At 61.3% G+C, this 48,934-nt stretch carries 50 protein-coding genes, 3 pseudogenes and 1 riboswitch (1 of these 54 running past the window's edge); of the genes and pseudogenes, 26 read left to right on the forward strand and 27 right to left on the reverse strand.

Translation table 11 applies throughout. The annotated features are described in order from the left end of the window. Positions 1 to 134 carry the 3' end of a peptide-methionine (S)-S-oxide reductase MsrA gene (gene msrA, locus HRU92_RS15855; RefSeq protein ID WP_172121919.1) on the forward strand. Its footprint begins 523 nt before the window's first position, so 134 of the gene's 657 nt are visible here — the last part of the coding sequence; its start codon lies beyond the left edge, outside the window; its stop codon occupies positions 132 to 134. A 76-nt stretch (positions 135 to 210) separates the two neighbouring features. On the opposite strand, the gene HRU92_RS15860 is transcribed toward msrA, so the two are convergent. The 8 genes from HRU92_RS15860 to HRU92_RS15895 all read right to left on the reverse strand — a co-directional run bounded on the left by HRU92_RS15860 (position 211) and on the right by HRU92_RS15895 (position 8,746). Continuing rightward, a complete protein-coding gene (locus tag HRU92_RS15860; RefSeq protein ID WP_173088481.1) occupies positions 211 to 846 on the reverse strand; it encodes a peroxiredoxin in 636 nt (211 codons plus the stop codon). Between the two features lie 123 nt (positions 847 to 969). Next, positions 970 to 1,497, reverse strand: coding sequence for a CreA family protein (locus HRU92_RS15865; RefSeq protein ID WP_173088483.1), 528 nt, complete (start codon positions 1,495 to 1,497; stop codon positions 970 to 972). A 474-nt stretch (positions 1,498 to 1,971) separates the two neighbouring features. After that, entirely contained in the window at positions 1,972 to 2,544 is a 573-nt protein-coding gene (locus HRU92_RS15870) for a hypothetical protein (RefSeq protein WP_173088485.1), read from the reverse strand. Between the two features lie 63 nt (positions 2,545 to 2,607). Next, on the reverse strand, positions 2,608 to 4,503 hold the full coding sequence (locus tag HRU92_RS15875; RefSeq protein ID WP_173088487.1) for an AAA family ATPase: 1,896 nt from the start codon (positions 4,501 to 4,503) through the stop codon (positions 2,608 to 2,610). Between the two features lie 486 nt (positions 4,504 to 4,989). After that, positions 4,990 to 6,186: an ABC-three component system protein gene (locus HRU92_RS15880; RefSeq protein ID WP_173088489.1), complete on the reverse strand. Its 1,197-nt coding sequence runs from the start codon at positions 6,184 to 6,186 to the stop codon at positions 4,990 to 4,992. Positions 6,187 to 6,257: 71 nt separating this feature from the next. Continuing rightward, positions 6,258 to 8,063 carry a translation elongation factor 4 gene (gene lepA, locus HRU92_RS15885; RefSeq protein ID WP_173088491.1) on the reverse strand — a complete coding sequence of 602 codons (1,806 nt, stop codon included), beginning with the start codon at positions 8,061 to 8,063 and terminating at the stop codon, positions 6,258 to 6,260. A gap of 52 nt (positions 8,064 to 8,115) precedes the next feature. Next, the gene (locus HRU92_RS15890) at positions 8,116 to 8,529 is read right to left on the reverse strand and encodes a hypothetical protein (RefSeq protein ID WP_172121924.1); all 414 of its coding nucleotides are present in this window, start codon (positions 8,527 to 8,529) and stop codon (positions 8,116 to 8,118) included. Between the two features lie 73 nt (positions 8,530 to 8,602). Continuing rightward, the gene (locus HRU92_RS15895) at positions 8,603 to 8,746 is read right to left on the reverse strand and encodes a hypothetical protein (protein WP_173088493.1); all 144 of its coding nucleotides are present in this window, start codon (positions 8,744 to 8,746) and stop codon (positions 8,603 to 8,605) included. 105 nt (positions 8,747 to 8,851) lie between these two features. Here HRU92_RS15895 and HRU92_RS15900 point away from each other — a divergent pair, with 105 nt between their 5' ends. The 4 genes from HRU92_RS15900 (at position 8,852) to HRU92_RS15915 (ending at position 11,286) form a co-directional block, all read left to right on the forward strand. Next, on the forward strand, positions 8,852 to 9,763 hold the full coding sequence (locus HRU92_RS15900) for a LysR substrate-binding domain-containing protein (protein WP_173088495.1): 912 nt from the start codon (positions 8,852 to 8,854) through the stop codon (positions 9,761 to 9,763). Positions 9,764 to 9,846: 83 nt separating this feature from the next. Next, on the forward strand, positions 9,847 to 10,212 hold the full coding sequence (locus HRU92_RS15905) for a metalloregulator ArsR/SmtB family transcription factor (protein WP_173088497.1): 366 nt from the start codon (positions 9,847 to 9,849) through the stop codon (positions 10,210 to 10,212). Continuing rightward, the gene (locus HRU92_RS15910) at positions 10,209 to 10,646 is read left to right on the forward strand and encodes an SRPBCC family protein (protein WP_173088499.1); all 438 of its coding nucleotides are present in this window, start codon (positions 10,209 to 10,211) and stop codon (positions 10,644 to 10,646) included. Before HRU92_RS15905 ends, HRU92_RS15910 begins: the two co-directional genes overlap by 4 nt. An 82-nt stretch (positions 10,647 to 10,728) precedes the next feature. Continuing rightward, entirely contained in the window at positions 10,729 to 11,286 is a 558-nt protein-coding gene (locus tag HRU92_RS15915) for a dihydrofolate reductase family protein (RefSeq protein WP_172121929.1), read from the forward strand. Positions 11,287 to 11,388: 102 nt separating this feature from the next. On the opposite strand, the gene HRU92_RS15920 is transcribed toward HRU92_RS15915, so the two are convergent. Beyond that, positions 11,389 to 12,408 carry a rhodanese-related sulfurtransferase gene (locus HRU92_RS15920; RefSeq protein WP_173088501.1) on the reverse strand — a complete coding sequence of 340 codons (1,020 nt, stop codon included), beginning with the start codon at positions 12,406 to 12,408 and terminating at the stop codon, positions 11,389 to 11,391. 108 nt (positions 12,409 to 12,516) lie between these two features. Here HRU92_RS15920 and HRU92_RS15925 point away from each other — a divergent pair, with 108 nt between their 5' ends. After that, positions 12,517 to 13,554, forward strand: a complete 1,038-nt coding sequence (locus tag HRU92_RS15925; RefSeq protein ID WP_172121931.1) for an aldo/keto reductase — start codon at positions 12,517 to 12,519, stop codon at positions 13,552 to 13,554. Here HRU92_RS15925 and HRU92_RS15930 read toward each other — a convergent pair. Together HRU92_RS15930 and HRU92_RS15935 are read right to left on the reverse strand one after the other, a co-directional pair. Then, positions 13,551 to 14,438, reverse strand: a complete 888-nt coding sequence (locus HRU92_RS15930) for an NAD(P)/FAD-dependent oxidoreductase (protein ID WP_173088503.1) — start codon at positions 14,436 to 14,438, stop codon at positions 13,551 to 13,553. The genes HRU92_RS15925 and HRU92_RS15930 overlap by 4 nt on opposite strands. Continuing rightward, positions 14,431 to 14,889, reverse strand: a complete 459-nt coding sequence (locus HRU92_RS15935; RefSeq protein WP_127751725.1) for an Rrf2 family transcriptional regulator — start codon at positions 14,887 to 14,889, stop codon at positions 14,431 to 14,433. The genes HRU92_RS15930 and HRU92_RS15935 overlap by 8 nt, the downstream gene beginning before the upstream one ends. A gap of 140 nt (positions 14,890 to 15,029) precedes the next feature. Here HRU92_RS15935 and HRU92_RS15940 point away from each other — a divergent pair, with 140 nt between their 5' ends. Next, positions 15,030 to 16,238 (forward strand): O-antigen ligase family protein, encoded by a 1,209-nt coding sequence (locus HRU92_RS15940; protein ID WP_172121933.1) that lies wholly within the window; start codon positions 15,030 to 15,032, stop codon positions 16,236 to 16,238. Continuing rightward, positions 16,235 to 17,110 (forward strand): glycosyltransferase family 8 protein, encoded by an 876-nt coding sequence (locus HRU92_RS15945; RefSeq protein WP_172121934.1) that lies wholly within the window; start codon positions 16,235 to 16,237, stop codon positions 17,108 to 17,110. The genes HRU92_RS15940 and HRU92_RS15945 overlap by 4 nt, the downstream gene beginning before the upstream one ends. 93 nt (positions 17,111 to 17,203) lie before the next feature. Here HRU92_RS15945 and HRU92_RS15950 read toward each other — a convergent pair whose 3' ends face one another. From HRU92_RS15950 to HRU92_RS15975, 6 genes are all read right to left on the reverse strand, one after another. After that, positions 17,204 to 18,001 (reverse strand): hypothetical protein, encoded by a 798-nt coding sequence (locus HRU92_RS15950; protein WP_172121935.1) that lies wholly within the window; start codon positions 17,999 to 18,001, stop codon positions 17,204 to 17,206. A 179-nt stretch (positions 18,002 to 18,180) separates the two neighbouring features. Then, the gene (locus HRU92_RS15955) at positions 18,181 to 18,669 is read right to left on the reverse strand and encodes a hypothetical protein (protein WP_172121936.1); all 489 of its coding nucleotides are present in this window, start codon (positions 18,667 to 18,669) and stop codon (positions 18,181 to 18,183) included. 117 nt (positions 18,670 to 18,786) lie between these two features. Beyond that, positions 18,787 to 19,623, reverse strand: coding sequence for a metal ABC transporter permease (locus tag HRU92_RS15960; RefSeq protein WP_172121937.1), 837 nt, complete (start codon positions 19,621 to 19,623; stop codon positions 18,787 to 18,789). Next, positions 19,620 to 20,474 (reverse strand): metal ABC transporter permease, encoded by an 855-nt coding sequence (locus tag HRU92_RS15965; protein WP_172121938.1) that lies wholly within the window; start codon positions 20,472 to 20,474, stop codon positions 19,620 to 19,622. Before HRU92_RS15965 ends, HRU92_RS15960 begins: the two co-directional genes overlap by 4 nt. After that, positions 20,471 to 21,346, reverse strand: a complete 876-nt coding sequence (locus HRU92_RS15970) for a manganese/iron ABC transporter ATP-binding protein (RefSeq protein WP_172121939.1) — start codon at positions 21,344 to 21,346, stop codon at positions 20,471 to 20,473. The genes HRU92_RS15965 and HRU92_RS15970 overlap by 4 nt, the downstream gene beginning before the upstream one ends. Next, positions 21,343 to 22,239 carry a metal ABC transporter substrate-binding protein gene (locus HRU92_RS15975; RefSeq protein WP_172121940.1) on the reverse strand — a complete coding sequence of 299 codons (897 nt, stop codon included), beginning with the start codon at positions 22,237 to 22,239 and terminating at the stop codon, positions 21,343 to 21,345. Before HRU92_RS15975 ends, HRU92_RS15970 begins: the two co-directional genes overlap by 4 nt. Positions 22,240 to 22,762: 523 nt before the next feature. On the opposite strand from HRU92_RS15975, the pseudogene HRU92_RS20605 reads away from it, so the two are divergent. Together HRU92_RS20605 and HRU92_RS15980 are read left to right on the forward strand one after the other, a co-directional pair. After that, positions 22,763 to 22,921: pseudogene (locus HRU92_RS20605) on the forward strand (class II aldolase); the annotation flags it as partial. 659 nt (positions 22,922 to 23,580) lie between these two features. Beyond that, the gene (locus HRU92_RS15980) at positions 23,581 to 24,216 is read left to right on the forward strand and encodes a hydrolase (RefSeq protein ID WP_173088505.1); all 636 of its coding nucleotides are present in this window, start codon (positions 23,581 to 23,583) and stop codon (positions 24,214 to 24,216) included. An 18-nt stretch (positions 24,217 to 24,234) separates the two neighbouring features. Here HRU92_RS15980 and HRU92_RS20610 read toward each other — a convergent pair. The 4 genes and pseudogenes from HRU92_RS20610 to HRU92_RS15995 all read right to left on the reverse strand — a co-directional run. Continuing rightward, a pseudogene (locus tag HRU92_RS20610) lies at positions 24,235 to 24,407 on the reverse strand (LLM class flavin-dependent oxidoreductase); the annotation flags it as partial. Then, positions 24,404 to 25,126 (reverse strand): NAD(P)-binding domain-containing protein, encoded by a 723-nt coding sequence (locus tag HRU92_RS15985; RefSeq protein ID WP_210259521.1) that lies wholly within the window; start codon positions 25,124 to 25,126, stop codon positions 24,404 to 24,406. The pseudogene HRU92_RS20610 and the gene HRU92_RS15985, both read right to left, overlap by 4 nt. Next, on the reverse strand, positions 25,095 to 26,147 hold the full coding sequence (locus HRU92_RS15990) for an LLM class flavin-dependent oxidoreductase (protein ID WP_210259522.1): 1,053 nt from the start codon (positions 26,145 to 26,147) through the stop codon (positions 25,095 to 25,097). Before HRU92_RS15990 ends, HRU92_RS15985 begins: the two co-directional genes overlap by 32 nt. 105 nt (positions 26,148 to 26,252) lie before the next feature. Next, on the reverse strand, positions 26,253 to 27,086 hold the full coding sequence (locus HRU92_RS15995) for an alpha/beta hydrolase (RefSeq protein WP_173088511.1): 834 nt from the start codon (positions 27,084 to 27,086) through the stop codon (positions 26,253 to 26,255). Between the two features lie 541 nt (positions 27,087 to 27,627). Between HRU92_RS15995 and HRU92_RS16000 the strand changes: the two genes are divergently transcribed. Then, the gene (locus tag HRU92_RS16000) at positions 27,628 to 27,993 is read left to right on the forward strand and encodes a hypothetical protein (RefSeq protein WP_173088513.1); all 366 of its coding nucleotides are present in this window, start codon (positions 27,628 to 27,630) and stop codon (positions 27,991 to 27,993) included. A gap of 167 nt (positions 27,994 to 28,160) precedes the next feature. Here HRU92_RS16000 and HRU92_RS16005 read toward each other — a convergent pair whose 3' ends face one another. After that, positions 28,161 to 28,445, reverse strand: coding sequence for a GNAT family N-acetyltransferase (locus HRU92_RS16005; protein WP_173088515.1), 285 nt, complete (start codon positions 28,443 to 28,445; stop codon positions 28,161 to 28,163). Positions 28,446 to 28,668: 223 nt separating this feature from the next. Between HRU92_RS16005 and HRU92_RS16010 the strand changes: the two genes are divergently transcribed. From HRU92_RS16010 to ribH, 12 genes are all read left to right on the forward strand, one after another. Then, positions 28,669 to 29,589, forward strand: coding sequence for a LysR family transcriptional regulator (locus tag HRU92_RS16010; protein WP_173088516.1), 921 nt, complete (start codon positions 28,669 to 28,671; stop codon positions 29,587 to 29,589). Positions 29,590 to 30,093: 504 nt separating this feature from the next. Further along, complete coding sequence (locus HRU92_RS16015; RefSeq protein ID WP_248307164.1) at positions 30,094 to 30,876, forward strand: AraC family transcriptional regulator; 783 nt, start codon at positions 30,094 to 30,096, stop codon at positions 30,874 to 30,876. 117 nt (positions 30,877 to 30,993) lie between these two features. Beyond that, on the forward strand, positions 30,994 to 32,430 hold the full coding sequence (locus HRU92_RS16020; protein ID WP_173088518.1) for a glucose/sorbosone family PQQ-dependent dehydrogenase: 1,437 nt from the start codon (positions 30,994 to 30,996) through the stop codon (positions 32,428 to 32,430). 156 nt (positions 32,431 to 32,586) lie between these two features. Next, positions 32,587 to 33,300, forward strand: a complete 714-nt coding sequence (locus HRU92_RS16025; RefSeq protein WP_173088520.1) for a sensor histidine kinase — start codon at positions 32,587 to 32,589, stop codon at positions 33,298 to 33,300. A 151-nt stretch (positions 33,301 to 33,451) separates the two neighbouring features. Further along, complete coding sequence (locus tag HRU92_RS16030) at positions 33,452 to 34,387, forward strand: pirin family protein (protein WP_173088522.1); 936 nt, start codon at positions 33,452 to 33,454, stop codon at positions 34,385 to 34,387. Positions 34,388 to 34,468: 81 nt separating this feature from the next. After that, positions 34,469 to 34,810, forward strand: a complete 342-nt coding sequence (locus tag HRU92_RS16035) for a GNAT family N-acetyltransferase (RefSeq protein ID WP_172125197.1) — start codon at positions 34,469 to 34,471, stop codon at positions 34,808 to 34,810. Between the two features lie 175 nt (positions 34,811 to 34,985). Then, the gene (locus tag HRU92_RS16040; protein WP_172125195.1) at positions 34,986 to 35,240 is read left to right on the forward strand and encodes a DUF2171 domain-containing protein; all 255 of its coding nucleotides are present in this window, start codon (positions 34,986 to 34,988) and stop codon (positions 35,238 to 35,240) included. Positions 35,241 to 35,711: 471 nt separating this feature from the next. Beyond that, positions 35,712 to 36,086 carry a PepSY domain-containing protein gene (locus HRU92_RS16045; RefSeq protein WP_173088524.1) on the forward strand — a complete coding sequence of 125 codons (375 nt, stop codon included), beginning with the start codon at positions 35,712 to 35,714 and terminating at the stop codon, positions 36,084 to 36,086. Between the two features lie 218 nt (positions 36,087 to 36,304). Continuing rightward, a riboswitch (FMN riboswitch) is annotated at positions 36,305 to 36,456 on the forward strand. A gap of 89 nt (positions 36,457 to 36,545) precedes the next feature. Next, on the forward strand, positions 36,546 to 37,589 hold the full coding sequence (gene ribD / locus HRU92_RS16050) for a bifunctional diaminohydroxyphosphoribosylaminopyrimidine deaminase/5-amino-6-(5-phosphoribosylamino)uracil reductase RibD (protein WP_173088526.1): 1,044 nt from the start codon (positions 36,546 to 36,548) through the stop codon (positions 37,587 to 37,589). Next, positions 37,570 to 38,178, forward strand: coding sequence for a riboflavin synthase (locus HRU92_RS16055; protein ID WP_172125188.1), 609 nt, complete (start codon positions 37,570 to 37,572; stop codon positions 38,176 to 38,178). Before ribD ends, HRU92_RS16055 begins: the two co-directional genes overlap by 20 nt. Beyond that, the gene (gene ribB / locus HRU92_RS16060) at positions 38,154 to 39,374 is read left to right on the forward strand and encodes a 3,4-dihydroxy-2-butanone-4-phosphate synthase (protein ID WP_173088528.1); all 1,221 of its coding nucleotides are present in this window, start codon (positions 38,154 to 38,156) and stop codon (positions 39,372 to 39,374) included. The genes HRU92_RS16055 and ribB overlap by 25 nt, the downstream gene beginning before the upstream one ends. Continuing rightward, entirely contained in the window at positions 39,367 to 39,810 is a 444-nt protein-coding gene (gene ribH, locus HRU92_RS16065) for a 6,7-dimethyl-8-ribityllumazine synthase (protein WP_173088530.1), read from the forward strand. The genes ribB and ribH overlap by 8 nt, the downstream gene beginning before the upstream one ends. Positions 39,811 to 39,944: 134 nt before the next feature. Here the strand turns inward: ribH and HRU92_RS16070 are convergent, their stop codons facing one another. The 3 genes and pseudogenes from HRU92_RS16070 to HRU92_RS16080 all read right to left on the reverse strand — a co-directional run bounded on the left by HRU92_RS16070 (position 39,945) and on the right by HRU92_RS16080 (position 42,599). Beyond that, positions 39,945 to 40,724: an MFS transporter gene (locus HRU92_RS16070; protein ID WP_173088532.1), complete on the reverse strand. Its 780-nt coding sequence runs from the start codon at positions 40,722 to 40,724 to the stop codon at positions 39,945 to 39,947. Between the two features lie 17 nt (positions 40,725 to 40,741). Next, positions 40,742 to 40,993 (reverse strand): annotated as a pseudogene (locus tag HRU92_RS16075) (hydrolase); the annotation flags it as partial. A 682-nt stretch (positions 40,994 to 41,675) separates the two neighbouring features. Beyond that, positions 41,676 to 42,599, reverse strand: coding sequence for a LysR family transcriptional regulator (locus HRU92_RS16080; protein ID WP_173088535.1), 924 nt, complete (start codon positions 42,597 to 42,599; stop codon positions 41,676 to 41,678). 176 nt (positions 42,600 to 42,775) lie between these two features. Here HRU92_RS16080 and HRU92_RS16085 point away from each other — a divergent pair, with 176 nt between their 5' ends. Then, positions 42,776 to 45,691 (forward strand): winged helix-turn-helix domain-containing protein, encoded by a 2,916-nt coding sequence (locus HRU92_RS16085; protein WP_173088537.1) that lies wholly within the window; start codon positions 42,776 to 42,778, stop codon positions 45,689 to 45,691. Positions 45,692 to 45,830: 139 nt separating this feature from the next. Beyond that, positions 45,831 to 46,433 carry an AraC family transcriptional regulator gene (locus HRU92_RS20615; protein WP_248307165.1) on the forward strand — a complete coding sequence of 201 codons (603 nt, stop codon included), beginning with the start codon at positions 45,831 to 45,833 and terminating at the stop codon, positions 46,431 to 46,433. Positions 46,434 to 46,624: 191 nt separating this feature from the next. Here HRU92_RS20615 and HRU92_RS20620 read toward each other — a convergent pair whose 3' ends face one another. Both HRU92_RS20620 and HRU92_RS20390 read right to left on the reverse strand, forming a co-directional pair. Continuing rightward, a complete protein-coding gene (locus HRU92_RS20620) occupies positions 46,625 to 46,891 on the reverse strand; it encodes a CPBP family intramembrane glutamic endopeptidase (RefSeq protein WP_210259523.1) in 267 nt (88 codons plus the stop codon). 202 nt (positions 46,892 to 47,093) lie between these two features. After that, a complete protein-coding gene (locus HRU92_RS20390) occupies positions 47,094 to 47,267 on the reverse strand; it encodes a hypothetical protein (RefSeq protein ID WP_210259524.1) in 174 nt (57 codons plus the stop codon). Between the two features lie 713 nt (positions 47,268 to 47,980). On the opposite strand from HRU92_RS20390, the gene HRU92_RS16100 reads away from it, so the two are divergent. After that, positions 47,981 to 48,934: lyase family protein (locus HRU92_RS16100; RefSeq protein WP_173088539.1), on the forward strand; the 954-nt coding region annotated here is incomplete at its 3' end.

Consider the following 48,934-nt stretch of genomic DNA (forward strand, 5'->3'; position numbering starts at 1 on the left):
TCGCCCCGGCGGGGCCGTTCTTTTATGCCGAGCCTTATCACCAGCAATACCTGGCCAAGAACCCGAACGGCTATTGCGGGCTGCAGGGGACCGGGGTCGCCTGCGCCATCGGCACCGGGGTGGCGGCCGAATAAGCGGCCCGCACGCACCACAAAGAAAAGGGCGGCATTGCTGCCGCCCGAGTGGTCAGGGAGAAGACAGTCGCGCCACTTAGGCGCGGGGTTGAGGAACAATCCGCAGATAGGGCTTCAGTTCCGTCCAGCCCTCGGGATACTTTGCCTTGGCCTGCTCGTTGGATACGGCCGGCACGATGATCACGTCGTCCCCGTTCTGCCAATTGACCGGGGTTGCCACCTGGTGCTTGGCCGTCAGCTGCAGGGAATCGATCACCCGCAGCACTTCATCGAAGTTCCGGCCGGTGGAGGCGGGATACTCGATCTTGAGCTTGACCTTCTTGTCGGGCCCGATCACGAAGACCGACCGCACGGTCAGCGTATTGTCGGCATTGGGATGGATCATGTCGTATTGGCGCGCCACGGTCCCATCGGTATCGGCCAGCAGCGGGAAGTTGAGGGCGGAGCCCTGCGTTTCCTCGATATCGGCGGCCCAGCCGGCATGGTCCTCGAGCTTGTCGACCGACAGGCCCAGCACCTTGACTCCACGCTTTTCGAACTCGGGCTTGAGCTTGGCGGTGTAACCGAGCTCGGTGGTGCAGACGGGGGTGAAGTTCTTGGGATGGGAGAACAGCACTGCCCAGGAGCCATCGATGTAGTCGTGGAAATGGATGGTGCCCTCGGTGCTTTCGAGGGTGAAATCGGGGGCGCTATCGCCGATCAGAATGGCCATGGTGAAATCCTTGGGCTCGTTCGCGTTTGGTTGTCGGCAACAATATCGTACTCCGCCGCGCCGTTTGAAGCCGGGCGGGGCGGAATGATTTTGTGCGCGGGGCGCCTGCCGCGCGAGCCCATGCTATTGCGCGGCCGCTGCGGGGGCAGGAGCGGCCGCGGCGGCGGGCGGGGCGTTGAGCCAGGTGACGTTCTGGCCGCGCAGCGGCACGACCGACAGGCTCATCTTGCCCGAGCCCTGCTGGATCTGGCGGGCATGGCCGAGATAAACCAGCGCATCATTGGTCGCGTCATAGATCCGGGTGACGCGCAGCGACTTCCAGATCAGCGAGCGGTTTTCGCGAAAGATTTCCTCGCCCCCGGGGCGGGTGGAAATATCGCCCACGGTGATGGGGCCGACGGCCGAGCAATCCAGCGCCGAATAGGAGGGGTCCTCGAACCAGTTGCCCTGCGAGATGCGATCGATAAAGCCGCGATTGAAATAGGCGAGGTGGCACACGACCCCCGCCACTTCCGGATCGGGCACGGCATCGATGGCAATGTCATTGCCGGTCCAGTCGACGCCCACGCTCCCCACTTCACGGGAATCGCCGCAGGCGGCGAGCGCCAGCACCGGGAGAACAAGGGCGGCAAGGCGAGCAATACGGCGCATGGGGCAAAGATCTCCCGGGGGTTGGCGGCCGGGCATAGATGGCCCGCGCCGGGGCCGGGTGCAAGGGGCGTGCGAACGCGCCCGCTGGCCGGGGCCGGCGGGGGGGGGCGCGACGTCCTGCGGACGCGCGGGCTAGGGCGCGATCGCCTGCGGCGACGCGGGGGCGCCTAGCCGCAAGGGCGGCTAGGCGGGAGCGGACCCCGAGGCGGTGGCGCCTCTTGGGATGGTTGGAGTGAGACGACATCGCCTCGGGGCGGCCGGGATTTACCGATCCAGCTCGCAAAGCGCGCCCCCCAATTCGGCAGGGGGCGAACTGTCCAATGCGGCTCGGACCCACGGCGTGCAGCGACGCACCCCGTCCCGGCTGTTCCATCCGCCATCTGGTCGCTGCAGCGCCGCTCCTGCGGGGGAATGGGCAGCACCATACACGCCCGGCAAGGGGGCGGGGATAACTGCCCGCCCCCTTTTTGCGCGCTAGAGCTGGCGAATGGCGGGAAACCCCGGATCGAGCCGCGCCGGCGGCACCGCTTCCCCCAGCGGCTCGGCCCGCCGGGCGGCGGCAATCCCCGCCTGGTAGCCGCGGCTGAAGTGATCGCGAAAGGCCCGGTCCATGCGCAAGGCCAGTTTCTGGCGGATCGAGCGCATCTCGTCGCGCCCCTCGGGCGAGAACTGTTCGGCCGGCAACAAGCGCCGCACCGGCATCGGCAGCGGCCGCGTCAGCCACACCCGAAAGCGATCTTCTTCGCTCCAGCCGGTATGGCTGGCCTCATAGGCGGCCAAGAGCGCCAGCGCCTGCCCCAGCTGCACAGAAAGCCCACCCCAGCTGGGCGCCGCCGGCGGCAATTTCTCCTGCGCGCGCCGCTTGGGCCCAAAAATCTGCGCATCATGCAACACGGCCTCGGCCGCCATCCGCACCTCGTCGCCCAGGAGCGCCTCGGGCTTTTTCGCCGCGACGCTGCGCGCCTGCTCCTGCAGCGCCGTCAGGCGCAACCACAATGCCTCATGGCGCTCCGCCAGCGCCGGGGTGATCCGAAGGATTTTTGCCATTTTCTTGGACACTCTCTCTGTGGGTGAACAGGAGAGAATAGGGCAGGCGGGGAGGGGAGGGGATTACGGCTTCAATTTTAGCGCCTTATTGGAGCGCGTATAACTAGGTCCAACCGTGAGTTCATCGAGATCCAATTCCGGATTCATCATCGAAGTGGTGAAGATAATCTGATGAGGGAGCCTTGCGGCGCGTGATCGCTGCAAAATTAGTTTTTGAAAGTTGTGAGAACGTGGCAATTCCATGCCTTTGTCTTCGACATTATCGAGCAGTAGGAACCTTGGGTGCCAGAATTGTTCATCGAGCGTAGCGGCGCTAAATAGCGCCAGTAACGCTGTATTCTTCGCAATCACATTGCTGCTCTCAGCGAAGTTCATTTTCCCGTCCACCATGATAGCGTCATCTCCGAAATCGATGGAGAACTTCTTCGGGCTTTCAAACTCGTCCTGCCGGGCAAGGTCTTGCTTAAGGAGACCGCGTCCGATAGCATCTACAGCTACCATCGCTTTGTTGGTCCGAGTATCTGACGCTACTGAGAGGCGCAGGGAACGTGCTTCCAGAGCTACTATGCGGTCATTAAGGTCGGAACGCTCCCGACTTAAGCTATCAAGTCGAATCAGTGCCTCTCGCAACTCCTCTAGATGATCGCCCTCGCGTTCAAGGGCCCCCATACGCCGATTTTGCGTGGCGAGGAATGCTTCCCTCGGCGAGTTTCCTGCCTCGTATCGATTAGAGAATTCAGTCAGCTGCTCGTGGAACACCCTTTTGCTCTCACGAGTTCGGTTCAGTAGCTCGGCATGTTCTGCCCTTTTGGCGGAAAGTAGCTGCCCTGTTTCTTTGATTTGGAGTTCATTATCTATCTTGAGTTCTAGGTACTTCGAGTGCTGGCTTTCTTCGTCAACGGTGGTGCCGCAAACAACGCAATTGCCTGCGCCGTGATCCGGCAGTGGCTTGAGGCAGGCGGGACAATAGCGGAACTCCAACTCCCCCACTAATGCAGCTAACGAGGCCGCAGAGCTAATCTTAGCCAGAAGCTCCTCTAAATAGACTAGAAACGCCTCTATCTCCCCTAACTCAAATTCGGCAGCCGTTGCGAGTCGTTCCTGCTCGGTCAATGCCGCACTGGCCCTCTTTAATTGCCGGCGCATTCTTTCCCGCGAAGCGACAAAATTCTCCGTCTCGCCGGAGTTAACAATGGTGTCAACGTTTTCTATCCGGTCTTTTATACCGCCGATCTCGTTCCGTATCTCGAGGATTCTGGCGTCCAGACTGGCGACATTACTCAGGCCTTCTGCCCTCGGCAGAGCAGCTAAAGCAGCCGTATAAAGTCTGTCCTTGATCAGGTATTCAGCTTTCAACTGACGAAGCGCGAGCTGGGTGTCGTATAGCTCGTAGCTATTAACCCCAAGTAGGAGATCTCCGACTGCCTGACGGATGTCTCTGGTGTCAAACGACTCAAATCGGAACAGCTTTCCGGCTGGCGTTTGTTGGTCCGAGTACATCAGTCGCAATATTTGATGCAGGGTAATGTTAGATCCCGCTTCATGCGTAGCTTCTGGGATCAGACAGGACCTGAATAAAAATTGCGAAAACGACAGCCCCGTGTCCGAGCCCCGGCGTATTGGAAAACGCTCCCACCCGTCTATGCCCGAGGAGGAAGCTTTGTCCATTCTGCCAAAGAACACGAATGCAGCGGCCTGCCTACTCTCTGTGGAGCGCTTCACTGTTATAAATGCGGTCGCGGTCTGTACTTCTGCCTGCACCTCGTCGCAGAGACTGGCTGCGTCCTTCCAGGCATCAAATTCACCGCCTAAGGCGAAGAAGATGAAGTCAGAAATGGTAGATTTTCCGGAGCCGTTCTCGCCCCTTATGATATTTGTTCCTAGGTGGAACTGTTGGTCATAGGCCGCTTGCCCGCCTTTCATAACCCTTAGCCGACGGAGCGCTAGGAAGCTGCTCAAGATCCAATTCTCCGGAGTCCGGTTGCTGCTCGGAGGCCGCCCACCCCAGAACCTACCTGAAGAAACGACGTAGTAAGAAAGCGAGCCGTGCGCTTCTCTGCTTCGGTTGCGAACGGGGTGCTCTCAGCTGCGGCACGGCCGATCGGGCTGAGAGTAAGTACCCCATCGCTCAGGCTGCTCAAATCCATGAGGCCTCTACCCACAAGGTTCTGAAATGCCTCCATTTGTGCGCCGCTCATTCGTTCATAAAGGACGGGAGCGGGGGGTACTCCACAAAATCTTCTCTCGGTAACGCCAGTTCGCTAAAATCCCTTCGCGCCACCAGAGTCATCCTAGTGCGATGCAGGAGTGCGGGATTGGCCAGATAGAAGTCCGATATAAACAGCCGCTCCCGCCCTCGGCATCCCTCCTGCCAAATACTAAGGAGAAGGAGGCACCGGCGTAACGTGTCATAGACATCTAGCTGGGCGTACCAAAGCATATCCCTCACAGTGCGTCCCACCGGATGTGGCACTTCTCAGTGAGGAAGTATATTGCGTTTTGGACGGTTGCTGCGCTTGCCTTATGAGAAGAATATTTGGCTATCACAGGCTCGATCACGCTCTCTCGGACGGCCGCGTCAATTTCCTCGAATGTTGCGCCCTTGCAGATTTTTGCGTGATAGACAAAGGTGTTGAACATTTGCTGTACGTCGGCGAGCAGCTCATCGTTGAGGCGCCGATGCTCAAATCTTAGGCCGGTACTCATATATTGCCGCGCAAAACGATTTTGAGCTTCGTTTGCCAAGCCATATTCATGCTCCCTATCACCATCCATTAGTTTCTGGTGCAGGTCTCGCCGGTCTAGAGTATTGGGGTCACCTAACAGATCGGGAGGAAAATGGCCTTCGAGGTTTGACTCGGGCTCATCTGGAAGTGACTTAGTCAGCGCCGTCAGCCGTCGCCTTATGCCGAGGTATATCGAGGCGTGTCGGTTAACAGGTCGGCAGATGTTTATGTGGTCGGCGTCAATAGGGACTGGCGAGTAAGTGCCGATCCCTGGATCGGCGCTAGGAAGGTCGACAATCAGCCCAATTTTGGTGGCAAATTTCTCATAGTAGACGTGAACATCGATGTCGTTCGCATCGCAGTTCTGCCTGCATGCGTCGTTGAGTGCCACTAGCTCTGGGTTGTCTTGGCGTAAAACCTCCATATGTGGAGAGGATAGGCGACTGCTAAACTGCCTAAACACGTTTGCCATCGCTGCGCCGCGATGCGGCGTTGCGATAAAGAAGATGGCGCGCGAACTTGTACCTATTGCCCGCCAACCCGGGTCCCGGGATTCGAGGGCTGTTCTTACAATCTGCTTTGCAAGCAGGCCGCCCAAACTATGGCAAACGAAAACTAACGGCTTCTCACCAAAGCCATAGCCCGCCAAGGTCTCGAGAACCTGTTTGGCCCGTTCGTATAGGTCCATCTCCTTCTTGGCCCACTTCACGAACCAAGATGCAGGATAGCCTAGTGTATATAAGGCTAGTCCTGGGACGTCAGCGTGAAGCCACAGGGGCCAGAAGGAGCCCTCGGGCTCAGTGGCATTGGGGTTGCTCCACGTCTCAACGTGGTTTCCTCCAAGGCCATGAACAAATACTACGTCAAGCACCCCTCGTTCGCCACATATGTTAGCGAACTGAAATTCTTCAGGCATAGCCCCTCGCTGCCGTTTGAAGGCAGAAAGCATAACGGGACAATATTGGCAAGTTGGGGCGGCTGGTTTGTTTAGTCGTCGCCCATCTTCAGCGCCTTGATGAAGGCCTCTTGCGGGATTTCCACCGAGCCGAACTGGCGCATGCGCTTTTTGCCGGCTTTTTGCTTTTCCAAGAGCTTGCGCTTGCGGGTGGCGTCGCCGCCATAGCACTTGGCCGTCACGTCCTTGCGCATGGCGCGCACGGTTTCGCGGGCGATGATCTTGCCGCCAATCGCCGCCTGGATCGGAATGACGAACAGATGGGGCGGGATCAGGTCCTTGAGCTTTTCGCACATGATGCGGCCGCGCGATTCGGCGACGGTGCGGTGCACCAGCATCGACAGGGCATCCACCGGCTCGCTGTTGACCAGCACCGAAAGCTTCACGAGATCCCCGGGGCGATGCTCGGCCAGCTGGTAGTCAAAGCTGGCATAGCCCTTGGAGATGGATTTCAGCCGATCATAGAAATCGAACACCACCTCGTTGAGCGGCAAATCATATTCCACCATGGCGCGATTGCCGACATAGGAGAGGTTGCGCTGGATGCCGCGCCGGTCCTGGCAGAGCTTGAGGATCGAGCCGAGATATTCGTCGGGGGTGAGAATGGTGGCCTTGATCCAGGGCTCGCGGATCTCGGCGATCTTCATCACATCGGGCAGATCGGCGGGGTTGTGGAGCATCACCACCTCGCCATTGGTCATCTCGACCTCGTAGACCACCGAAGGGGCGGTGGCGATCAGATCGAGATTGAACTCGCGGCTTAGGCGCTCCTGGATGATTTCGAGGTGCAGCAGGCCCAAAAAGCCGCAGCGGAAGCCAAAACCGAGCGCGGCCGAAGTTTCCATTTCGAAGGAAAAACTGGCATCGTTGAGCCGCAGCTTGCCCATGGCGGCGCGCAGCTCGTCGAAATCGGAGGCATCGACGGGAAAGAGGCCGCAGAACACCACCGGCTGGGCCGGGCGGAAGCCTGGGAGGGCCTCGGCGGTGGGCTTGCGATCATCGGTGATGGTATCGCCGACATTGGTATCGGCCACTTCCTTGATGGAAGCGGTGAAAAAGCCCAGTTCCCCCGGGCCGAGTTCGCCGACATCGACAAGCTTGGGGGTGAACACGCCGACGCGGTCGAGCTCATACACGGCGCCCGACGCCATCATGCGGATGCGCTGGCCCTTCTTGACCGTGCCATCGACAACGCGGATCAGCACCACGACGCCGAGATAAGTGTCGTACCACGAATCAACCAAGAGCGCCTTGAGCGGGGCGTCGAGAATGCCCTTGGGCGGGGGCAGGCGGGTGACGATGGCTTCGAGCACGGTGTCGATGCCGAGCCCGGTCTTGGCTGAGATCTCGAGCGCATCGGACGCATCGATGCCGATCACGTCCTCGATCTGCTGTTTGACGCGCGGAATATCGGCGGCGGGCAGGTCGACCTTGTTGAGCACGGGCACGATTTCGTGGCCGGCGTCGAGGGCATGGTACACATTGGCCAAGGTCTGCGCCTCAACGCCCTGGGAAGCGTCGACTACAAGGAGCGAGCCCTCGACGGCGGCCATGCTCCGGCTGACTTCATAGGCGAAGTCGACGTGTCCGGGCGTGTCGATGAGGTTGAGGATATAATCCTCGCCATCCGCCGCGTGGTATTTGAGGCGCACGGTTTGCGCCTTGATGGTGATGCCGCGCTCGCGCTCGATATCCATCGAGTCGAGCACCTGCTCCTTCATCTCGCGCAGCTCCAGCCCACCGGTGAGCTGGATCAGCCGGTCGGCCAGGGTGGACTTGCCATGGTCGATATGGGCGACGATGGAAAAATTGCGGATGCGGTTCTGCGGCGTTGTCATGGGCAAGCGTCTAGCAGAACCGCGGGGGACCGCAAAGATGGTTTAGCGCGCGTTAACTGCCGCTTTTCATCCCGGCATAGATGTTCACCACCGCTTCGGCATTTTGCCGGTCAGCGCCACCTTCGGCGCAATCGGGCGTGGTGCGCTCCACATCGGCCTTGATCTTGGCATAGGCTTCGGTCGCGGCCGCGTCATCCATGCCCAGGCCCGCCTCGAAGCGCTTCTGGTCGTTGTTCATGCGCGAGGTGGCATTTTCATCCACGGTGATGGCGCAGATCTCGATGATGGCCTTGGTTGCATAAAGCCCGGTGAGCAGATTGGCCTGCTTGGGCGTGGCGTTAACCGGGGCGGCCGGATCGATGCTGATTTCGGCCGGAGCGGGGGTCGTCGTCGGCGCGGCTTGCTGCGCCTGGGCGGCGGTGAGCGGCAAGATCAGGACGGCAGCAAGAACGAGTGGGCGCAACATGGAACAGCTCCTTTGGGGCGGCGGGCAGGGCCCGGCGGGGTTGCTCCCCTTGGAACGCGCGAATGTGGCTTGTCTACGGCGCTCCCCCGCAAACCGGGTGGTGCGGGGGCAGATCGGCCCAGTCGCGCAGCCCCGGCGCTTCCGGCTCGGGCGGTGGCGCGGCGGGCAGGCTGAACCAGGGCAACAGCCATTGACGGAGACGGGCAAGAACAAACATTTTGTCGGCTCCTTTCCGGGGCAAGGTGTGAGATGGGGCCCAGAATGCGCGCGGGTCGGAGCTCGGGCAATCGACAAGGTCGCGGCGCCATTATAGAAAATCTCCATGAGCAAGGGCTTTCCCATTCCCCTCAATGCGGTGCGCGCGATCGAGATCGTGGCGCGGCGTGGCGCGCTGGCGCCCGCGGCCGAGGAGCTGGGCGTGACCCTTGGCGCCGTGAGCCAGCACTTGCGGCGGGCCGAGGCGCGGCTGGGCATGGAGCTGTTCGAGCGTACCGGGCAGGGGCTGGTGCCCACCGCAGCCTTGCGCGCTGCCTTGCCCCAGCTCAGCGCCGGCTTTGCCGCGCTCCAGGACGGGCTGGCGGAACTGAGCGGCAGTGACGAGGCCATTCTCAACCTGACGGTAGGGAGCGTTTTCGCTTCGCGCTGGCTGATCTGGCGGATCAACAAGTTCACGACGCTTTATCCCGAGATCGAGGTGCGGCTGACAGTGACGGGTGCCATGCTCGATCTGCAGCGCCCCGATATCGACTGCGGCATTCGCTTCGGCGCCGGCAACTGGCCGGGCGTGATCGCGACACCGATCGGGGGCGCCGAGTTCCAGCCCGTGTGTGCTCCGCCCATTGCTCGGGCCCTCAAGCATCCCAGCGATCTGTATGGGGTGCCCGTGATCCGCGACGAAACTACCATGCTGTCCTGGGATCTGTGGCTGAAATCGGTGGGATTGGACGCAGAGCGGCGCCTGCATGGTCCCACCTATTCCGATCCCTCGCTCGCCTTTGATGCGGCGATTTCCGAACAAGGCGTGCTGATGGCGGTGGACATGATGAGCGCCGATGCGGTCAGCGATGGCCGGCTGGTGCGCCCCTTTACCGGTCCAGTGAGCGGACCCCATCAGTATTGGCTGGCGACGGTCAAAGGGCGACGCGAAACGACGAAGCTACGCCGCTTTCGCGAATGGCTGGCCGCCGAAATACCCGCCTCGGCGCGGGGCTATGTGCACCAGTCGCGCGGCTGAGCCCGGCCAGGCAATTGGGCATTCAAATACTTAAGCGACAACTTAAGCGTTGACGCTCCGGCTGGACTGCGATACTTAAGTGCATGCTTAACCAAGACGACAAACTCGACCAGATCTACCGCGCCCTTGCCGATCCGACCCGTCGGGCGGTGGTGGAGCGGCTGACCGCCGGATCGGCAACGGTGAGCGAGCTTGCCGAGCCGTTCGCCATGTCGCTGCCCGGCCTGACACAGCACCTGCGGGTGCTTGAAGACGCCGGGCTGGTGCGAACCGAAAAAGTGGGTCGGGTGCGCACCTGCACGCTCGACCTCGAGGTTCTGGGGAGCGCCGAGCGCTGGATCAACCAGCGCCGCCAGGCATGGGCGCAGCGCTTTGATCGACTGGGCGCCTTGCTGGCCGAGGATGACGAGCCTTCACCACCAACACCATCCAAAGGAAGAGATTCATGACCGATCGTTCCGTTTCCCATGGCAGCTTCACCATTGACCGGGTTCTTCCCGCCAAGCCAGAGCGTGTGTTTCGCGCCTGGTCGGACCGGGAACAAAAGGCCAAGTGGTTTCCGGTGGGCGAGATTTTCGAGTTCAAGGTCGGCGGCCGGGAATATCAGGCCGATAACGGGCCCAATGGCGCCCAGTTCGTGTTCGATGTGCGCTATCACGACATCGTCCCCAACCAGCGCATCGTCTATGCCTACGAGATGCTGATGGACGGCCGGCGTATTTCGGTGTCGGTCGCGACGGTCGAGCTGGTGCCCGAAGGCGAGGGCACGCGGATGATCGTCACCGAGCAGGGGGCGTTCCTGGACGGGCTCGACAATTCGCGCCAACGCCAAGAAGGCACGGAACAATTGATGGACGCTCTGGCACTCGCGCTCGCCAATTGATGCCCACTCTTTGATCCGTAAGCGGAGCGAGCCCCGGCTTGTCAGCCAATGGATCGCGCCCGGCAACCAAAAGGAGGTTTGTATGCGTTCATTGCTGGCCTGGAACGTCATGACGCTGGATGGCTATTTCGAAGGCGCCCAGCCCTGGGATTTGAGCTTTCACAATGTGGTCTGGGGCCCCGAACTCGAGGCGCAATCGCGCGAACAGATGGAGGGCGACAAAACCCTGATCTTCGGGCGCAAGACCTATGAAGGCATGGCGGCCTACTGGCCCACAGCGGCCGATGAAGGCTTGGTGGCCGAGCGCATGAACGCCATTCCCAAGATAGTGGTGTCCAATACGCTCACAACCGCCGAGTGGAACAATACGCGGGTGCTCGGGGGCGATGCGGCCCAAACCATCGCGGCGCTCAAGCGCGAGGATGGCGGCGATCTTTATGTGTTTGGCAGCGCGCAACTGCTGGGCAGCCTGCTCGCGGCAGGGCTGGTGGATGAATACCGGCTGTGCCTGGCGCCAGTGGTGCAGGGACGCGGCACGCCCCTCTTCAAGCCCGCCGAGCAGCCGCAGAACTGGACCCTGCTGGAAGCGCGGCCCCTGCAAACCGGCGGTGTGATGCTGCGGTACGGGGTCAAGGGGTAGAGGCCCCTTACCCGCATCTCAGGATGGATCCCGGCTCAGGGCCGGGATGACAGCTGGTGGGTCGGAGAGGGCGTGCGCCTGCCGGTAAGGTGCGCCGGCGCGTTAGCCCCGGTTGTTCCTCAGACGCGATTGTTCGGCTTGGTCGCGTTTGCGCTGCTTGGCGCGGCGGGCCGCTTCGGCGGCTTCGTCGCCGAGATGGGCGGTGCCGCGTTGGCGGGCGAGTTCGATCTGTTTTTGCCGCTCGGCAGCGGCGGCATGCTTGGCGGTGTCGTCAGCGCAATGGGGGCAGGCGACGCCTTCGCTAAAGCGCGGATCGGCGCGATCGGCGGGGGTGAGCGGGTGGCGGCAGGCGCGGCAGAGGGTCGCCTCACCTTGCGCCAGGCCATGTCCGACCGCGACGCGATCATCGAACACAAAGCACTCGCCCTCAAACCGGCTTTCGGGTTCGGGAACGGTTTCAAGATAGGCCAGAATGCCCCCCTTGAGGTGGAACACTTCGGCAAAGCCCTGGCTCAACAGGTAGGAAGACGCCTTTTCGCAGCGGATGCCGCCGGTGCAAAACATGGCGACTTTCTTGTCGCGCGCGGGATCAAGATGGGTCGCCACATAGTCCTTGAACTCGGTGAAGGTCGCGGTCGCTGGATCGAGCGCGCCCTTGAAGGTGCCCAGCCCCACTTCGTAGTCGTTGCGGGTATCGACCAGCACCACATCATCGCGCTCGATCAGGCTGTTCCAGTCGGCGGGCGCCACATAAGTGCCCACGGTTTGGGACGGATTGGCTTCGGGGGCGCGCAGGGTGACGATCTCGTGCTTGAGGCGAACCTTCATGCGCAGGAACGGCATTTCGGCAGCGCCGGAGAACTTGATCTCGGCACCGTCGAGTCGGCTCGCCCATAGCGGATCTTCGAGCAAAAAGGCGTGCAGGGCGTCGATGGCCTCGGGGGTGCCGGCAACCGTGCCATTGATGCCTTCAGGCGCGAGGATCAACGTGCCCTTGATCGCGCGCACGCAGCAGAACTGCGTCAGCACCGGCTGAATGGCCGCGGCATCAGGCAGATCAGCGAACTTATAAACGGCCATGACCTTGTATGGCAGGGCGGCTTGCGGCAAGTTATCGGGCATCGGGATTCCGGCAGACGCTGAATGGCGTCTGGCTCTCTATCATCGCGTCACGCCCTGCGCCAAGCAGCGCGCGGTCGCGCAATCGCACATTTCTGGGAGGCAAGAACCATGACTTATCGGGCTGATACGGCGCGCTACGACACAATGCAATATCGCCATTCCGGCCGTTCGGGCCTGCAGCTGCCGGTGGTGAGCCTCGGGCTGTGGCAGAATTTCGGGGGCACGCGCGACTACCCCAGCGCCATGGAAATCCTGGGCCACGCCTTTGATGCCGGTGTCACTCATTTCGACCTCGCCAACAATTACGGGCCTCCGGCTGGCTCGGCCGAAGAGCTGTTCGGCCAGGTGATGGCGCGCGATTTTCGCCCCTATCGGGACGAGCTGATCATTTCCACCAAGGCGGGCTACAATATGTGGCCGGGCCCCTATGGCGAGTTCGGCAGCCGCAAATATCTGCTGGCGAGCCTTGACCAAAGCCTGGGGCGGATGGGGCTCGACTATGTCGATATCTTTTACTCCCACCGCTTTGATCCCAACACGCCGCTCGAGGAGACCATGGGGGCGCTGGCCCATGCGGTGCGGGTCGGCAAGGCGCTTTATGTCGGCATCTCGTCCTATCCCGAGGCGCAAACGCGCGAGGCCTACCGGATCCTCAAGGAAATGGGGGTGCAGACCACCATTCACCAGCCCAGCTATTCCGTGCTCAATCGCTGGATCGAGAACGATCACACCATCGACGCCTGTGGGGAATTAGGGATCGGCATGATCGCCTTTTCGCCCCTGGCGCAGGGCGTGCTGTCGGGCAAATACAACAATGGCAAAAAGGAAGGCACGCGCGGGGAGAACCCCAATGGCTCGTTGCGCGCCAGCCATATCGAGCCGCGGGTGCTCGAGGCCGTCGACAAGCTGGGCGAAATCGCCAAGGCACGCGGGCAGAGCCTAGTGCAGCTGGCGCTGAGCTGGGTGCTGCGCCGGCCCGAAATGACCTCGGCGCTGATCGGGGTGCGCAATCTCGACCAGCTCAAGGACAATCTGGGCGTGCTCAACAATCTTGCGCTCAGCGCCGAGGAGATCGCAGCGATCGACGCGGCCACGGCCGGGGGGCAGATGGAGCTGCACCCCAGCCCCAAGGGCTGGCTGCGCTAAAGGAGCATGGACTGCTGCGCGCCCATGGCGGCCATCGAGCCGGCATAGGCGGCGCTGGTGACACTGTGCATGGGGGTGGTGAGGTCGCCCGCCGCGAAGACCCCCTCGCGCGAGGTGGCCTGGCGCTCGCCCACCACCACCATGGTGCCAGTGGGCGTGGTGTCGGTCTCGAGCCCGAGTTGCTCGTGCAGGTCGGCGGATGGATGATTGCGGGGATGGGCGTAAAGCGCATCGAGTTCAACCTTGGTGCCATCTTCGAGGCTCACGCCCGACATGTGGCCGTTGTCCTGGTGGACCGCGGCCAGCTTGCCATCATGGATCTTGACGCCCCGTCGCTGCAGCTTGTTGCGCTCCGCGTCGGGGATGGCATTGCCATCCAGGATCAGCGTGATGTCCTCGGTCCAATCGCCATAAAGGGCCGGGGCATGCAGCGACATGGGGGTGCTGTAAAGCAGCCCCCAGCGCGGGCCCGCTTCATAGCCGTGGCAGAATGGGCAATGGATCACCGATTTGCCCCATGCCTCGGCAAAGCCGGGGATGGGGGGCATTTCATCGGTGATGCCATAGCTCAGGATCAATCGGCGAGCGGCAAAGCTGTCCCCGGTCTCGGTGGTGATCGTGAAATCGTCGGGCTGGCCTGAAACGGTGCTGGCGCGGCCCTCGATCAGCCTGACCGTGGGATAAGCCTCGAGCTGGCGGCGGGCGGCAGCGAGGATATCGCCGGGCGCTACCCCGTCATGACCCAGCACATTGTGGGCACTGTCGGCATAGCGGTTCCGGTTGAGCCCGGTATCGAGCACGCTGACCTTGCGGCGCGCGCGCCCGAGCTGGAGGGCTGCGGAAAGGCCGGCGAACGAGCCGCCGACAACAAGTACGTCATCCATGAAAATGGCTTTCGGAAGAATGGGAAAGAGCGGGAAGCGCAGTTGCGCCCGCCGCGAGTTGGGCAATGCTCAGGCGGCGCAGCCGGTTGGCGAGCAGGGCTTCGGCATCGGCCAGCACCTCGTTCATCACCCCGTCAACGGTGCGCACAATGGCGCAGCCGGGATCGCCCGGCTCGCTTTCGGTGCGCACGAGAAGCGTTTCCCCCAAGGCATGGTACACATCAAAGACGCTGATCTCGGGGGCGGGGCGCGCCAACTGCCAGCCCCCGCCATGGCCCTTGCTGGAGCCCACCAAACCCGCTTCGCGCAGGCTGCCGAGCACACGGCGGACCACCACCGGATTGGTTTGCAGGCACACCGCCAGAACCCCTGAGGTCAGCGCGTCCTCGGGCTGGGCGTGCAGATGCACAAGGGCATGAAGGGCAACGGAAAGGCGACTGGATCTTTTCATGTAACTTCTTTAGTTGCAGAATTGCGGCGCGTCAAGCGGGGCGCGAAAGCCACACTCATGTGGTCAGGGGGTGAGCGCCGGTTGACGGCCGGGGCGGCAGCGACCATGGTCGCCCCAGCCACTCAGCCCAGGACCTGCGCTTGCTTCGATCAACCCTTACCATGCTGGCATGGTGCGCCCTGGTTTGCGGGCTGACCCTGCCGACGCTAGCGCCGGGGGCCGCCAATATGCTCACCCTGGTGCTGATCGGGGTGGGCTTGACCTTGCTGCCCACGGCCGAAGGGCGCCGGGCGCTTTGGCAGCCAGCGACCTGGTTGCCGCTGGTCGCGGGCGGCTTGATGCTGCTGGCCATCGCGGGTTCCGCACGCGAGCCGATGTCGTTTGGCGCCATCATTTTTCTTGTGCCCCTGTTTCTGGCCGCGCCGCATGCTGCCCTGGTTGGGCAATTGGGCGCGCGCCTGACCCTAACGGCGGTGGGGACGCTGGCGTTGCTGGGCGCTATCGCAGGAGCGGTGGTCGCCGGATTTGACGTCTTTGTCATGGGCGAGCCGCGCGGGGGGGTGCTGGTCAACAACCCCATCCACCTGGCCGACCTGGCGCTGACTTTGGGCTTTGTCGCGGCAGTGGGGGTGTTGAGCCGATGGCGTTGGCGGGCAGTGTTCCTGCTTGGTCCGATCGCGGCGCTGCTGGCGATCTGGTTTTCCGGCTCGCGCGGGCCGCTGGTGGCCTTTGTGCCTATGAGCATGGCCGCGCTCGCCGGTGCCGCGCTGCATTATCTGCCGCGCCGGCGCGCCTGGCTGCTGATCGGGTGTGGTGCAGTTGCCGCGCTGCTGGTGTTTGCCGCGCTGATCGGCACCGGCTGGATCGAGCGCACGGGGCCCTTTGGCGAGATCGTGTCGCTGTTCCGTTCGGGCGAGCCTGGCGACGATTCCACCAGCCAGCGCCTCATCATGTATCGCAGCGCTTTGGCGGCCTTCATGGCCTCGCCGGTCTGGGGGCATGGGCTGGGGCACTTCATGGAGGCCGCAGCCCAGTTTGCCCCTCCAGGGGCGCGGTTTCCCAAATACGACCATCTGCACAATGACATCGCCGACTTTGCGGTTTCGGGGGGCCTTTTGGGCCTGCTCTCCTATGGCTTGATCCTCCTCGCGCCGTTTGCCGGCGCCTGGCGCGCCCAAGGGTCGCAGCGCGCACCAGCGCTCTATCTGGCGCTGGTCGCCAGCGTCGGCTATGCGGGCATGGGGCTGACCAACGCCATGTTCGGCGTGTTGGCCCAGACGCTGGTTTACACCGTGCTGCTGTCGCTGATTGCGGTGCTCGCCGGCCGGCCTAAAGAGAGTTTCCCTTGAGCGACCGCCCCATCCATATCGCGCTGACCTTTGACGACAATTTTTGGGCGCCGGCCTATGCCACGATGCGCTCGGTGTGCCTGTTCACCCATCGGCGCAGCGACCTGGTGTTTCACCTGTTCCATCGCACCCTCACAGTGGAGCACGAGGAGGACCTGCTCGCCATTGAGAGCGAGTTCGGGGCGCGGCTCGAATGGTATGACCTCGACGCTTCCCCCCTGTTCGCCGATGTGGCAGCGCGCATGCCGCTCAACAAGCGGCTGAGTAACATTGTTTATGCCCGGCTGATGATCGATCGCCTGCTGCCGGCGGGGGTGGAGCGGGTGCTGTATCTCGATTGCGACATGCTGGTGCGCGACGCCATTGAAAAGCTGGTGGAGATGGACATGCTGGGCCATCCCATCGCGGCGGTGCGCGACACGATGGGCGCCTTCATCACCGGGGGCCGTGACCTCAAGGCCAATCGCGATATTCTGGATCCCGCCGATCCCTATTTCAATGCGGGGCTGGTGCTGATCGATGTCGCCCAATGGCGCGACGCCGACATCCTGGGTCAGCTCGAAGTGGCGCTGCGCGAAGGCGTGATGGAGCGCATCTATTATGACCAGGATTTCTTGAACCTGGTGTTCAAGCGGCGCTGGCTGCAACTGCCCTGGCGCTGGAACACGATCGATGCCCGCCACGCCCATGAAGGGCTCGACCCCGCCATTCTGCACTATACCGGGGAAGCCAAACCCTGGGGCATCTTTGCCGGCATGTTCCACTGGGTGGCCTTTGGGCGGCTCTACCGGCATGTGATGGGCAATGAGCTGTTTTACCGCTTCGCCCGGCACCGCTGGAAGCGCTGGTGGATGAAGAAACTGGGGCGTTAGGGCGAGGCGAACTGCCCAGGACGACAGCTCAGGACGGATCCCGGCTCGAGGCCGGATTGACAGCGAGTTCCGGGGAGCGACAGCGGCCTTCTCTTAGTCCAGCGTGATGCCTTCGCGGTCGCAGAGCTGGCGCATGGCGCTGCCGGGAGGCGGTGCGGGCAGGGCGGCGCGGCCGCGATTGGTCAGCTGCGAACGCCAGAGATGGATGCTGAGGGTTTCGGGACGGAGCGCCGGGCCGACGCTGCTGCCGGGCTGCATCAGGGCCGGGATCTGCTCATAAGCGAGAGGATAAAACACCGGCTGGGGCTGCACCCGGTCGAGCAGATCGCGCTTGGCCATGAAATGGGTAAGCGCAAAAGGTCCCGTGGCGCCGAACTGCATCTGGTGGGGCAGCACTTTTTGCCCGAGCAGGCGCCGCGCCGCTACTTCGACTCGCCGGCCCAAGGGTAAGTGGGGCTCGAGCAGCGGCCGATTATGCGGCTCGAATATGCCCAGAAGATCCCCCAGGAGCGGGGCGTCCGCGGGAATATGCAACACGGCATTGTTGATCGAGCCGGGGCGCTCCCACCCCATCAGGTAGTCGGGGTTCTCCGGGAAGGGGCGCACGCAATAAACGTCCAGATCGGCATAGATGCCGCGCCCGGCGCGCAGAAGTTCGAGCCGGAAGCGGTCGGAAAATACCGCCGGTGTGCCGCGGTCCTTGTAGAACACCAGCGCTTCACGCCCGAGGATTTCGGCGGCGTCGCGCCGCTCGGCGCCCGGAGGCAGCTCCAGCGGATCAAAGCTGTAAACGGCGACGGAATGGCCGTGCCGCAAAAACGAGGTGATCGACAATCGCTCGAGCCAGCCAATGGGGCCATGCCAGAACGAGACAATGGGTGGCGCACTCACGAGGCTTCAGCGCTCATACCGGCAAGGCGAATGGTTGTTGGCAAGTCGTGCGGCGCTCATGCGTTGGTCCCCAGAATCGGGCGCAAGCTAGCGCTTTGGATGACGCCCCGCCAGCATTGAGGGTGGTAGTCAAATGGGGAAACGAACTGGCGCGCGGACCTGCCGCGCGCCAGCAAAGGCTAATTGGTCGTGGGGGCAGCGGACGCGCCGGAATTGGTGGTTGTTGCAGCGGGCGTTTCCGGAGCCGCCGAATTGGAAGCCGCGCCAGTGGTGAAGCCGCCAGCCTGACACGCTTCAATATCGATGCTGGCAAGGTCAATGCTGGTCGCCGGGGCAGCGGGGGTGGCTGGATCAGCAACCGAGCCTGCAGCATTGCTGTTGGAGGCGTCGGTCGCTCCGTCATTGCCGCCCAGGGGCGAGGTGCCGCCGATCGAAGGGGCCGAGGGGTTGGTGCCCGCCGTAGCGTCGGGGGTGGCCGCTGATGTGGCGGCGCTCGCCTGGCCGGTGCCCGCGGGAGCATTGTTGTTGGACAGCTCGTCGCAACGGGCCTGCACCGCACCCAACTGATCGGCGGGAACGTCGACGCCGTTGATCTGCTGGGCCTGCGCCAAAGCGGGGCTGCAGAGGCCCGCCGTCAACAAAACCAATGCGGTGGTGCGCTTGAACATGAATGTTTCTCCTCTTCCCTTGGGCTGTTTGCCGTTGGGTTAACGGGAGAGGGGGACAGGCGTTGCGAAAGGGCCCCACGCCATCACAGGTGATCGGCGCGGGGATATGCCCCGGGGTCAAACCGGCAGCGGCGCGGGGCGACGCGTGGTCCAGATGAAGGTTGCTACAAAGACGCCGCTGAGCAGCAGCACGATCGTGGGAGCGGGGGCGGAGTCGATGAAGAAGCTGAGATAGATGCCCAGGAGCGAGCAACTCACGGAAATAGCCGTGGCCAGCAGCATCATTGGACCAAAGCGCTTGGACAACAGGAAGGCGATGGCACCGGGGCCCACCAGCATGGCGACCACCAGCACGATGCCCACTGCCGAAAGGGCGGCGACAATGGTGAGGGAAAGCAGCACCAGCAGCCCGTAATGCAGGGCGCGCACGGGCAAGCCGATAGCGCCGGCCTGCTGGGGATCGAAGGTGAACAGGAGAAAGTCGCGCCATTTGGCGGCGAGCACGCCACAAACAAGGACCGCGATGATCCCCGACAGCGCCAGATCGCCGCCATCGACACCCAGGATATCGCCGAAGAGGATGTGGTCGAGATGCACATCGGTCTGGATGGCGGTGTAGAGCACGATGCCGAGGCCAAAGAGACCAGCAAAGACCACGCCCATCACAGTGTCTTCCTTGATGCGGCTATGCTCAGTCAGAAAGCCGACCGAAAGGGCGCAGCCCATGCCGGCGATAAAGGCACCGACGCCAAAGGGCAGGCCAATGATATAGGCGAGCACGACGCCGGGGAGCACGGCGTGTGAAATGGCATCGCCCATCAGCGACCAGCCCTTGAGCACCAGAAAACAGGACAGGAGCGCCGTGGGCACGGCAACCAGCACCGCAATCAGCATGGCATTGGTCATGAAGGGAAAGCTGAAGGGCCACAGGGCGTAGAGCCAGAACTCGCTCATTGCGCGATCTCCCGCGCCGCGCGACGGCGATTGGCGAGAATGCCGTGCTTGGGGGCGAACACAAAGGCAAGCAGGAACACGATGGTCTGGAGGCACACGATCACGCCGCCGGTGGCGCCATCGAGGAAGAACGAGAGATAGGCGCCGACAAGACTTGAAAGGGTGCCCACCAGCACCGCGATGGTGATGACGCGCCCGAACCGGTCGGCCAGGAGATAGGCAGTGGCGCCGGGGGTCACGACCATGGCGATGACGAGGAAGGCGCCCACGGTTTGCATGGCCGCGACGGTGGAGGCACTGAGCACGGTAAAAAAGATGACCTTGAGCAGCGGCGGGTTGAGCCCGATGGAGCGGGCATGGGATTCATCGAAGAACGTGACCATCAGATCCTTCCAGAGGAGGAGCATGACGCCTAGCGTCACCAAGGAAATGATCACCAGCTGCAGGGTTTCGTTGGGCGTGACGGCCAGGATATTGCCCATGACGATGGTCTGGATGTTGACCGAGGTGGGCGAGAGCGAAATCATGAAGAGCCCCAGCCCGAAAAAGCCGGTGAAGATCAGCCCGATCACCGCATCTTCCTTGAGCTTGGTGCGCTGGGTGAGAAACAGCATGGCGCCGGCCGCCAGACCGCCCGACAGGAACGCCCCGAGTGAAAAGGGCAGGCCCAGCATATAGGCGCCCGCGACACCGGGCACGATGGAGTGCGAAAGCGCGTCGCCGATGAGACTCCAGCCCTTGAGCATCAGATAGGCCGACAGAAAAGCGCAAACGCCGCCGACCAGCGCCGACACCCACATGGCGTTAATCATGTAGTTGTAGGTAAAGGGCTGCAGCAGCGCTTCGATCATGGCTCGGTACCCGATTGCTGCGTGGTCATCTTGCCCTTTTCGCCATACATGACGAGTGGCCGCTCATCGTCGGTGAGCACCGAGACCTGGCGCGGATCGTCATCGGCATGCAGGCCCTGCCCGGCGAGCACGAAATGGCGCAGGGCGCCTCCAAAGGTGAGTTCGAGATTTTCGCGCGTGAAGATCTCGGGAGTGGGGCCATGGGCGAGGACGGTGCCCTTGACCAGCACAGTGCGGTCGCAGAATTCAGGCACCGAGCCCAGATTGTGGGTTGAAACCAGCATCACCTTGCCTTCGTCCCGGAGCGCGCTGAGCAGGGCGATGATGGCGTCCTCGGTCTTGACGTCCACGCCGGTGAACGGCTCGTCGAGCAGGATCACCGCCGACTCTTGCGCGAGGGCCCGGGCGAGGAAGACGCGCTTGCGCTGGCCGCCCGATAGCTCGCCGATCTGGCGCTTGCGGAAGGGAAGCATGTCGACGCGCTCAAGGGCGGAGGTGACCATCTGGTGGTCAACGGCGCGGGGGATGCGGAGCATGTTCATATGCCCGAAGCGCCCCATCATCACCACGTCCTCCACCAGCACCGGGAAGTTCCAGTCCACATCCTCGCTTTGCGGCACATAGGCGACGAGGTTGCGCTTGAGCGCTGCCTTGCCAGACAGGCCCAGAATGCTGACCGAACCGGTGCTGAGGGGCACAAAGCCCATAATGGCCTTGAACAGGGTGGATTTGCCCGAGCCGTTGACACCCACAAGCGCGGTGATGGTGCCGCGCGGAATGGCAAAGCTGGCATGGCGCAGGGCGGTATGGCCGTTGCGATAAGCAACGGTCACATCGGCGACCTCGAGGCCGGGTTCGACAAGGGCATTCAAGGGCGCAACCCCGCAACGATGGTGGATGTGGTTACGGCAAGAAGATCAAGAAAGGTCGGCACGGGGCCATCGGGGTCCGACAGCGAGTCCACATAAAGCACGCCGCCATAATGGGCGCCAGTTTCGCGCGCCACCTGCTCGGCCGGCCGGGGCGAGACGGTGGATTCAGAGAACACTGCGGGGATGTTGTTGGCGCGCACAGTGTCGATCACGCGGCGCACCTGCTGGGGCGTGCCCTGCTGATCGGCATTGATGGGCCAGAGATAGAGCTCCTTAAGGCCAAGGTCGCGAGCGAGATAGGAGAAGGCGCCTTCCGAGGAGACGAGCCAGCGGCGTTCGGGCGGAATGGCCTCGATCTGGGCGCGCAGGGGGGCGATGGCGGCTTCGATCTTGGCGGAATAAGCCTCGGCATTGGCGTTGTAGGTTTCGGCATTGGCGGGATCGTGCTCGACGAAGGCGTCGCGGATATTGGCAACATAGGTCAGCGCGTCAGTGGGCGACATCCAGGCATGGGGATTGGGTTTGCCCTGGTAGGGGCCCTGGCCAATGCCAATGGGCTCGATGCCTTGGCTGACCACGACGCTCGGAACATCGGGCAAATTGCCCAGGAACTGCTCGAACCATTGCTCGAGATTAAGCCCGTTCCACAAGATGAGGTCGGCGTCCTGCGCACCCACGAGGTCGCCGGGGGTCGGCTGGTAGTTGTGGATCTCGGCGCCGGGCTTGGTGATGGACACCACTTCGGCAGCGTCGCCCGCAACATTGCGCGCCATATCGGCAATGATGGTGAAGGAGGTGACGGCCTTGAACCGATCCTGTGCCTGGGCGGGCAGGGTGGAGCAGAGCGCGGCAACGGCAAGCAGCACGGAAAGAAGATAGCGAGGCATAGGCATCCCAGGCATGTTTCAGTTGACCCTCAGAAGTTAGTGCAATTGCAAATCATTTGCAAGAGGCTTGGAGCGCGGAGCCAAATGCCGGGCTGCCCGTTGTTGGTTTAGGCAAAGTTTCGGCCAAGACTATGCTCCGTGCTTTTCAACCACCAGCTAAGCGCTTGTGGTCAGGGAGAAATTCGGTCCCGTGAACCGAACAGGCAAAGTTCCGACCAAAGGTCAGCTACTGAGCCAATTCGAATACCGAGCGGTACACCGCCTATTTCGAGCGAAACGCCGCATGTGTGAGCGAGCTCAAGACCATGCTCGACCCGCTCCCGCGTGTGGTGCTGGTTCACGGGGCTGCTGGTTGACGAAATCAATCAGCCGGCTCGGCATCCCTGTTTGCAGAACATCTGGTGGGCAGCATCCTGACGGGATTACTCGATCTCGATCTCGATAACGCCGCAAGCAGCCCAGATCGCGGCGGGCTGACGCAAGGGCAGATGAACCAAGCCACGGCGTCGCCGGCATCGCCAAGGGTACCAAAGCCGCGAGCATTGCAGATGACCTTGCCGAACAAACCTGTCGCATCGTGCACGCCGCCGAGCGCTACGGCACGTTTCGCCCCCTCGCGGAAGCCGATCTGTTCGACATGGAATACTGGTCGCTTGAACAGGCAAAACTGCAGGTGGAGGAACCCTAGACAGCGACAATTGTAGATGGAGGCTGCGAGAGCCGACTACCGAGGCCTTCGGAAAGCTGTCGTCCCGGGGCCTGCCTAGTTCTTGCGTCGGCGAGGCGGCAAAGGGGCCGCAAGGAGACGGGCCGCTTGTGGACGAACAAGCTGCTGAGCGGACATTCAAACTGCACAAATCTCGAGGGTAGCTTTCGGCCATGAAAAGCCATCCCAACGCAGTTGGATCCACGAGGTGCCTCGCCGCGACGTGGGCGGTCAAGTGTCCGGCCCTGCCAACGAGCGTCACGCCTTCGCGGAAACCGACAGGTCGAGGTCGCACGAGATGGCTGCCTGAAGGTCATCGGGCAGCATCTTTCTCCAGCCCCAGGTAGCGACCAGCTTCCGCAGCTTGCCTCCCAACTTCAAGCTGTTTCAGCCGCGTCATCTCAGCCGGCAGTAGGCCAGGCCGCCCCCCCCATCAAGTCGTCCGCCTGTCTCACAGAGCGGTCCAGATCTTCCTATTCCCTGGACCCTAGACACCACAGCAACAGATTGAAATTCGAAAGCGACCGCAAGATTGACACCTCTGCGGCAGCCTCTGCGCCGCACCGCACGAAAACGTCCGCTAGAGTTTTGTCGTCTAGCGCCGGATGCCCGGTGCACGATCCCTCACAGAAAGCAATACAATGTCAAACGATGATACTTTGCTCACTCCGGACAACCATGCGCTAATCCTGATTGACCATCAGTACCTCCAACTACTGTCTGTGCGCTCTCACTCCGTGCAGGAGGTTGTCTCAAATACTGTGATTACAGCCAAGGGAGCGAAGATTTTCGCGGTTCCTACACTTTTTACCACCGCGTTCGCTGAACGTGAGGAACTCGTCAAAGAGATCCAGGCGGTCCATCCCGATCAAGTGCCAATCGACAGGACTGGCCTGAATTCCTGGGATGATCAGCGCGTGGTCGATTGGGTGGAAGGGACCCGGAAGAAAAAGCTCGTTTTGGCGGGCCTCTGGACCGAGGTCTGTCTGGCGATGCCGGTGCTCTCCCTTCTGGCTGAAGGTTACGAGGTCTACATCGTCACCGACGCTTCAGGTGGCAGTAGCGCAGAGGCTCACGAGCGTGCTGTGCAACGGATGGTTCAAGCCGGGGCACGGCCAATCACCACTCAGGCTTACATCAGTGAACTGCAGCGCGATTGGAAGCATGAGAGCACAGCAGAGGACGTCGTCAACCTGGTCGTCGAGGCGGGAACCACTGCTGGCCAGGGGCTTCGTTGGGTATGGCAACTGACGGGCCTTAAGGAAGGTACTCGCTGAGCCGAAACATGAGCGCGCCGCCGGCGCAGAATCCAGGAATTCGGCGCGGTGGTGTTCGCCAATGCCGAAGAAATCGAGTCCCACGCTTTCCGCGAGCTCGATTTCTTCGATCACCCCGGTCGGCAGGGTCGGCACGGCTCCCGTAAGGGGATCGGGGAAGAGGGCGCGAAGCTGTGAATTCCTATTTTCATGCTGAGTCCTCTTGTTCCCTCGCGTAGAATGCAGGATTGCCTGGTGGCAGCATGAGCAATTCCGTGAGTTCGGCGGCGGTTAGATTGGCACCAAAGGCGGCCTCGCCCGGCTGCAGCCTGGCGCCGTCGGCAAGCGAGCCTAGATAGACCGCGTCAAAGCCAAGCGTGTCGATGAAGTCGGTAATTGCTGCGACATCCTGGGGTTCGTCGCCCGCCACAGCGATCGCCTTGCGAGCAGGCTGCCCTTTCGGGCGAGCCTGCTCATCGAGATCGTGATAGCCCATGTGGTTCAGCCCCTTCACCACTCGTGAGGATTGCAGGAAATCCTGCACAATCTCGCTGGTTGACCGAGCGGGGTTCTTCAGATCGGCTCTTTCACCATCGGTTTCCCACCAATAGTTCATGGCGTCGATGACCAGCTTGCCGCCGAGTTCGGCGACAGGAAGGCTCTGGTACTTCCCCAAGGGCAGGGCCAGGATCACGATATCAGCGCGCCTCGCCGCTTCGGCGGACCACGCCGGCTCGGCGCCTGGGACGAGAACTTCAACAGTCAGGGCGATTGCTGCGGGATCGTTCGAACCGGCGATCAAGACCTGGTAACCGGCTGCAACAGCCAGTCTCGCCAGAACAGTGCCAACCTTGCCGGCACCCAAGATGCCGATCGTTTTCGCGTTGCTGCCAGCCATGTCAAACCTTCGCGGCCGTTTTCCGGTCAGCAAGGAGCTCGCGCACACGCGGAACCACCTTGCTGCCATAAAGCTCGACGGCACGCAGACGGGCACTGGCCGACACTGTTCCGGCAGCGGAGTAGATGAGGTCAAAACGGCCAACATCCAACGTTGCAATGGCCTTGGCCATCTTAAGTGCGACTGTCTCGGGCGAGCCAACATAGAGTGAGCCCGTGTCCACATCGGTGTCGAAGTCTTCCTTGCGCAGCCGAGGCCAGCCGCGCAGAGCGCCGATGCGGTCGCGGATTTCCCGATAGCCAGGGTAGAATAGCTCCCGCGCTTCCTCGTCCGTGCGCGCGACAAATCCTGGCGAATGCATGCCCACGGGCAGGGCGAAAGTGCCGAACTGCTCGCTCGCTCTGCGGTAAAGGTCCACATAAGGGGCAAAGCGGGCAGGTTGCCCGCCAATGATGGCCAGCATCAGCCCGAAGCCATAGCGGGCCGTACGAATAACTGACTGCGGCGAGCCTCCAACGCCAACCCAGGTCGTCAGCCGCCCGGAATTAGTCTTGGGGAAGACGTCTGCTCGCGCCAATGCTGCCCGGGTCGTCCCCTGCCAGGTAACGGGCTTCTCATCGAGAAGCTTGTGGAACAGGTCGATCTTTTCCTCGAACAGGATCTCATAATCGTTGAGGTCGAAACCAAAGAGCGGGAAGGACTCGGTGAACGAGCCGCGGCCAAGGATCACTTCCGCACGCCCATTTGACAGGGCGTCGACGGTGGCGAAGCGCTGAAACACCCTGACTGGGTCATCGGAACTCAGCACCGTCACACCAGATGCGAGGCGGATGCGCGACGTCTTGGTCGCAATACCGGCCAAGACGGTTTCTGGGCTCGAGATCGCATATTCGGGACGATGATGCTCGCCAAGCGACACCACGTCGATGCTCACTTGATCGGCGAGGACCGCTTCCTTGACCGTGGCGCGGATGGCCTCGGCGTGGGACACGACATTTCCCTGATCGTCCCGCGGCAGATCGCCGAAGGAATCTATTCCAAACTCAACTTTCATGAGTGTTCTTGCCATTTCGCCACTTGCTTCGTGGTTGATCAAGCCAGGGTCGTGCGCGATGTGGCCGCGCAGAACCGTGGCCCTGCGGGCTACCTGCCGATCGCTTCAGGAACCGCGAACAAACGCGAGTAGATCGGCGTTGATTAGCTCGGGATGAGTGGCAAACAGCCCATGAGACAGGCCAGGGTAGGTTTTCACGCTGCCGTTGCGCACCAACTTAATTGCCTTTTCAGTGGAGTTCTCGACGGGAACGATCTGATCATCTTCACCGTGGAGAAACAGGACTGGAACGGAGATGGCCTTCAAATCCTCGGTGAAATCCGTCTCGGAAAAGGCGGCGATGCAGTCGTAGTGCGCCTTCGCACCGCCGCTCATGGCCTGGCGCCACCAATTGTCGATGAGCCCTTGATTGGCTTCGACGTCGTTGCGGTTGAAGCCGTAAAAAGGTCCACTCGGTACATCCAGGTAGAACTGGGCGCGGTTCCTGGACAGGGCCGCGCGGAAGTCGTCAAATACCTGCATGGGAATACCACCTGGATTGGTGGCCGACTGGACCATGACAGGCGGCACAGCGCCGATCAGGACGGCACCGGCGATGCGGCCGGGCTCTGCGCGGGCGGCAAAACGCGCGACCTCGCCCCCACCTGTCGAATGCCCGATGTGGATAGCGTGGCGCAGATCCAGAGTTTGGGCGATCAACGCCACGTCGGAGGCGTAGGTATCCATGTCGTTGCCGGTATCGGTCTGATCGGATCGGCCATGACCACGACGGTCATGAGCTATCACCCGATAGCCATGAGACAGAAAGAACAGCATCTGACTGTCCCAGTCATCGGCGCTAAGCGGCCAGCCGTGGTGAAACATCACAGGCTGAGCGTCTTTCGGCCCCCAATCCTTGAAGAAGATATTCGTGCCGTCGCGCGCGGTAATGTTTGTCATTGCAGGTAATCCTTCCGACCGGCTTGGTTGAGGGACGCTAGTGATCCGCCTGGTCCCTGCGCATAAGTTCCCGCTCCATACGAGCGGCCCAGCTTGCAATGAGGATGTTAGCGTCGCGACCGGATCGTGCGGCGCAGAACGTGCTGCTTAAGTGCCGATCTTGCGGGATCGCAGGCATCAGGCAGCCCACCAGCGGCCAGCGCCCTGCCTTGTCGCTCGGTTGCAGCATGGGCTAGTGCAGCATTCGCCGGCATCTCCAACAGTTTTTGGCCAGCCGGCGCTGGTGACCTTCTTGGCGGCGGAACGAAGCTGTGTCCTGCGGCATCCCGAGCATGGCTGCCGGATCAGCTGCCGGTGCCCGATCGATGGCGTGACCATGATGACCCGCAAGATCGGCACTTAAACAGCAGTTCTTACGACGCGGCACACTCCGCCAGCGCTTAGAAACGGCACTTCGAAGCAGGCGGTGCTCTCGTGTGGAGCAGAGTTGCCTGCGAGACGCTGCCCGGTTGCGGGCCGCACCAAACACAAAGGAAATTCGATGTCTCTTAAGATAACGGCCAGCGCTGCGCTGGCTTTGCTGCTGACTTCGCCGGCTCTAGCGGCGCAGAGCTTGGCCGATGACAACGAGATCAATGATCGTCCTGTCGCGACGATCATCGCCACCTTGTCTGCCCGAGGGATCAAGGCAACGGCAGTAGAGCAGTGGGGGGACGGGGTCCTCAGCGTCGAGGTCAGGAATGCAAGTGGTTATAGCTTGCTGCTGGTGGACGAGGATACTCTGCGCCCCCTCACCGAAACGCGGATCGTCGGTACCGAGCTGAGTGCCGGTGCCGCACCCATTCCGCGTCCGCAGCGGCTGACGCACGGGACGCCTCAATCGTTGATTGAAAGCGACGATGAATGAACTTGCCTAGCCTGCCTGGCTCGGAGAGCCAGGCAACTCTGCCGCGCAGGCAGTGAATACAGCACCAATTCTCAGAACAGTTGAACGGCGCGCGGACCGCCTCTCCCGCAAACCTCTGAAGGTTGGTCGAGGCGGAGCGTTTGATCGCACCGTTTCGATCCACGATCCTACCCAACCACGATGTCGGCGTATTCAGGATGGCGGGCGTAGAATGCGCCCATGAACGGGCAACGAAGGACGGCCTTGCGACCGGTCGCTCGAATGTCGTCGAAGACACCGCGCGCGAGTTTGGAACCGAGCCCCTGTCCAGAAAATCTCTGGGGCACTTCAGTATGGGTGAGGATGACTTGTCCATCCTCGACCCGGTAATAGGCGGCCGCGATCTCGCCCTCGCTGCCATCGATCGGCAGCTCGAAACGATGTTGGGCTGGATTGTCGATGACTATGCTCATTGGTTGTTCGGTTCCTTTTAAGCTAAGCGTCCTGGGCACTGGCCGGTGCAATGCTTTGCAGGGATCGCTTCGGCCATCAACTCCCCGTGCGGGTTGATGGGCTTTGGCGTGGCGCGACGGCAGATGTCGGCAAGGATCGACGGGCTCTCGATACTGCCATCCAGGTTCCTGGCAGCATAGTGCACTGATCTGCCAAACCGTGTCACCAATGGGGAACGCCGAGTTGGACATCGATGATGTTGTGACCTTTGTGGAGGTTGCCGATGCCGGAGGGGTTTCTGCCGCCGCACGCCGGATGGGAGTTTCAAAGTCAATAGTCAGCCGACGGTTGATACGCCTTGAAGCAGAACTGGGCGTGCAGCTGCTTGCCCGATCGACCCGGGGCGCCGCCCTCACCGAGGCTGGGGTGACATTTCGGGACCATGCGGCAAGGATCAGGGCGGAGTTCGAGGCGGCCAAGGATACGATCCTCCCCACAGGGGAGCTTCGCGGGCGTCTGCGCATAGCCTTGCCATTGTCGTTTGGGCCCACCCACTTTGCTCCGGTGCTCGGAGAGGTGGCTCGACGCCATCCTCAACTGCACATTCATTCCTTGTATAGCGATCGCCTGGTTGATCTGATTGCCGAGGGCTTTGACTGCGCGATCCGCGTGGGCACGCTCAGGGATTCCAACCTGATCGCCAAGCGGATTGGCCCCATCTATGGCAGACTGGTTGCCAGCCCTGGCTACATTGAACTGAATGGATCGCCCAAGACACCCCAGGAACTCACGGCGCACGAGGCCCTGATGCAGGGCACCGAGACCTGGCACCTGATGGACGGCAACAAGGTGGTCGCGGTGCAGCCGCAAGGGCGCTTCAAAGCCGACAATGGCTTGGCACTCACCGTTGCTGCAGTTGCAGGCCTTGGCATAGCCTCGTTGCCGGATTGCCTGACGCACAGCTATCTTAGCTCCGGTGCGCTCGTTCCGGTAATGACGGACTACCCACCTCCCGCAGCAGGCGCCTATGTGGTTCGCCCACCGGGTCAACACCTCTCACGCAAAGTGCGGGTCTTGACCGATATGTTGATCGAGCATTTCAAGCACAACCCGGAGCTCTGGGGTCTGGATCAGGCGAGGCCGCGCCCGGCAGTTGATTACTGACGTCACCGTTGCGTGGCGGGTGCAACGTCGAAGGGCTTGCTCGCTATCAAAAGCCACCGCTCTCGGCCGCCTTGTCCCGAGCGTTCCGCTTTGCGCGACACAGTTGCACGTTTTGCCGGCCTAGATGGGCTGCAAGCAGCCCTCTAAGTCGCAGGCCAGCGCGCGCCGCCACATGGTGGTCAAAACTGACTTAGCGGTGCCGCGGCTCGGAGCAGACCGTCATTCCAGCTGATATGCCGCAGCTGGGGACCTGATGCAGTGAGCACACCGCTGGCGCCGAGATCAAAGCAACACTGCTAGCGACAGCAACGAGAGATATCACTGTGAGCCATGTGCTGGGGAGGCGGCCTAGCCGCGCCGTTGAATATACTCAAACAAGCGGAGGGGTATATTCGTCGCTGGCGCATTGGTACAGTGAAGGCCCCCGGGCACCCTTTGTGCGCTCGATGAAATCGCCCGGCGGCATCCTCAATATGCTGGAGGCGGCGCAACCGGGCGGGAGACATGTTCGACCCCGCGGTGCCAGACCTTGCCCTGTATCAAGATCTACGCGGCGGCACTCGCATAGCGGGGAACCTTGGATGGGGCAATTTCAATAAGACGCTTGCGAGGGGCAACTTCGTGGTCGCTGCACCGAACTTCGCCCATCACACCACAGCTGACGCAAACCATCAGATTCGCAATCTGTCGTTTCCTTTGCTGCATTGGAAAAAGGTGCTCGATGAAGCCGCAGAAGGTCGGTTCTCGTTCGACGACCTTGACCTGCGGGGTGGGCCAATTGACTCGCCAGTTATCAGCTCGGCGCTCCAGAAACTTTGGAGCCTCAGTCATGAAGAGGGCGCGCCGTCGCGTTTGCTGGCGCAAGCCGCGGGCTGCGAGATCTTGGCGGAGCTGTGCCGGTTAGGCGGGGAACCGTTCGCGCCCCCAAGAGGTGGCCTCGCTCCCTGGGCGCAACGACGTTCTCTAGAGCTGATGCGGGCACGGCTCTCGGAAGACATCAGCCTCGAGGAGCTCGCAGCCGAGGCTCGGCTGTCACCATTCCACTTCGCCCGCATGTTCAAACAAAGCATAGGGGTGCCGCCCCGGGTCTACTTGACGCGGATGCGCGTCGAAACGGCTTGCGAACTCCTCGAGATGACGGACCTTCCGGTCACTGATATCGCTTTGGAGGTTGGTTACTCGTCTAACCAGGTACTCGCCCGAGTTTTTGCCAAGCATCGGCACATGAGCCCGACTGAGTATCGTCGGGTCGTTCGCGATCCGATCTCCTCCCTGGAAGTTTCCTGAAACCGGAGCAGCAAGATCGGCGCGGCCGCGGCAAGCCCAGCGCCGCTTCCGGCAGTTGCGGCTGCTAGCTTTTGGCAGCGATCACTTCAATCCGAGCTCAGCAGGAAGATACTCAACATGAAACTTTGGAAAACACTCTATCTCTCAACTGCTTTGGCGGCCCTGGCACTTGCGCCCGCTGCCGCGCAACAATCCCCCCAGGATGTCACGGTCGCCGAGTTCCCATTTGCCAAGGCGGTGCTTGCCGAGGGCTTGGGCAACCCCTTCGAAATAAGGCTCGGGGCAGACGGCTGGCTTTGGGTGACCGAACGGACAGCCGGGAAGATCACCCGGATTAACTTGGAGGACGGCACGACCAAAACAGCCTACGCGTTCAACGTGCCCGAAGTGTTCGAGGTGGCTGAGGTCATCCAGGGCCAGACCGGAGTGATGGGGTTTGCATTCCACCCCGAGTTCGGCAACGGGACCGACCAGGTATTTGTGTACCACACCTACCAGGATGCTGAACGCACCGACCCGACGCAGCTGGACGAGAAAGCTCCGTTCCATCGGCTGTTCAACAAGGTGGTCCGTTTCGATTACGACGCGACAACCGGCACGCTTTCCAACCCGACCGACATCCTGACCGGAATTCCGTCCAGCAACGACCACAACTCAGGGCGGATGCAGGTCGGTCCCGATGGAATGATCTATCTGACGGTCGGCGATCAGGGGCATAATCAGCTGATCAATTGGTGCCGACCTATCGAGTCCCAGACACTGCCCACAGCAGCCCAGCTCGCGGCGGAAGATCACTACGCCTATCAGGGCAAGGTGCTCCGCATGAATCTCGACGGCAGCATTCCGGAGGACAACCCGGAGGTCGATGGTGTGCGCAGCCATGTGTACAGCTACGGCCACCGCAATCCGCAGGGTCTCTCTTTTGCCGCGGATGGGACGCTCTACGCCAACGAGCACGGTCCGGATTCGGACGATGAGATCAACATCATCAAGGCGGGTGGCAACTATGGCTGGCCCCACATCGCTGGGCAGCAGGATGACAACTTCTACCTTTATGCTCAATGGGGACAAGCATCTGAGCCCTGCGGCGGCCTTGATCCGATCGGCCCCTCACAGGGAGCGCCTGACGTTGTGCCGCAGCAGGCGGAATCCGAGTGGCAGGCGCCAGAAAACTACGTGATGCCCATCGCCACGATGTTCACGGTGAGCGAGCCGCTGCCGGGATGCGAGGACTTCGCTTATCTTTGCCGCCCAAGTGTTGGGCCGTCCTCAATCACCCTTTACGAGCAGGATAGAGTGCCGGAGCTCAGCGGGCGTTTGATGAGCACGACGCTGAAGCACGGCTCCATCTACAGCATCGACCCAGCCGCCGAAGAGAACGGGTTCACGCGCTACTATCTGGGTGCAAACCGTTTGCGGGATCTCGAGATTTCCGATGACGGCGGAACGATCTATCTCGCCACCGACTTGAGCGGCGGTGTTGTGGATCCCCAGGGAGGGGTGTCCGAGACACCTGAAAATCCCGGAGCGATCTTGGTTTATACGGCCAAGTGAGAGGCCGGACACCGCCGGACAAACGGCTTGGGACGGCTGTCTCCTTTGCGCCAAGCTGATTGAGGCCACCCCTACAACTCCGCGGTCGAGAAGATGAGGACCGCGGAGCCGCCGGCGGCTTTCTGAGGCCCTTGAGGCCTTTTTCCGGAAACGCAAATGACAAGTTACGAACAAGCGCGACTACATGACGGGGCGGAAGCCGTGTTCGCTCAGTTGGTTCTAAGCTACGCCGACGCCAACCACCGAATTGCCAATTCGCTGCAACTTCTGGTGGCAACGCTCCAGAGGCAAGTTCGCTCGGTGAGCGACGAGTTGGCCCGAGCCGCGCTTGTCGATGCGTATCAGCGCTTGACTGCCGTTGGGACGCTGCATCGGCTCCTTGCGCATAGCGGGTCGAATGAAAGCCTTATGCTAGACGAGTTTCTGGAAAGGCTGGTCGAGGCGCTTCGTGATGCTTGGACGGAGCCATCTTCACGGGACGCTGTACGATTATTTTGTGTGGCGATTGCCTTGCCGAAGGTTCAAGTCATCCAGCTCGCCATGATTATCAGCGAGCTCGTGTGCAATTCACTGAAGTACGCTTACCCCCCTGATGCAGTTGGCGAAGTCAGAATAAGCGTCACACTCGAGCATCCTGCGTCACTCCTGGTGAGCGTCGAAGATGACGGGTTCGGCTTTGGCAACAGTCCGGTGGCGTCAGGCTCCGGAACGGGGAGGCAACTCATCCAGTCCATCGCGGCAAACCTTCCGGCAAGTCTCGAGCAGCACGAGTTAGAGGTTGGAACCCGGGTGCAACTTCGGCTTCATCTGCCGCTCCTTGGAGAGGAGGCGCTGCGGCCAGGTGCGTCGGATTTCGTTACCGGAGAATAGGTCCAAGCCCGGACAGTGTCCGCGATGGCACGTGCCGATTTTCGCGACACAGCTGAACCGATCGCAGGTCTAGTGACGCCCACGACTGCGCAATAGGAATCCCCCCCATATCACCTCGCCTGTGACAGGCTCGAAGGAGAGTATTACTAATATGAGCTGGAACCCAGCACTCGAACCGGGCTGCCCCGATCGGGTCTCTGTCGACGCAATCGAAACCCTTATCATCCCGCGCTCCCGCGACATCGGAGGTTTTGAGGTGCGACGTGCCTTGCCAGCGCCGAAGCGGCAGATGGTTGGTCCATTCATCTTTTTTGACCAAGCAGGACCGGCCGAATTGCTTACGGGTCAGGGCATCGATGTTCGCCCGCACCCGCATGTGGGCCTCGGCACTGTGACTTACCTGTATCGCGGCGATTTTCATCACCGCGATAGCACGGGCGCCGACCAGATAATTCATCCTGGTGAGTTGAACTGGATGGTTGCCGGACGTGGGGTTTCCCACTCGGAGCGAACCAGTGCCGCAGCACGGAGCGGGCCAAACAGCCTCTTTGGGATACAAACCTGGCTCGCCTTGCCTGACCGTTATGAAGAAATGGCACCCACATTCGAGCACCACGGCAAGGAGGCGCTTCCCCACATCCAGGACAGCGGTGTCTCGGTCCGGCTGATCCTTGGTCGTGCGTATGGCGAGCTTGCGCCGGCCAGAATGCTCTCGGAGACCTTTTATGCCGATGTGCTCCTTGAGCCGGGAAGCCGGATGCCGATGCCCGACGAGCATGAAGATCGCGGGATTTATATCGTCCAGGGCTCGGTCTCGATTGCCGGTCAAGAGTTTCAAGCGTCCCAGATGATGGTTTTCCGACCGGGCGACCGGATCACCGTCGCTGCCGGCGAAAACGGTGCTCGCCTGATGATCCTGGGCGGCGCCACCCTACCTGGTCCCCGTTATATTTGGTGGAACTTTGTCGCCTCGTCCCAGGAACGCATCGAAGCGGCCAAGGCGGACTGGCGAGCGCAGAAGTGGGGCGAAGGGCGGTTCGACCTGCCGATCAACGACCGCGACGAGCACATTCCATTGCCGGAGTAGCAATCAGCAACCCACCGCAGTGGCGGGTCTGGGCAGTGCCAAGACATCGAACATGTCCACCAGAAAAACGGAGACTTTGCAATGAGTGACGACGAGCGCCGAACCGATCGGACCCAGGATATGCCGCTTGTCCCTGGTGGGAACGTAGTGCGCGAGGACGAAGGATCCAAAGGTCGCTACAGCGTGGCTGTCGACGGCTTCGAGGCCGAAATGACCTATAGGCACGCCGGGGAGAGATTGATCATCATCAATCACACCTTCGTCCCCGATGAGTTGAGAGGCCGCCGAATTGGAGTGAGTATGGTGCAGCAAGCGGTTGAGGACGCTCGGCGCGAGGGGTTTTCCATTATCCCACTTTGTCCCTTTGCTAAGGCGCAGATCAATCGTCATCCGGAATGGCAGGACATCCTGATGCGTTCATAGGCACTCCAGGCACAGGATTGTCGAACCTAGCTGCGGCCACCATTCGTCGTCACACGCGCCTTGCGCGTGCCCCAGTTGGCCGCTCCGGAAGCCCGGAGCCTTGTCCGCAGCCACTGTGTAGACCCCTAGAGATCGGCAAGTCAGCCGAAACATGTAAGATTCAAAAGGAGATAAAATGAGCGACCTTTCAACAATTGCCAAGGGAATGACTGTTGTCGGCGCAGACGGCGTCAAGGTGGGCCTGGTTGCGGACGTTGCGGGTTCCAGAATTAAGCTGGAGTCTGTTGTGGTCGACAATAACGCTGTCCCAAGCCTCTACATCCCGGGAGGATTGGTTGCCCATATAGAGGGCGACGTCGTTCGACTGACCGCAACCGGGGCCAATGTCATGCTGTTCGATGAACAAGAAGATGGCACCTTGGCTGACTGACGCGGTGACGACGTGCTGCGCCCTGTTCACGCGTAAGACGCGCGCCAAGCACCTGCTTGGCGTCCATGTTCCGGGACTGAATGGACGGCCAAGGTTCTGCCTGGTCGTCCTTTCAAGTGTTCTGCCACTATCTCAGAGTGGCCGGGGCAACAGGTGCAATCTTCCACAAGTCCCTGACGCTTTTCTTGTCGCGAGCCTGTGTTGGGCGCCATCTGCGACAGGCTACGCGCGAACGCCAGTATGGGCGTGGCCTTGCTGCCAAGGCACGAGGCACCGCGCACTTAGAGCCCCACGTCCTGGAAGAGACTGAAGTAGTCAGCAGGTCCATCTCGCTCAACAGCGCGACCGCCAGGCCCACTTCCCGGCAAGTCCTTATTGTCTGCGGGGAGAGACGATCAATCCCTTAAACGCAGCTTATTCCTCGGCCTGAGCCTCCCTAGGTAAGTGCGAACAACACGAAAGGAATTCTCGATGTTTTCCATTATCAGGGCCACCGCTGCTGCCGCTTTGCTGCTGGTGTCTCCTGCGGCCCTCGCCGCACAAAGCCTGTCGACCGATAATGACGAGATCAATGGTCGTTCGGCCGCAGCGATGATGGCTACCCTGTCCGCCCGTGGGATCAACGCTACGGCAGTTGAGCTATGGGGTGACGGCGTGCTCAGCGTCAGTGTCAGGGATGCAGACGGCGCTCACCGATTGCTGCTGGTGGACGAGGATACGCTGCGCCCGCTCGAGATTGCGCCTCAAGTCAGCACTGAACTCAACGTGGGCGTCGTGCCCAGCGCTAGTCCGAGGCGCTTGACCAACCTGGCGCCGGAGTCCTTGGTCGAAGACAAGGACGACTGAAGCCGTACAGGACTGCCTCGCTGCTGCGAGACGGTCCTGGCGCTTGGAGCACACAGGCGGGAGCAATTTTGCCGCAAGCCGAAGGCACCAGCATGACTAGTACCCGCGCTCGCAAGCAACTCGCCAGCCAGGTACTGTGCCGTTACCGCAAGGCAGCGTGGGTGGTTACGCCTCTGTGCCCACTTGATCCCCACGCCTGTGTGCCTTTATTCAACTAATTGAGTTCTCAGGGCGGGGTGAAATTCCCCACCGGCGGTAATTGTGTCTTTCGGCACATCAGCCCGCGAGCGCCTATCCTCTTGGGGATGGGGACAGCAGATCCGGTGCAATTCCGGGGCCGACGGTATAGTCCGGATGGAAGAGAACCAATGATGTGCACGCGCGCTTTCCGATGACCGGATTTCGCGCGTTGCGTCGTCATTTGCCCTGAAACTCCTCGAAAGTGACGAGGAGAAGGGAATGTACCAAACTACAACCATCCCACATACTCGGCCTGAGCACGTTCTTCGGGCCTTTTCGCACGCTCTGGAGGCGGCGCGGGCCCATGAGGGGGCAACGGCTCCAAATCCTCCGGTAGGCTGCGTTCTGCTGGATAGGGCGGGGCAGGAATTGGCCGTGGGGGCCCATCGTCGGGCCGGAATGCCACACGCAGAAATCGAGGCCATCGCGAGCGCCCGCGCCCGCGGCAAAGCCGATAGCATCAGCACGATCGTCGTGACGCTCGAGCCGTGCAACCATCATGGACGTACACCACCCTGCGTTGATGCAATCCTGGCCACCAACGCCCAACAGATATGGATAGCCTGCCGCGATCCCAATCCGGATGTGGCGGGTCGCGGAGCAGAGCGGCTGCGCGCGGCCGGGCGCTCGGTGCACTATTTGGCGGACTTAAAGCTACCCGGAGCAGAGTTCCTGCTCGCCAGTGCCGAACGCCTCCTTGAGCCATTCGCGAAGAGGAGTCTGACTGGGCTTCCTTTCGTCACCATCAAACAGGCCGTGTCGTCTTGCGGCAGTATGGTTCCGCCTGACGGCCAGAAGACCTTCACCAGTCCGGCATCGCTTGAACTGGCACATCGTCTGCGCCGTAGGGCCGACGCGATCCTTACCGGCTCAGGCACTATCCTGGCTGACGCACCGCTGTTCACGGTGCGGCTGGTCCCGGACCATCCGAACAAGCACCGTATGCTGGTGGTCCTTGATCGTCGCCAGCGGGTTTCTGCCGGCTACCAGGATTCCGTCGAGCAGCGTGGTTTGGCCGTCTACCGGGCTGATCAGGTGCACGAAGCGTTGGAAAAGATCGCCTCCGCAGGGGGCATGGAAGTGCTGGTGGAAGCCGGGCCGACCTTAACCGAACACCTGCTCTCGTCCGGCCAGTGGGACGAACACGTGCTGATCGAGCAGTCAGCAAATTCGGACGGCACTGATAGGGTCACCATTCGCCGCAACGCGGCCACCCAGTTTCACCTACACCGAAAGGAAATCGATGTTCTCGGGCATAATTGAACGCATGGGGCGCGTGACGCGGGCCTCGACCAGCGGCGGTTCGCTTGAACTCGAACTACAAAGCGGCATCACAGACCTTTCCCTCGGCGAAAGTGTAGCCGTTGATGGGGTCTGCTTAACCGTCACCCAGTTCGATGATACCGGCTGGGCCCGGTTTTTTGTCAGCCCTGAAAGCCTGGCGCGGACCAATCTTGGTCGCTTAGCCGTTGGCGATCAGGCCAACCTGGAGCGGGCGGTAACCCTTAACACCCGGCTTTCCGGACACATGGTGCAGGGGCATGTTGATGGGCTCGCTCGGTTGGCGGAACGGCAAGAAACCGATGGCGCTTGGCGGCATGTGTTCCTGCTTCCGGAAGCTCTGGCACGCTACTGCGTGGAAAAAGGTTCGATCACCCTCAACGGCATCAGCTTGACGATCAATGGGGTTGAGCCGCGCGAAGCGGGGCTCGCGGTGATGGTGACCATCATCCCGCATACCTGGAACCACACCAATCTGCACGCCCTCGCCATCGGCGACGACCTCAATGTCGAGGTCGACATTATGGCCAAATATGTGGAGCGCCTATGTCTGCCATATCTCGAGCTCTGACTGAATTGCGCAACGGCGGCATGGTGATCCTCGTCGATGATGAGGATCGAGAGAATGAAGGCGATCTGGTGGCTGCCGCCGAGTTTGTAACTCCTGAGGCGATCAACTTCATGGCCCGGTACGGGCGTGGCCTGATATGCTTGGCGCTCGACGGGGAACAGGTAGATCAGCTGGGTCTGGCACCCATGGTCGCCCATAATGAGGCTCGGCGCTCGACCGCCTTTACTGTCTCGATCGAGGCCCGCGAAGGGATCACCACCGGGATCTCAGCGTATGACCGAGCACAGACCATCCGGGTCGCCGCCGACCCAAAGGCTACAAAGACCGACATCGCCTCGCCGGGTCACGTTTTTCCACTACGGGCGGCCGAGGGTGGTGTGCTGTCCCGCAATGGCCACACCGAAGGCGCCGTGGACCTGATGCGGCTGGCAGGGCTGCGGCCGGCCGGTGTGATCTGCGAGATCATGCGCGACGATGGGGAGATGGCCCGGCGGGTCGATCTGGATATCTTTGCCCAGGAACACGGCTTGCAGATCCTCACTATTCGGGACCTTGTCGCCCATCGCCTCGCCCGTGAGACATTGGTCGACGAAGTTGCCCGGTCTGAACTGCCAACCGAGCACTCGCCAATCCCTCTGGAAGTTCGGGCATTCCGTAGCCGCGCTGATGGGACCGAGCATCTGGCCCTGATCAGAAATCCACTGTCAGGTACTCCGCTGGTGCGCATGCACTCCGAATGTCTCACCGGCGACGCCTTGGGGTCACTCCGATGCGATTGTGGACCGCAGTTACGAGAAGCATTGCGCCAGATCGCCACCGGGGACGGAGGGGCCTTGATATATCTGAGGGGGCAGGAGGGTCGCGGCATCGGTCTGGCGAACAAGATCCGAGCTTATGCCCTTCAGGACCAGGGCCAGGACACAGTTGATGCCAACACGGCATTGGGTCTCCCGGCAGACGCTCGCACATACGCAGTTGCCGGCCACATCCTGCGCACGCTCGGTGTCAACCGCTTGCGCCTGTTGTCGAACAACCCGGACAAGGTGCTGTCGCTAGAAAAGGTCGGCATCGAGGTCGCACAGCGGATGCCGCTCGAAATACCAGCCAATCCGTACAACTGGCGCTATCTCGCCACCAAACGGGAAAAGCTGGGCCACATCTTCACTGATCCCGAACAAGAGAAGCAAAATGTCTGATGCAATGCCCCGCCTCGCCCTGGTTGTCAGCCAGTTCAACCCCGAGGTCACAGAAGGCCTGCGGGATGGGGCGCTGGCCTATCTGAGCGCGAACGGGATTTCCGTCAACCCGGAGAACATCTACTCGGCTCCCGGTGCTTTCGAGATCCCGCTGATAGCCAAACGGCTTGCTCAGACCGGCTATGATGGCGTGATCTGTTTGGGTTGCGTGATCAAGGGAGATACGGCCCACTTCGAATATATCAGCGAAGCGGTTGCTCACGGTCTGATGCAAGCGGGCCTCGAAACGGGAAAGCCCCTCACTTTCGGGATATTGACCACCTACACCGATGAGCAGGCAATCGTGCGGAGCCGCGCTGATGAGCACAACAAGGGAAGGGAAGCGGCTGTCGCCTGCGTTGAAGCCCTCAAAACGCTTGGCGCTGTGCCCCGATAGCGTCCCGCTCCGGCAGATGGGCCGCCCCGCATCCACGGGGCGGCCCATCCGCGGCGTTCAGCGATGAGGAAAGGTGACGGCATTTGGCGGTCCGGTGCCGTCAAGCGTCGGGCTGCTGCGCGTGCAACCCAGGTTCACAGCGGCCTTAGCAAATGACGAACCAGGGGCGGTCGGTCGCCGAGGTGGAAGGCATTGAGCAGTTTTTGCTCCTGCGCATCGGTGCGGGTAACGCGCCCGTGCTGTCTCTGATGTTCGATCCAGCTTTGGACGACGAAGGTTTCGACCACGCGCCCCGGATCGGCGACGTCCTCCCAGATGTCCCATCGCAGAGCTCCGTCTCGTTGCCGGGTGACGCCGAAGCGGCGCAAGGCGCTAACGAATTCAGCCTGTCGTTCAGGTGCAATTTGGTATTCGACTTCGATCAGCACCGGGCCGCGGTCACCGGTGAGCGGGGTCGCGACAACAGGTTCGGCCCAGTGGTCTGAGGGCGTAAGGTCGGTTGCGGTATCTTGGGGTAGTCGACATCGCAGCGCCAGCGGGATCGTCAGCGCCAGCCCGGCGGCAGCAATCGTTAAAGCGCCAGTGACGCTGAAGCGGCTCGCTATCGTGCCCCAAAGGATGCTGCCCCCGGTCATCGCCCCCTGAAACACCAGCAGGTAGACCGCGAGCGCGCGGGCTTTGACCCAGCCAGGGGAGGCCAGTTGGGCCGCCACATTGAGCGAGGTCAGCATGCCGATCCAGGCGAGGCCGGCGGCGAACATCACCGCCCCTGCGAGCCAGCCATTGGGCGCCAGCGTCAATGCGAGCGTCGCGGCCGAGAACAGCAGCGTCGCCCAAATGGAAATTGCGTTTGGCGCCACACTCCTGCGCAGTCTCTTGAGCAGCAATGCGCCTGCGATGGCGCCGACACCCATGCAGCCTAGAAGGGCGCCATAACTTCCTGATCCGGAAACACGTCGGTGATCTGGGGGAAGAGCAAACCGCCACGCTCGCCGAGCACGCTGGTCAGAATGGTCGGAACTCCGAACGCCTTTGCCGTTTTCGCCAACGCCGTCGTGTTGTTGACCACCATCTGTGGTTCGTGGCTGTTCAGATTGGCCAGCTGGAAGGGCTGGTGGTCAATGAGGATGAGAACAGAGTCTTGGGGACGCAGAAGCGAAGCAAGACCGTTGCGGAAAGTCATGATATTTACCTTTATTGCGGGGCCGTAGGAGGCGCTTACGGTGTCGTGCCGACCATCGCTTGGCAGCCTTTTCACGGTGCCAGATTGGACAGCGTCCACCCTGTTGGCCCCGCGGGCAGCTGGAACGAGCAGAACTCGTCGGCGGCTGACGGGAAGCTAGAGGGACCTCTCATGACCGGCGGCGCAGAAGCTGCTGTGGAAGTGCCAATCTTGCGGTCACCTCCCTTCGCGCCTCTAAAGGCAGGGGGTCAGGAGGTGCAAGGCAGACGCACGTTCAGCACCAGTTGAGCAGTGTTCGCACCGGCGCGGATGCTTTGGTCTTGTCGGCAACGGTAAGCAGGCAGTTGCCGGTGCTGTGGCGCGCGGAACGGTTTGCCGGCCGGAATGATTGCCGGGGGGACCTCCGGCGCAGGTGCCAGGTCAGGCTCGGGGTAGCTCTTCGACAGGCTTGAACAGGAGATCGGACCCAAAGGCTACCCGTCCGATGCGGCGCCAAACATTGCAGATATGTACCTCTATGTCTTGGCGCCCCGGGCTTTGGCCCGATCGCTCCACAAGGAACTCTCTGCGGATGGGGGCGCTGACCAAAGGCATGGCTGAAACTGCCCTTCGTGCAGCGGTCTATGCAACGAGAAGGCGTCGTACTCAAAGCCCCAGCCTTCGACACCGGGTGACGATGAAGCTATGCCTCTGTACGATCACTAAGTGAAGCCATTGAGCTGCAAGCTTTCAGTCTTTCCCGTAGCCGGGGAACGGCGTGGTCTATGAACATTCTAACCGCGCTGAAGTTGCCCTTGCCCTGCGGGGGAAACACCAAGCTCACCGGCACTCTCTCGGGTTCGTAGGGAGCCAGGAGTGGAACCAGGGAACCCCGCGCGATATGTTCCTCCACGTGATACGAGAGTGGTCGAATGATGCCCAAGCCGCGCACGGCAGCATCGGCCGCCGCGCCCGCACTGTTCGTCGTGAGGCGGCAAGCAACTCTGACGGATTTGATGCGGCGGCCTGATGGATGCTCCCGGTAACTCCAAAGTTCTTGAGCGCCCGCCTCATTCAAGCCGATGCACGAATGGCCTGTTAGATCTGAAGGCTTTTCGGGGACTCCGTGTTTGTCCAGATAACGTGGTGCGGCACAGGTTAACCTTCTCACTTCGCCAAGCTTGATCGCTGTTAGTGACGAATCCGGTAGCGGGGCTAGACGAACCGCAACATCTATACCCTCATCGACCAGGTCGACCACGCGGTTGACGAGCAGGGACCGCGCCTCTGCCTGCGGATGGGCAGCCAGAAAGCTTTCGACAACGGGAATCACGTTCATGCGCCCAAAAAGTTCGGGCGCAGTGATGACGACAGTGCCCTTGACCACAGGATCTTGTGCGTGCGCTTCGAGTTGCGCAAGTTCGGTGAGTAGCAGCCTGTACACCGCGGCATGACGGGCCCCGGCCTCGGTTACACTAAACTGCCTTGTTGTTCGCTCCAGCAGGCGGTCGCCCGAAGCTTCTTCCAAACGGGTTACCGCCCGCGTCACAGATGCCGGAGAGCAGCCCAGTCGTCGTGCTGCGGCGGCAAAAGAGCCGGCGTCAATCACGGCCAGATAAATGGACATAGCCTCCAGTCGATCCATGATTGTGTCAGTCCCTGAAATTTACAATTGCAGTCTGCACATATTACCGGGAACTCCAAATCCAAATATATTGCCGCAAACTGAAAAGAACCGGGTGACGCAGGTCCCCGCCCGATCGCGCGTCTTCAGAGGGAGGATCTGGTAGGAGATTTTGGCGCATGCTGCCGCCCGCTATCGACGATATTGTTGAATTTGGCCCATTTCGTCTGCACGTATCAGGGCGGTTACTGCAGGCCGACGGGGTAAGTGTCAATGTTGGGAGCCGAGCGCTCGACCTGCTGATTGCGCTGGTTGAACAGGCAGGAGAGGTGCTCTCCCAGCGAGAATTGATTGCGCGTGCCTGGCCGGGACTGGTGGTCGACGAAGCTAATGTGCGGGTCAACATCGCGAGCCTGCGCAAGAGCCTGGGCGACGGCAGGAACGGTGCCCGCTACATCGTGAACGTCCCGGGCCGGGGGTATAGCTTTGTTGCGCCCGTGACTCGAACGCAGCTTGGGTCCTCATCTCAGGAAGGCGAGGAAACATGGACATTTGATCCGCAGTCACCCAGCCAGCCACCGGCGTTTGTCGGTGAACGCTCGTTGCCCGAGGCTCTTACTCGGCTGATTGGGCGCGATTCCTCGGTCAGCACAGTGGTCGAGCTACTCACCAAGCATCGCTTCGTGAGCGTCATCGGCCCGGGCGGAATGGGCAAGACAGCTGTCGCCATCTCTGTCGCCCACGCATTGCGCGATGTCTTTGACGGCGCCGTGTATTATGTTGACCTGTCCTCCGTGCACGACGCCTCTCTCGTGCCCAGTGCGATCGCGTCCGCCCTCGGCTTGAGGGTGCAGGCGAACGATCCCAAGGCGGGCATCCTGGCGTTTCTCGCGCCCAGAAGATCATTGCTTGTGCTGGACAATTGCGAGCACCTCATTGATCAGACCGCCGCGCTCTCCGAGTGGCTTTATCGGTCCACAGCGCAAACGCATCTCCTCGCGACCAGTCGGGAGTTGCTGCGTGCAGAAGGGGAGCACGTCCACATCCTTCCACCGCTCGATGTTCCGCCGATCGGCTGGGGCACTACGGCAGCGGATTGGACAGCCTTCCCCGCAGTCCAGCTGTTCATGGATCGAGCGGCAGCGAGCGGCTCGCACGAGGCGGTTACCGACGAGGTTGCCCTGCTTGCCGCTGATATCTGCCGGAACATGGATGGCATACCCCTCGCAATCGAACTGGCGGCGGGACGAGTACCTTTCCATGGTGTGCGGGGAACAGCGGAACTGATCGAGAGCCGATTCAATCTTCTGTGGCCTGGCCGGCGCAGCGCGCCTCCCCGACACCAAACGCTCTATGCCATGCTTGATTGGAGTTACAATCTTCTGTCCCAGACTGAACGTCGCGTCCTGTACCGGTTGTCGGTGTTCGCGGGCCCTTTTCAACTGGAGGGAGCGCAAACGATCGCGGCGGGCGCTGGTCTGACTAGTGCTGATGCGACCTCTGCAATCGCAAGTCTCATCGATAAATCATTGCTATCGACGTCGACGATCAGAGGGGCGAGCTATCTCCGGCTACTGGATACGACACGTGCGTATGCATCGGAAAAGCTGGCGGAATCGGGTGAAATCCACTGCGTCTCCCACAGGCTTGCAGGGTACCTGATTGAGCAACTCAGCCGATTAGAAAGTCAAAATCGCTCGCGTCCGCTGGAGCCCGCTTTGCTTCAGGTGGGCGACGTGCGTACTGCGCTTGCATGGGCATTCTCGGAGTCAGGAAAAGGCGAGCTAGCAACTTGTTTGGCGGCGCTCGCAGCACCGCATCTATTGGATCTGTCCCTGCTCGACGAATGCCATCGATGGTGTCAGGCCGCACTGCAGAAAGTGGGCCCCTATGAGGGCACCAAGACACACCTCATTTTGGAATCATCCCTAGCGATGTCAGCGCTGTTCACCCGCGTCGATCGGGGTGACCTCAATGCGACGATCGAACGTGGGCTCAGTCTTGCCCGGAAGCTCAAGGATCATAAACGAGAGCTCGAGTTGCACGCGGCGCAGCATATCGTGATGACTCATCTGGGCCGCTACCGTGAGGCTGTAGAGGTGGGGTCCCACAGCGCCGAGTTGGCCCGCCAAGTGGGCTATCCCGAGGGCATTGTCATGTCCGAGTGGATGCTGGGATGTGCGCATCACTTTGCGGGGGACCATGCGAGCGCCATACGCCACACAGAGGAAGGTTTCAAGCAAGCGGAAAGGCTTGGCACCACCAAAATCGATGTGCTTGGATTTGCCCATCGGACCCGTGCCCTCAATGTCCTGGCGCGGGCACTTTGGTTGAGCGGCGCTCCGGACCGTGCCGCTCAAGTGGCGCGTCAGGCACTCGAAGAATCGGAGCTGGACGAGCAACCTATGAGCATGCTCGTTGCCTTGACGTATGCCACGACGGTTTTCCTGTGGAGGGGGGATATTGCGGAATCCGAGGCGTTGGTGGACCGTCTCATTGGGCACGGCATTCGTTACTCTTACGGTACCAATGCGGCCTTCGGCATCGCGCTTTCGGGCGAAATAGCTTTGCTCCGGGGAGAATTCCGGACGGCTGCAAACAAGCTTCGCGAGGCGCTAGACACCTTGAAGGTGGAGAGACGGCAAAATCTCGCGACGATGTTGAGCAGATCGCTTTGCGAGGCGCTGCTTGCCTGCGGTGACATCCCCGAGGCTCAACTGATCATTGACGCTGCAATGGAACGTGCCGAGGCGCTTCACCAGTCATTCGAGATGCCCGAGCTGCTGCGTACGCGTGCCAAGATCGAGATTGCTGCCGGACGGCTGGATCCATGCGCTGCTGAGGCGATGTTGCGGCGTTCGATTGAACTAGCATACGAGCAAGGAGCCCTTAGTCTGGTGTTGCGCTCCACCATGACTTTGGGGGGCCTGCTTGCAACCGAGGGGCGCACCGACGAAGCCCACGCAATGTTGGCTGAGGTTTATAGCGGGTTCAGCGAGGGCTATGATACGCACGATCTCAGAACCGCCCGACAGCTGATCAAAACGTGGCGTCCCCGGGCGAGCCAACTGAGTGGCTACGTGCATGTAACGTAACCACATTTGTCTCGAGGCCGCAAAATCGGCGCTGGCCGTTTTACATCCTTTTTCAGCCCTTAATTTAACATCGGCGCCGAGTCACCCGATCATCCTCTTGCGTGGATCGCCCTCCCAACGATCCCAAATGGAGCACAACATGATCAAGTCGCAAGATACTGCAGAACTCATCCGCTTGGGCAGGGCACCCCATGTGCCCGCAAGGGGTGGCCTTGCCCCGTGGGCCGAACGGCGCTGCCTGGAGTTGTTGCGTGCACGGATCTCCGAAGACATCAGTCTCGACGAGTTGGCCGCAGAGGTGCGGCTTTCCCGCTTTCATTTCGCACGCATGTTCAAGCAAAGCATCGGTGTGCCGCCACGCGTGTACCTGACGATTATGAGGATGGAAAAGGCTTGCGAGCTGCTCGAGACGACGGATGAGCCCATCACAGAGATCGCCTTTGACGTCGGGTATTCGTCCAACCAGGTATTCGCCCGGGTATTCCAGAAACATCGGCACATGAGCCCGTCAGAATATCGTCGTGCCGTCCGTGATCCGCTTGCTCAACTGCCTGTGCCCGATCGCTCCAGCGTAACGGTTAATGTGATCAACGCACCTCTTGGCACGACAGCCACTACGCACCAGCGTTGCAGACCCGGAGGAGGGGTAATCATTGATGTGATGCTCGCTGGGATCGATGACGGGGTTGCTGGCCTGGTCAATGGCAAGAGGCAGATCAACATGGCCGTCAATGACCTATAAAATCCAACGGGGCCTCTTCCAACCGCATTGGCTCGGCGGCGACATTCATGGTGGGTCTCGGCCGCTTTCCAGGCGAGCCAAGCTGCTCGGTCGTTGCAAGGACTACCCGTCATAAACCGGTCCTGCCTATTGCCCCGGCCCGGTTAGAACCAGCGCCGGAATGGTCGGCAAGTTCACAACCGAATGCACGATCACCGCGGGCCAAATGGATCACTCCGACGGAATATCTCACCGGTCACCAAGGCTGCCGGGAATACCGGATTGATGCCGTGGAAGAGCGCAAAAACCAACGCGCCGCCAACCACCCCGAGAAGCGGGCCGTACCGAAGCAGCGCGGTTGTCACCACCCCCCGAAACAACAGCTCTTCGCCCAACGGGGTCAGAACGGCCAAGAACGCGGTCGCGATTATCAGGTTAGCCAGCCCGCCACTGCCCCCTTGGGCGTAGACTTCCTGCACGTTTGAAACTGTCTCCAGTCATTGCGACATAGAAGGATCGATGCGCCTTTGGCGATGAAGGTGAGAAGCCCTGCGGCAACACCGATCAGGAGCCATTTCCATGTCGTTCGCCTGCCTCCAAAATCGCTGAGCTTGCGGGTTCTTAAACGATAAGCGAGGAAAAACCCCGCTAGTCCTCCGATCCCTGACAAGGCGGTCAAAATCAGCCCGATTGCGGCTGGCTCGAGAGGCTGTCTGATAACGAGAAACGCCAGGCGACGCCGAAGATGCTCATACCAATCAATCCGACGAGGATTTCAAGCCAGCTAGGACGAACAAGCAGGGGGGTGGTCATCTCACATCTTTTGGTGATCCATTTTTCGGAGGCGGTAGCCATATCGCAGCTCCAGAACAGGTTGTTATAATGCCGTGAGCGGGACTGCTGTGTCGCAGATGCAGGGACGTCAGGTAACTGGCGAAGAGCTGCAAGCGGTGCCAAGGCAACTCATGCTGCCGCCATCACGCCAGCATCACGCCCCGGTGCCGACGATCGCCCGGCCGCAGACAAGGTGGACGAGTAGCTGCTCGCTTTCACGGCTCATGAAGCCTTATTGACCCAGGCTAAGCTAATTCTGCGACCATGTGGTCAACGGAATGCCGGTAGGTGCCGCCCTACGCTAAGCCGGCTTGCGGCACAAACGGCCGCTCACTAAGGCTGCTTACGGCCTCTACCAAAATGAAAGCGGACTGGCAGCATTCCACCCCATTTCTGACGAGCGGCCAAGAAAGTTGAAGAGCAGGGTAGGGGCCCGGGAGCGGTGGTCGAGTTTAGCGGCATCAGCCGGTAAGCCGCCGTTCCGACTGCGTTGATGCCGCGGGCCGGTATGGGGGCCGACAAGTGACCGGCAGCTTACGTGACCGATCAAACCCGCCGTTCGCATGGCGACGTGCCCCGCTGCTGTTGCTTACTGTTCCTGCTATCCTCATTTATACAGCTGACGTGGCTGGGAGCTGATCTGCATGCGCAGTGTCACCGTCTCGGAACAAAACAGCCGGAGAGCCAAGTGTCGGGGAGAGCGGCAGGCGGCGGCCAAGCCTACAGGAAAATGTATGAGCAAGCGCGTCGAGCACGATTCGATCGGGGAACTGCCCCTTCCAGCCGATTCCCTTTATGGTATCCACACGGCGCGGGCGCTGACCAACTTTCCCATCACGGGCGTGAGGCTGTCGCACTTCCCTGAGCTACCGCGCGCACTGGCCATGGTGAAGAAGGCGGCGGCGCTGGCAAACGCCCAGGTGGGAGCGCTGGCACCCGAGCTCGCCGAAATCATCGCCGCTGTCTGCGACGAGATCATCGACGGGAAGCACCACGAGCACTTCGCCGTCGACATGATCCAGGGCGGGGCCGGCACGTCGACCAACATGAATGCCAATGAGGTGATCGCCAATCTTGGGCTTGACCGGCTTGGCCGCGCGCGTGGTGACTATCGGCATCTGCATCCCAATGACCACGTCAACTGTTCGCAGTCGACCAACGACGTTTACCCGACCGCCGCACGGCTTGCCATTCTGCTCGCCTCCCGACCGCTGATGGGCGTGCAGCGCCACCTCAGCGAGGCTTTCGCCGAGCGGGGCCGTGCCTTTGCCGGGATAGTGAAGGTTGGCCGCACCCAGTTGATGGATGCGGTTCCCATGACCTTGGGTATGGAGTTCTCCGCCTTCGCGGCGACAATAAATGAGGATATCGAGCGCCTGGGTCAGGTCTCAGACCTACTGCGCGAAACAAATCTTGGCGGCACTGCAGTGGGAACTGGCATCAATGCTCCGGCGGGCTACCGGGAGGCCGCAGTGTCTCAACTATCCGACATATTTGGCATGCCTCTGATCCCGGCAACCGACTTGGTGGAGGCCTCTTCGGACCTCGGTGCTTTCGTGACCTTCTCGGGGGTGCTGAAGCGCATTGCGGTGAAGCTCTCGAAGATCTGCAACGACCTGCGGCTGCTCGGCAGCGGACCGCGGGCCGGGATCGGCGAGATCATCCTGCCGGCAGTGCAGGCCGGATCA

The organism is Devosia sp. 1635, assembly GCF_013185955.1.
In the GTDB taxonomy this organism is placed as follows: Bacteria; Pseudomonadota; Alphaproteobacteria; order Rhizobiales; family Devosiaceae; genus Devosia.

Bases quoted from the DNA above. Each gene is read 5' to 3' on its own strand.
- HRU92_RS15860 (WP_173088481.1), bottom strand. From the start codon at position 846: ATGGCCATTCTGATCGGCGATAGCGCCCCCGATTTCACCCTCGAAAGC.
- HRU92_RS15865 (WP_173088483.1), bottom strand. From the start codon at position 1,497: ATGCGCCGTATTGCTCGCCTTGCCGCCCTTGTTCTCCCGGTGCTGGCG.
- HRU92_RS15870 (WP_173088485.1), bottom strand. From the start codon at position 2,544: ATGGCAAAAATCCTTCGGATCACCCCGGCGCTGGCGGAGCGCCATGAG.
- HRU92_RS15880 (WP_173088489.1), bottom strand. From the start codon at position 6,186: ATGCCTGAAGAATTTCAGTTCGCTAACATATGTGGCGAACGAGGGGTG.
- lepA (WP_173088491.1), bottom strand. From the start codon at position 8,063: ATGACAACGCCGCAGAACCGCATCCGCAATTTTTCCATCGTCGCCCAT.
- HRU92_RS15890 (WP_172121924.1), bottom strand. From the start codon at position 8,529: ATGTTGCGCCCACTCGTTCTTGCTGCCGTCCTGATCTTGCCGCTCACC.
- HRU92_RS15895 (WP_173088493.1), bottom strand. From the start codon at position 8,746: ATGTTTGTTCTTGCCCGTCTCCGTCAATGGCTGTTGCCCTGGTTCAGC.
- HRU92_RS15900 (WP_173088495.1), top strand. From the start codon at position 8,852: ATGAGCAAGGGCTTTCCCATTCCCCTCAATGCGGTGCGCGCGATCGAG.
- HRU92_RS15905 (WP_173088497.1), top strand. From the start codon at position 9,847: ATGCTTAACCAAGACGACAAACTCGACCAGATCTACCGCGCCCTTGCC.
- HRU92_RS15910 (WP_173088499.1), top strand. From the start codon at position 10,209: ATGACCGATCGTTCCGTTTCCCATGGCAGCTTCACCATTGACCGGGTT.
- HRU92_RS15915 (WP_172121929.1), top strand. From the start codon at position 10,729: ATGCGTTCATTGCTGGCCTGGAACGTCATGACGCTGGATGGCTATTTC.
- HRU92_RS15920 (WP_173088501.1), bottom strand. From the start codon at position 12,408: ATGCCCGATAACTTGCCGCAAGCCGCCCTGCCATACAAGGTCATGGCC.
- HRU92_RS15925 (WP_172121931.1), top strand. From the start codon at position 12,517: ATGACTTATCGGGCTGATACGGCGCGCTACGACACAATGCAATATCGC.
- HRU92_RS15930 (WP_173088503.1), bottom strand. From the start codon at position 14,438: ATGGATGACGTACTTGTTGTCGGCGGCTCGTTCGCCGGCCTTTCCGCA.
- HRU92_RS15935 (WP_127751725.1), bottom strand. From the start codon at position 14,889: ATGAAAAGATCCAGTCGCCTTTCCGTTGCCCTTCATGCCCTTGTGCAT.
- HRU92_RS15955 (WP_172121936.1), bottom strand. From the start codon at position 18,669: ATGTTCAAGCGCACCACCGCATTGGTTTTGTTGACGGCGGGCCTCTGC.
- HRU92_RS15960 (WP_172121937.1), bottom strand. From the start codon at position 19,623: ATGAGCGAGTTCTGGCTCTACGCCCTGTGGCCCTTCAGCTTTCCCTTC.
- HRU92_RS15965 (WP_172121938.1), bottom strand. From the start codon at position 20,474: ATGATCGAAGCGCTGCTGCAGCCCTTTACCTACAACTACATGATTAAC.
- HRU92_RS15975 (WP_172121940.1), bottom strand. From the start codon at position 22,239: ATGCCTATGCCTCGCTATCTTCTTTCCGTGCTGCTTGCCGTTGCCGCG.
- HRU92_RS15980 (WP_173088505.1), top strand. From the start codon at position 23,581: ATGTCAAACGATGATACTTTGCTCACTCCGGACAACCATGCGCTAATC.
- HRU92_RS15990 (WP_210259522.1), bottom strand. From the start codon at position 26,147: ATGAAAGTTGAGTTTGGAATAGATTCCTTCGGCGATCTGCCGCGGGAC.
- HRU92_RS15995 (WP_173088511.1), bottom strand. From the start codon at position 27,086: ATGACAAACATTACCGCGCGCGACGGCACGAATATCTTCTTCAAGGAT.
- HRU92_RS16000 (WP_173088513.1), top strand. From the start codon at position 27,628: ATGTCTCTTAAGATAACGGCCAGCGCTGCGCTGGCTTTGCTGCTGACT.
- HRU92_RS16005 (WP_173088515.1), bottom strand. From the start codon at position 28,445: ATGAGCATAGTCATCGACAATCCAGCCCAACATCGTTTCGAGCTGCCG.
- HRU92_RS16015 (WP_248307164.1), top strand. From the start codon at position 30,094: ATGTTCGACCCCGCGGTGCCAGACCTTGCCCTGTATCAAGATCTACGC.
- HRU92_RS16020 (WP_173088518.1), top strand. From the start codon at position 30,994: ATGAAACTTTGGAAAACACTCTATCTCTCAACTGCTTTGGCGGCCCTG.
- HRU92_RS16025 (WP_173088520.1), top strand. From the start codon at position 32,587: ATGACAAGTTACGAACAAGCGCGACTACATGACGGGGCGGAAGCCGTG.
- HRU92_RS16030 (WP_173088522.1), top strand. From the start codon at position 33,452: ATGAGCTGGAACCCAGCACTCGAACCGGGCTGCCCCGATCGGGTCTCT.
- HRU92_RS16035 (WP_172125197.1), top strand. From the start codon at position 34,469: ATGAGTGACGACGAGCGCCGAACCGATCGGACCCAGGATATGCCGCTT.
- HRU92_RS16040 (WP_172125195.1), top strand. From the start codon at position 34,986: ATGAGCGACCTTTCAACAATTGCCAAGGGAATGACTGTTGTCGGCGCA.
- HRU92_RS16045 (WP_173088524.1), top strand. From the start codon at position 35,712: ATGTTTTCCATTATCAGGGCCACCGCTGCTGCCGCTTTGCTGCTGGTG.
- ribD (WP_173088526.1), top strand. From the start codon at position 36,546: ATGTACCAAACTACAACCATCCCACATACTCGGCCTGAGCACGTTCTT.
- HRU92_RS16055 (WP_172125188.1), top strand. From the start codon at position 37,570: ATGTTCTCGGGCATAATTGAACGCATGGGGCGCGTGACGCGGGCCTCG.
- ribB (WP_173088528.1), top strand. From the start codon at position 38,154: ATGTCTGCCATATCTCGAGCTCTGACTGAATTGCGCAACGGCGGCATG.
- ribH (WP_173088530.1), top strand. From the start codon at position 39,367: ATGTCTGATGCAATGCCCCGCCTCGCCCTGGTTGTCAGCCAGTTCAAC.
- HRU92_RS16070 (WP_173088532.1), bottom strand. From the start codon at position 40,724: ATGGGTGTCGGCGCCATCGCAGGCGCATTGCTGCTCAAGAGACTGCGC.
- HRU92_RS16080 (WP_173088535.1), bottom strand. From the start codon at position 42,599: ATGTCCATTTATCTGGCCGTGATTGACGCCGGCTCTTTTGCCGCCGCA.
- HRU92_RS16085 (WP_173088537.1), top strand. From the start codon at position 42,776: ATGCTGCCGCCCGCTATCGACGATATTGTTGAATTTGGCCCATTTCGT.
- HRU92_RS20615 (WP_248307165.1), top strand. From the start codon at position 45,831: ATGATCAAGTCGCAAGATACTGCAGAACTCATCCGCTTGGGCAGGGCA.
- HRU92_RS20390 (WP_210259524.1), bottom strand. From the start codon at position 47,267: ATGGCTACCGCCTCCGAAAAATGGATCACCAAAAGATGTGAGATGACC.